This is a genomic window from Streptomyces sp. NPDC002793, assembly GCF_040295485.1.
In the GTDB taxonomy this organism is placed as follows: Bacteria; Actinomycetota; Actinomycetes; order Streptomycetales; family Streptomycetaceae; genus Streptomyces.
The window spans coordinates 1-55,104 of record NZ_JBEOVL010000015.1 but is presented as its reverse complement, the minus strand read 5'-3'; the positions used below and the strand labels follow the sequence as shown (position 1 = coordinate 55,104).

At 71.4% G+C, this 55,104-nt stretch carries 53 protein-coding genes and 7 tRNA genes (1 of these 60 only partly in view); 16 read left to right on the top strand and 44 right to left on the bottom strand.

The window, feature by feature from the left end; all coding sequences use genetic code 11:
* The 10 genes from ruvB to pgsA form a co-directional block, all read right to left on the bottom strand.
* Positions 1-734, bottom strand: partial view of a Holliday junction branch migration DNA helicase RuvB gene (ruvB, locus tag ABT001_RS17100; protein WP_351277730.1) — the 5' portion only. Its footprint begins 352 nt before the window's first position; only the first 734 of its 1,086 coding nucleotides appear in the window; the start codon lies at positions 732-734; the stop codon falls past the left edge of the window.
* 80 nt (positions 735-814) lie between these two features.
* Positions 815-1,441 carry a Holliday junction branch migration protein RuvA gene (ruvA, locus tag ABT001_RS17095; RefSeq protein ID WP_351277728.1) on the bottom strand — a complete coding sequence of 209 codons (627 nt, stop codon included), beginning with the start codon at positions 1,439-1,441 and terminating at the stop codon, positions 815-817.
* A complete protein-coding gene (gene ruvC, locus ABT001_RS17090; RefSeq protein ID WP_351277726.1) occupies positions 1,438-1,971 on the bottom strand; it encodes a crossover junction endodeoxyribonuclease RuvC in 534 nt (177 codons plus the stop codon). The genes ruvA and ruvC overlap by 4 nt, the downstream gene beginning before the upstream one ends.
* A gap of 114 nt (positions 1,972-2,085) precedes the next feature.
* Positions 2,086-2,838, bottom strand: coding sequence for a YebC/PmpR family DNA-binding transcriptional regulator (locus ABT001_RS17085; RefSeq protein ID WP_351277724.1), 753 nt, complete (start codon positions 2,836-2,838; stop codon positions 2,086-2,088).
* A gap of 61 nt (positions 2,839-2,899) precedes the next feature.
* Complete coding sequence (gene pdxT / locus ABT001_RS17080; protein WP_351277721.1) at positions 2,900-3,493, bottom strand: pyridoxal 5'-phosphate synthase glutaminase subunit PdxT; 594 nt, start codon at positions 3,491-3,493, stop codon at positions 2,900-2,902.
* Between the two features lie 5 nt (positions 3,494-3,498).
* Positions 3,499-4,419, bottom strand: coding sequence for a pyridoxal 5'-phosphate synthase lyase subunit PdxS (pdxS, locus tag ABT001_RS17075; RefSeq protein ID WP_351277719.1), 921 nt, complete (start codon positions 4,417-4,419; stop codon positions 3,499-3,501).
* Positions 4,420-4,550: 131 nt separating this feature from the next.
* Positions 4,551-5,096, bottom strand: a complete 546-nt coding sequence (locus tag ABT001_RS17070; RefSeq protein WP_351277717.1) for a hypothetical protein — start codon at positions 5,094-5,096, stop codon at positions 4,551-4,553.
* 51 nt (positions 5,097-5,147) lie between these two features.
* Positions 5,148-6,308, bottom strand: coding sequence for a glycosyltransferase family 4 protein (locus ABT001_RS17065; RefSeq protein WP_351277715.1), 1,161 nt, complete (start codon positions 6,306-6,308; stop codon positions 5,148-5,150).
* Complete coding sequence (locus ABT001_RS17060; protein ID WP_351277713.1) at positions 6,305-7,228, bottom strand: phosphatidylinositol mannoside acyltransferase; 924 nt, start codon at positions 7,226-7,228, stop codon at positions 6,305-6,307. Before ABT001_RS17060 ends, ABT001_RS17065 begins: the two co-directional genes overlap by 4 nt.
* Positions 7,225-7,908: a phosphatidylinositol phosphate synthase gene (gene pgsA / locus ABT001_RS17055; RefSeq protein ID WP_351277710.1), complete on the bottom strand. Its 684-nt coding sequence runs from the start codon at positions 7,906-7,908 to the stop codon at positions 7,225-7,227. Before pgsA ends, ABT001_RS17060 begins: the two co-directional genes overlap by 4 nt.
* 266 nt (positions 7,909-8,174) lie before the next feature.
* On the opposite strand from pgsA, the gene ABT001_RS17050 reads away from it, so the two are divergent.
* Together ABT001_RS17050 and ABT001_RS17045 are read left to right on the top strand one after the other, a co-directional pair.
* Positions 8,175-10,400, top strand: a complete 2,226-nt coding sequence (locus tag ABT001_RS17050; RefSeq protein ID WP_351277707.1) for an elongation factor G-like protein EF-G2 — start codon at positions 8,175-8,177, stop codon at positions 10,398-10,400.
* Between the two features lie 171 nt (positions 10,401-10,571).
* A complete protein-coding gene (locus ABT001_RS17045; RefSeq protein WP_351277705.1) occupies positions 10,572-12,242 on the top strand; it encodes an AbeC-like domain-containing protein in 1,671 nt (556 codons plus the stop codon).
* 21 nt (positions 12,243-12,263) lie between these two features.
* On the opposite strand, the gene ABT001_RS17040 is transcribed toward ABT001_RS17045, so the two are convergent.
* Positions 12,264-12,836, bottom strand: a complete 573-nt coding sequence (locus ABT001_RS17040) for an HIT family protein (RefSeq protein WP_351277703.1) — start codon at positions 12,834-12,836, stop codon at positions 12,264-12,266.
* Between the two features lie 66 nt (positions 12,837-12,902).
* Here ABT001_RS17040 and ABT001_RS17035 point away from each other — a divergent pair, with 66 nt between their 5' ends.
* The gene (locus ABT001_RS17035; protein WP_351277701.1) at positions 12,903-13,580 is read left to right on the top strand and encodes a potassium channel family protein; all 678 of its coding nucleotides are present in this window, start codon (positions 12,903-12,905) and stop codon (positions 13,578-13,580) included.
* 30 nt (positions 13,581-13,610) lie between these two features.
* Here the strand turns inward: ABT001_RS17035 and thrS are convergent, their stop codons facing one another.
* From thrS to ABT001_RS17020, 3 genes are all read right to left on the bottom strand, one after another.
* The gene (gene thrS, locus ABT001_RS17030) at positions 13,611-15,587 is read right to left on the bottom strand and encodes a threonine--tRNA ligase (RefSeq protein ID WP_351277698.1); all 1,977 of its coding nucleotides are present in this window, start codon (positions 15,585-15,587) and stop codon (positions 13,611-13,613) included.
* A gap of 101 nt (positions 15,588-15,688) precedes the next feature.
* Positions 15,689-16,930, bottom strand: a complete 1,242-nt coding sequence (locus ABT001_RS17025) for a hypothetical protein (protein ID WP_351277696.1) — start codon at positions 16,928-16,930, stop codon at positions 15,689-15,691.
* Complete coding sequence (locus ABT001_RS17020) at positions 16,930-17,529, bottom strand: DUF4365 domain-containing protein (protein ID WP_351277694.1); 600 nt, start codon at positions 17,527-17,529, stop codon at positions 16,930-16,932. Before ABT001_RS17020 ends, ABT001_RS17025 begins: the two co-directional genes overlap by 1 nt.
* Before the next feature lie 194 nt (positions 17,530-17,723).
* Here ABT001_RS17020 and ABT001_RS17015 point away from each other — a divergent pair, with 194 nt between their 5' ends.
* Positions 17,724-18,449 (top strand): 3'-5' exonuclease, encoded by a 726-nt coding sequence (locus ABT001_RS17015; RefSeq protein ID WP_351277691.1) that lies wholly within the window; start codon positions 17,724-17,726, stop codon positions 18,447-18,449.
* A 61-nt stretch (positions 18,450-18,510) separates the two neighbouring features.
* Here the strand turns inward: ABT001_RS17015 and ABT001_RS17010 are convergent.
* Positions 18,511-18,582, bottom strand: a tRNA-Val gene (locus ABT001_RS17010).
* Positions 18,583-18,719: 137 nt separating this feature from the next.
* Between ABT001_RS17010 and ABT001_RS17005 the strand changes: the two genes are divergently transcribed.
* Entirely contained in the window at positions 18,720-21,125 is a 2,406-nt protein-coding gene (locus tag ABT001_RS17005; protein ID WP_351277689.1) for an SCO7613 C-terminal domain-containing membrane protein, read from the top strand.
* Here ABT001_RS17005 and ABT001_RS17000 read toward each other — a convergent pair.
* The 7 genes from ABT001_RS17000 to ABT001_RS16970 form a co-directional block, all read right to left on the bottom strand.
* Positions 21,122-23,866 carry an exo-rhamnogalacturonan lyase family protein gene (locus ABT001_RS17000; RefSeq protein ID WP_351277686.1) on the bottom strand — a complete coding sequence of 915 codons (2,745 nt, stop codon included), beginning with the start codon at positions 23,864-23,866 and terminating at the stop codon, positions 21,122-21,124. The two genes, ABT001_RS17005 and ABT001_RS17000, sit on opposite strands and share 4 nt — an antisense overlap.
* 51 nt (positions 23,867-23,917) lie before the next feature.
* Positions 23,918-24,466: a hypothetical protein gene (locus ABT001_RS16995; protein ID WP_351277993.1), complete on the bottom strand. Its 549-nt coding sequence runs from the start codon at positions 24,464-24,466 to the stop codon at positions 23,918-23,920.
* 48 nt (positions 24,467-24,514) lie between these two features.
* Positions 24,515-25,375 carry a carbohydrate ABC transporter permease gene (locus ABT001_RS16990; RefSeq protein ID WP_351277684.1) on the bottom strand — a complete coding sequence of 287 codons (861 nt, stop codon included), beginning with the start codon at positions 25,373-25,375 and terminating at the stop codon, positions 24,515-24,517.
* Positions 25,372-26,364 carry a carbohydrate ABC transporter permease gene (locus tag ABT001_RS16985; RefSeq protein WP_351277681.1) on the bottom strand — a complete coding sequence of 331 codons (993 nt, stop codon included), beginning with the start codon at positions 26,362-26,364 and terminating at the stop codon, positions 25,372-25,374. Before ABT001_RS16985 ends, ABT001_RS16990 begins: the two co-directional genes overlap by 4 nt.
* A 10-nt stretch (positions 26,365-26,374) precedes the next feature.
* On the bottom strand, positions 26,375-27,661 hold the full coding sequence (locus ABT001_RS16980; protein ID WP_351277678.1) for an ABC transporter substrate-binding protein: 1,287 nt from the start codon (positions 27,659-27,661) through the stop codon (positions 26,375-26,377).
* A gap of 208 nt (positions 27,662-27,869) precedes the next feature.
* A tRNA-Val gene (locus tag ABT001_RS16975) sits at positions 27,870-27,941 on the bottom strand.
* Positions 27,942-27,995: 54 nt separating this feature from the next.
* Positions 27,996-28,451: a TIGR02611 family protein gene (locus ABT001_RS16970; RefSeq protein WP_351277676.1), complete on the bottom strand. Its 456-nt coding sequence runs from the start codon at positions 28,449-28,451 to the stop codon at positions 27,996-27,998.
* 190 nt (positions 28,452-28,641) lie between these two features.
* On the opposite strand from ABT001_RS16970, the gene ABT001_RS16965 reads away from it, so the two are divergent.
* Together ABT001_RS16965 and ABT001_RS16960 are read left to right on the top strand one after the other, a co-directional pair.
* Positions 28,642-29,055 (top strand): SsgA family sporulation/cell division regulator, encoded by a 414-nt coding sequence (locus tag ABT001_RS16965; protein ID WP_003959770.1) that lies wholly within the window; start codon positions 28,642-28,644, stop codon positions 29,053-29,055.
* 349 nt (positions 29,056-29,404) lie between these two features.
* The gene (locus tag ABT001_RS16960) at positions 29,405-29,962 is read left to right on the top strand and encodes a CGNR zinc finger domain-containing protein (protein WP_351277674.1); all 558 of its coding nucleotides are present in this window, start codon (positions 29,405-29,407) and stop codon (positions 29,960-29,962) included.
* A 52-nt stretch (positions 29,963-30,014) separates the two neighbouring features.
* Here the strand turns inward: ABT001_RS16960 and ABT001_RS16955 are convergent, their stop codons facing one another.
* The 3 genes from ABT001_RS16955 to ABT001_RS16945 form a co-directional block, all read right to left on the bottom strand.
* Positions 30,015-30,170, bottom strand: coding sequence for a hypothetical protein (locus tag ABT001_RS16955; protein ID WP_164493806.1), 156 nt, complete (start codon positions 30,168-30,170; stop codon positions 30,015-30,017).
* Positions 30,171-30,343: 173 nt separating this feature from the next.
* Positions 30,344-31,354 (bottom strand): LacI family DNA-binding transcriptional regulator, encoded by a 1,011-nt coding sequence (locus ABT001_RS16950; protein WP_502967476.1) that lies wholly within the window; start codon positions 31,352-31,354, stop codon positions 30,344-30,346.
* 312 nt (positions 31,355-31,666) lie between these two features.
* The gene (locus ABT001_RS16945; protein WP_351277670.1) at positions 31,667-32,134 is read right to left on the bottom strand and encodes a hypothetical protein; all 468 of its coding nucleotides are present in this window, start codon (positions 32,132-32,134) and stop codon (positions 31,667-31,669) included.
* 154 nt (positions 32,135-32,288) lie between these two features.
* Here ABT001_RS16945 and ABT001_RS16940 point away from each other — a divergent pair, with 154 nt between their 5' ends.
* The gene (locus ABT001_RS16940; protein WP_351277667.1) at positions 32,289-32,804 is read left to right on the top strand and encodes a DsbA family protein; all 516 of its coding nucleotides are present in this window, start codon (positions 32,289-32,291) and stop codon (positions 32,802-32,804) included.
* A 20-nt stretch (positions 32,805-32,824) separates the two neighbouring features.
* Here ABT001_RS16940 and ABT001_RS16935 read toward each other — a convergent pair whose 3' ends face one another.
* From ABT001_RS16935 to ABT001_RS16925, 3 genes are all read right to left on the bottom strand, one after another.
* On the bottom strand, positions 32,825-33,661 hold the full coding sequence (locus tag ABT001_RS16935; RefSeq protein ID WP_351277665.1) for a GNAT family N-acetyltransferase: 837 nt from the start codon (positions 33,659-33,661) through the stop codon (positions 32,825-32,827).
* Positions 33,662-33,737: 76 nt separating this feature from the next.
* A complete protein-coding gene (locus tag ABT001_RS16930; protein ID WP_351277662.1) occupies positions 33,738-34,559 on the bottom strand; it encodes an aminotransferase class IV in 822 nt (273 codons plus the stop codon).
* A complete protein-coding gene (locus ABT001_RS16925) occupies positions 34,556-35,617 on the bottom strand; it encodes a chorismate-binding protein (RefSeq protein WP_351277659.1) in 1,062 nt (353 codons plus the stop codon). The genes ABT001_RS16930 and ABT001_RS16925 overlap by 4 nt, the downstream gene beginning before the upstream one ends.
* Before the next feature lie 225 nt (positions 35,618-35,842).
* On the opposite strand from ABT001_RS16925, the gene ABT001_RS16920 reads away from it, so the two are divergent.
* The 5 genes from ABT001_RS16920 to ABT001_RS16900 all read left to right on the top strand — a co-directional run bounded on the left by ABT001_RS16920 (position 35,843) and on the right by ABT001_RS16900 (position 36,288).
* Positions 35,843-35,915: transfer RNA gene (locus ABT001_RS16920), tRNA-Gly, on the top strand.
* Between the two features lie 37 nt (positions 35,916-35,952).
* A tRNA-Cys gene (locus ABT001_RS16915) sits at positions 35,953-36,026 on the top strand.
* 1 nt (position 36,027) lies between these two features.
* Positions 36,028-36,099, top strand: a tRNA-Val gene (locus ABT001_RS16910).
* 19 nt (positions 36,100-36,118) lie between these two features.
* Positions 36,119-36,190: transfer RNA gene (locus tag ABT001_RS16905), tRNA-Val, on the top strand.
* Positions 36,191-36,213: 23 nt separating this feature from the next.
* Positions 36,214-36,288, top strand: a tRNA-Val gene (locus ABT001_RS16900).
* A gap of 55 nt (positions 36,289-36,343) precedes the next feature.
* On the opposite strand, the gene ABT001_RS36080 is transcribed toward ABT001_RS16900, so the two are convergent.
* From ABT001_RS36080 to ABT001_RS16875, 6 genes are all read right to left on the bottom strand, one after another.
* On the bottom strand, positions 36,344-36,433 hold the full coding sequence (locus ABT001_RS36080; RefSeq protein WP_502967478.1) for an MFS transporter small subunit: 90 nt from the start codon (positions 36,431-36,433) through the stop codon (positions 36,344-36,346).
* Positions 36,434-36,440: 7 nt separating this feature from the next.
* Complete coding sequence (locus ABT001_RS16895) at positions 36,441-37,790, bottom strand: L-lactate MFS transporter (RefSeq protein ID WP_351277657.1); 1,350 nt, start codon at positions 37,788-37,790, stop codon at positions 36,441-36,443.
* A gap of 123 nt (positions 37,791-37,913) precedes the next feature.
* The gene (locus ABT001_RS16890) at positions 37,914-38,225 is read right to left on the bottom strand and encodes a TFIIB-type zinc ribbon-containing protein (protein ID WP_351277654.1); all 312 of its coding nucleotides are present in this window, start codon (positions 38,223-38,225) and stop codon (positions 37,914-37,916) included.
* Positions 38,226-38,290: 65 nt separating this feature from the next.
* A complete protein-coding gene (locus tag ABT001_RS16885; RefSeq protein WP_351277651.1) occupies positions 38,291-39,253 on the bottom strand; it encodes a phosphotransferase family protein in 963 nt (320 codons plus the stop codon).
* A gap of 209 nt (positions 39,254-39,462) precedes the next feature.
* Positions 39,463-39,669 carry a hypothetical protein gene (locus tag ABT001_RS16880; protein WP_351277648.1) on the bottom strand — a complete coding sequence of 69 codons (207 nt, stop codon included), beginning with the start codon at positions 39,667-39,669 and terminating at the stop codon, positions 39,463-39,465.
* Between the two features lie 207 nt (positions 39,670-39,876).
* On the bottom strand, positions 39,877-40,146 hold the full coding sequence (locus tag ABT001_RS16875) for a DUF8836 family protein (protein WP_351277645.1): 270 nt from the start codon (positions 40,144-40,146) through the stop codon (positions 39,877-39,879).
* A 205-nt stretch (positions 40,147-40,351) separates the two neighbouring features.
* On the opposite strand from ABT001_RS16875, the gene ABT001_RS16870 reads away from it, so the two are divergent.
* The gene (locus tag ABT001_RS16870; protein WP_351277642.1) at positions 40,352-41,665 is read left to right on the top strand and encodes a serine/threonine-protein kinase; all 1,314 of its coding nucleotides are present in this window, start codon (positions 40,352-40,354) and stop codon (positions 41,663-41,665) included.
* Between the two features lies 1 nt (position 41,666).
* Here ABT001_RS16870 and ABT001_RS16865 read toward each other — a convergent pair whose 3' ends face one another.
* The 8 genes from ABT001_RS16865 to ABT001_RS16830 all read right to left on the bottom strand — a co-directional run bounded on the left by ABT001_RS16865 (position 41,667) and on the right by ABT001_RS16830 (position 52,373).
* Positions 41,667-42,494 (bottom strand): TrmH family RNA methyltransferase, encoded by an 828-nt coding sequence (locus ABT001_RS16865; RefSeq protein WP_351277639.1) that lies wholly within the window; start codon positions 42,492-42,494, stop codon positions 41,667-41,669.
* Positions 42,495-42,558: 64 nt separating this feature from the next.
* Positions 42,559-43,812, bottom strand: coding sequence for a uroporphyrinogen-III C-methyltransferase (gene cobA, locus ABT001_RS16860; RefSeq protein WP_351277636.1), 1,254 nt, complete (start codon positions 43,810-43,812; stop codon positions 42,559-42,561).
* A 201-nt stretch (positions 43,813-44,013) separates the two neighbouring features.
* The gene (cobT, locus tag ABT001_RS16855) at positions 44,014-47,223 is read right to left on the bottom strand and encodes a nicotinate-nucleotide--dimethylbenzimidazole phosphoribosyltransferase (protein WP_351277634.1); all 3,210 of its coding nucleotides are present in this window, start codon (positions 47,221-47,223) and stop codon (positions 44,014-44,016) included.
* A gap of 332 nt (positions 47,224-47,555) precedes the next feature.
* Positions 47,556-48,779, bottom strand: coding sequence for a precorrin-6y C5,15-methyltransferase (decarboxylating) subunit CbiE (gene cbiE / locus ABT001_RS16850; protein WP_351277631.1), 1,224 nt, complete (start codon positions 48,777-48,779; stop codon positions 47,556-47,558).
* A 121-nt stretch (positions 48,780-48,900) separates the two neighbouring features.
* Positions 48,901-49,539, bottom strand: coding sequence for a GNAT family N-acetyltransferase (locus ABT001_RS16845; protein WP_351277629.1), 639 nt, complete (start codon positions 49,537-49,539; stop codon positions 48,901-48,903).
* A 154-nt stretch (positions 49,540-49,693) separates the two neighbouring features.
* Positions 49,694-50,560: a MetQ/NlpA family ABC transporter substrate-binding protein gene (locus ABT001_RS16840; RefSeq protein WP_351277626.1), complete on the bottom strand. Its 867-nt coding sequence runs from the start codon at positions 50,558-50,560 to the stop codon at positions 49,694-49,696.
* Positions 50,561-50,634: 74 nt separating this feature from the next.
* Complete coding sequence (locus ABT001_RS16835; RefSeq protein ID WP_351277623.1) at positions 50,635-51,306, bottom strand: methionine ABC transporter permease; 672 nt, start codon at positions 51,304-51,306, stop codon at positions 50,635-50,637.
* Positions 51,303-52,373, bottom strand: coding sequence for a methionine ABC transporter ATP-binding protein (locus tag ABT001_RS16830; protein ID WP_351277620.1), 1,071 nt, complete (start codon positions 52,371-52,373; stop codon positions 51,303-51,305). The genes ABT001_RS16835 and ABT001_RS16830 overlap by 4 nt, the downstream gene beginning before the upstream one ends.
* 572 nt (positions 52,374-52,945) lie before the next feature.
* Here ABT001_RS16830 and ABT001_RS16825 point away from each other — a divergent pair.
* Both ABT001_RS16825 and ABT001_RS16820 read left to right on the top strand, forming a co-directional pair.
* Positions 52,946-53,305, top strand: a complete 360-nt coding sequence (locus ABT001_RS16825; protein ID WP_351277617.1) for a hypothetical protein — start codon at positions 52,946-52,948, stop codon at positions 53,303-53,305.
* A gap of 2 nt (positions 53,306-53,307) precedes the next feature.
* Positions 53,308-53,769 carry a hypothetical protein gene (locus tag ABT001_RS16820; RefSeq protein WP_351277614.1) on the top strand — a complete coding sequence of 154 codons (462 nt, stop codon included), beginning with the start codon at positions 53,308-53,310 and terminating at the stop codon, positions 53,767-53,769.
* Positions 53,770-53,798: 29 nt separating this feature from the next.
* On the opposite strand, the gene ABT001_RS16815 is transcribed toward ABT001_RS16820, so the two are convergent.
* On the bottom strand, positions 53,799-54,296 hold the full coding sequence (locus ABT001_RS16815; RefSeq protein WP_351277611.1) for a GNAT family N-acetyltransferase: 498 nt from the start codon (positions 54,294-54,296) through the stop codon (positions 53,799-53,801).
* A gap of 37 nt (positions 54,297-54,333) precedes the next feature.
* Entirely contained in the window at positions 54,334-54,903 is a 570-nt protein-coding gene (locus ABT001_RS16810; protein WP_351277608.1) for a sigma-70 family RNA polymerase sigma factor, read from the bottom strand.
* Positions 54,904-55,104: the final 201 nt, after the last annotated feature.

The window sequence follows — 55,104 nt, the reverse complement described above, 5'->3', positions numbered from 1 at the left end:
ACGCGGCGCAGCAGCCGGTTGGCGATACGGGGCGTGCCCCGGGAGCGTCCGGCGATCTCGGCGGCGCCGGCGGTGTCTATGGCGACGTCGAGCAGGCCGGCGGAGCGGTGGATGACCCTTTCCAGCTCGGTGGGGGCGTAGAACTCCATGTGGCCGGTGAAGCCGAAGCGGTCGCGCAGCGGGGGCGGCAGCAGCCCTGCCCTGGTGGTGGCGCCGACGAGGGTGAACGGCGGGAGTTCCAGCGGGATCGCAGTGGCCCCCGGGCCCTTGCCGACGATGACGTCGACCCGGAAGTCCTCCATCGCCATGTAGAGCATCTCCTCGGCCGGCCGCGACATGCGGTGGATCTCGTCGAGGAAGAGGACCTCCCCCTCCTGGAGGGAGGAGAGGATCGCGGCGAGGTCTCCGGCGTGCTGGATGGCGGGGCCCGAGGTGATCCGGATCGGCGCGCCCATCTCGGCCGCGATGATCAGGGAAAGGGTGGTCTTCCCCAGGCCGGGGGCGCCGGAGAGCAGCACGTGGTCGGCGGTGGCGCCCCGGGCGCGGGCGGCCTTGAGGACCAGGTCGAGCTGTTCGCGCACCTTCTCCTGGCCGACGAACTCGTGGAGGTCCTTCGGGCGCAGGGCGGCCTCGACCGCGGTGTCCTCTCCGTCCGCCCCGGCGTCGACCAGACGGTCGTCCAGCCGCTCGTCGGTGAGGTCGCCCGTGTCAGCCCCGGTCTCGTCCCAGTTCATCTCGTCAGTCCCGCCTCGGGTGTTTCGGTGCCGGTCCGTGCGGTGCTCCGGCCGGCGTACGGGGCGTCGTGCCCCTGCGGTCAGCGTGCGCGGTTGAGTGTCTGCAGTGCGGCGCGCAGCAGCTGCGGCACGGGGGCCTGGCCACCCTCGGCGATGGATGCCTCGGCCTGCGGTGTCACGGCGGTCACCGCTTCCTCCGCCTCGCGGGGCGCGTAGCCGAGGCCGATCAGCGCCGCCTGGAGCTGGTCGCGCCAGGAGCTGCTGACGGCGGCGCCGACGCCCTGCTGCCCGATGTGCGCGCCGACGGGCTCGCCGAGCCGGTCCTTGAGCTCGAGGAGGAGCTTCTGTGCGCCCTTCTTGCCGATCCCGGACACGGCGGTGAGCGCCTTCTCGTCACCCGTGGCGACGGCGATGCGCAGGGCGTCCGGGCTGTGGGTGGCGAGCATGGCCTGGGCGAGCCGGGGGCCGACGCCGCTGGCGGTCTGGAGGAGCTCGAAGACCTGGCGTTCGTCGTCGTCGGCGAAGCCGTAGAGCGTCAGCGAGTCCTCGCGTACGACGAGGGAGGTGGCCAGCCTGGCCTCCTGGCCGATCCGCAGGCCCGCGAGGGTGCCGGGTGCGCACTGGACGGCCATCCCGATGCCGCCGACCTCGATCACGGCCGTGGCCGGAGCGAGGGCGGCCACCGGGCCTGAGACGAAGGCGATCATGCGGTACGGCCTTTCAGCGTGCGGTGGGCGGCGACGGCCTGCTGCAGTCGGTTCTGCGCGGGGGCCCGCCAGATGTGACAGATGGCGAGGGCGAGGGCGTCGGCGGCGTCGGCCGGCTTCGGCGGTGCGTCGAGCCGCAGCAGCCGGGTCACCATGGCCCCGACCTGGGCCTTGTCGGCGCGCCCGGAACCGGTGACCGCGGCCTTGACCTCGCTGGGGGTGTGCAGGGCGACGGGGATCCCGCGGCGGGACGCGCAGAGCATGGCGACCGCGCTGGCCTGGGCGGTGCCCATCACCGTACGCACGTTGTGCTGGCTGAACACCCGCTCCACCGCGACGTATTCGGGCCGGTGCTCGTCGAGCCACCGCTCGATGCCCTGTTCGATGGCGACGAGCCGGTGGCCGAGCTCCGCGTCGGCCGGGGTCCGCACGACGCCGACGCCGATCATCGTGAGCGGCCGGCCGGCGACGCCCTCGACGACTCCGACGCCGCACCGGGTCAGCCCCGGGTCCACGCCCAACACCCGCATGTCTGGGCCCCCTCCGCCGCTCGGTCATCTGTTCCCGCAGGCTATCGGGTGCCGCTGACAATGCGACGGGCCGACGGGGTGTGTCCCGTCGGCCCGTTCCAGGCGGTGCCGCCCTCAGGCGTCCACCTTCTCCATGACCTCGTCGGAGACGTCGAAGTTGGCGAAGACGTTCTGCACGTCGTCGCTGTCCTCCAGCGCGTCGATCAGCTTGAAGATCTTGCGTGCGCCCTCTTCGTCCAGCTCGACCTGCATGGTCGGGACGAAGTTGGCCTCGGCGGAGTCGTAGTCGATGCCGGCGTCCTGGAGCGCGGTGCGGACCGCGACCATGTCGGTGGCCTCGCTGAGCACCTCGAAGGTGTCACCGAGGTCGTTGACCTCCTCGGCACCCGCGTCGAGCACCGCGCCGAGCACGTCGTCCTCGGCCAGCTCGCCCTTGGGGACGATGACGACGCCCTTGCGGTTGAACAGGTACGAGACCGAGCCCGGGTCCGCCATCGAACCGCCGTTGCGGGTCATGGCGACGCGGACGTCGGACGCGGCGCGGTTGCGGTTGTCGGTGAGGCACTCGATGAGCACCGCGACGCCGTTCGGGCCGTAGCCCTCGTACATGATCGTCTCGTAGTCGGCGCCACCGGCCTCGAGACCGGCGCCGCGCTTGACCGCCGAGTCGATGTTCTTGTTCGGGACCGAGCTCTTCTTGGCCTTCTGGATGGCGTCGAAGAGGGTCGGGTTACCGGACACATCGGCGCCGCCCGTGCGGGCCGCGACCTCGATGTTCTTGATCATCTTCGCGAAGAGCTTGCCGCGCTTGGCGTCGATCACGGCCTTCTTGTGCTTCGTCGTAGCCCATTTAGAGTGGCCGGACATCTGCCTTCTCCTTCGCGTCACCAAAATCGATCCGAACCCGAGAGATCCTACCGGGATCGGATCAGGCCACGGCGCGCACCATGTCGGTGAAGAGCGCGTGCACCCGGTGGTCGCCGGTCAGCTCGGGGTGGAACGACGTGGCCAGTGCGTTTCCCTGGCGTACGGCCACGATATGCCCGCCGTGCACCGCGACGGCCTCCGCCCGGGCGCCGAGCGACTCCACCCAGGGAGCCCGGATGAAGACGCCTTCGACCGGTCCGCCCGGTACCCCGTCGACCTCCACGGCCGCCTCGAAGGACTCGTTCTGCCGTCCGAACGCGTTACGCCGCACGATCATGTCGATGCCGCCGACCGTCTCCTGTCCCGCGCGGGGGTCGAGGATCTTGTCGGCCAGCATGATCATCCCGGCGCAGGTGCCGTAGACCGGCATCCCGGCGGCCACCCGCTCGCGCAGGGGTTCCAGCATGCCGAAGAGCACGGCCAGCTTGGACATCGTGGTGGACTCACCACCGGGTATGACGAGCCCGTCGACCCCCGCGAGCTCCTCGGGCCGCCGGACCGGCCTGGCCACCGCGTCCGCCGACGCCAGGGCGATCAGGTGCTCCCGCACGTCGCCCTGGAGGGCCAGGACTCCGATGACAGGGTTCTCGGTCACCGGTGCTACCAGCCGCGGTTGGCGTAGCGCTCGCCCTCGGGCAGCGTGTCGCAGTTGATGCCGACCATGGCCTCGCCCAGATTGCGGGAGGCGTCCGCGATGACCTTCGGGTCGTCGTAGAAGGTGGTGGCCTTCACGATGGCCGCGGCGCGCCTGGCCGGGTCACCGGACTTGAAGATGCCCGAGCCCACGAAGACGCCCTCGGCGCCGAGCTGTCGCATCAGAGCCGCGTCCGCCGGTGTGGCGACACCTCCGGCCGAGAACAGCACGACGGGCAGCCTGCCGAGCTCGGAGACCTCCTTGACCAGTTCGTACGGGGCGCGGAGCTCCTTGGCCGCGGCGTACAGCTCGTTGTTGTCGTAGCCGCGCAGCCGGGCGATCTCGTTCTTGATCTGGCGCAGGTGCCGGACCGCCTCGACGACGTTGCCCGTGCCCGCCTCACCCTTCGAACGGATCATCGCGGCGCCTTCTGCGATGCGGCGCAGGGCCTCGCCCAGGTTGGTGGCGCCGCAGACGAAGGGTGTGGTGAAGGCGAACTTGTCGCTGTGGTTGACCTCGTCGGCCGGGGTGAGGACCTCGGACTCGTCGATGTAGTCGACGCCGAGGGACTGGAGCACCTGGGCCTCGACGAAGTGGCCGATGCGGGACTTCGCCATGACCGGGATGGAGACGGCCTCGATGATCTCCTCGATCATGTTGGGGTCCGACATCCGGGCCACGCCGCCGTCCTTGCGGATGTCGGCGGGCACCCGCTCCAGGGCCATGACGGCCACCGCGCCGGCGTCCTCGGCGATCTTCGCCTGCTCGGCGTCGACGACATCCATGATCACGCCGCCCTTCAGCTGCTCGGCCATGCCCCGCTTGACGCGGGCGGTGCCGGTGGCCGGGGTCTCGGCGGACTGCGGTGTGCTGGGAAGCGTGGACACGGATCGACCTCACTGGGGTGGGAAAAGCGCTGGATGCTGCAGTCCCGAGCAAACGCTCCGGGAGCAGTCCACAGCAAGGGCCAATGAGGAGCCTGTGGATCGTTCTGTGCGCCTGGGGCGCCCGGCCGGCCTCAGGTACCGGGCCGGTCCGCCAGGGCGACGGGCGGCTCGTCGTCCATCTCGAACGCGAGCGGGAACGGGGCGTGGCCTGCGAGGCGGAACAGCCGCACCGTCCGGTGCCTGCGCAGTGCGCGGGCGGCGCGCACCGAGTCGTTGTGGAAGCGGCGCGCCATGGGTACGCGGCGTACGGCGGCGGCCAGTTCTCCTGCGGCCTCCTCGCCTCCCGGGAACTCCTGCACCGCCTCGACCTGCGCCGTCTCGCCGAACACGGCCCGCAGGGCGGTGCTCAGTTCACTCTCGGCGACCTCACGCTGCTCCTCCTCGGCCTGCCGCGCCGCGTGTGCCGCCTCGTACAGCACGATCGACGCGGCGGGGTCCAGGACACCGGACGTGGCCAGCTCCTGGGTGACCGAGGCACGGCGCAGCAGTTGGGCGTCGAGTGCCGCCCGTGCCGCGTCGATACGGGCGTGCAGCCGGTCGAGCCGCCCGGCGGTCCAGCTGAGGTACAGGCCGATCGCGATCAGGGCGACGACGGTCCAGACGATGATTTCGATCACGGACGGCAAGGCTACCGTCGGCGTGACACACCCGGCCCCGGCAGGCCCCGATCAGTCCCTGGCGAGGCCGAAGCGCGCGCGGAGCCCGGTGCGTTCGTCGGTGTCCACGGCGGCCGCCCCGTCCGTGACCGTCTCGTACACCGCGAGGATGTCCGCACCGACCGTCGTCCAGTCGAAGCGGCGCACATGCGCGCTGCCCCGCTCCCGCAGGCCCGCGCGCCGCTCCGGGTCGCCCAGGAGCCGAATCGCGGCCGAGGCGAGCGCGTCCGCGTCCTCGTTGGCGAACAGGTCGCCCGCCGCTCCCTGGTCGAGTACCTGGGCGAAGGCGTCCAGGTCGCTGGCGAGGACGGGGGCTCCCGCCGACAGGGCCTCGACCAGGATGATGCCGAAGCTCTCGCCGCCGGTGTTCGGCGCGACGTAGACGTCGACGCTGCGCAGCAGCCGTGCCTTGTCCTCGTCGCTCACCATGCCGAGGAACTCGACGCGTGAGCGCAGTTCCTTCGGCAGCGAGGCGACCGCCTCCTCCTCGTCACCGCGTCCCGCGATCAGCAGCCGGGTCTCCGGGCGGGCGGCGAGGATCGCGGGCAGTGCCTTCATGAGGACGGGCAGCCCCTTGCGCGGCTCGTCGATGCGTCCTATGAAGCCGAGTGTGCCGCCCTGCCACTCGGCCTTCGGCTCGGCCCGGGCGAAGAAGTCCACGTCGACGCCGTTGGGGATGACCACGGCGTCCCCGCCCAGGTGTTCGACCAGCGTCCGCCGGGCGTACTCGCTCACCGCGATCCGCGCGCTGATCTTCTCCAGTGCCGGCTGGAGGATCGGGTACGCCGCGATCATGACCCGGGAGCGGGGGTTGGACGTGTGGAAGGTGGCGACGATCGGCCCCTGCGCCGCCCAGCAGGCCAGCAGGCCCACCGAGGGGGTGGTGGGCTCGTGGATGTGGATGACGTCGAAGGTGCCGTCGTTCAGCCAGCGCCGGACCCGGGCGGCGGTCAGGAAGCCGAAGTTCAGCCGGGCCACCGAGCCGTTGTACGGGACGGGCACGGCCCGGCCGGCGGGCACGACGTACGGCGGGAGCGGCGTCTCGTCGTCGGCGGGTGCGAGCACCGAGACGTCGTGGCCCAGGCGGATCAGGTGCTCCGCGAGGTCACGGATGTGGAACTGCACCCCGCCCGGCACGTCCCAGGAGTACGGGCAGACGATGCCGATCTTCACGGAGCTTCCCCCTGGGGTTCGAGATCGGAGAGCCAGAGGCGCTGCAGCATGTGCCAGTCCTCCGGATGTGCGGCGATCCCGCCGGCGAAGGCATCGGCCAGCGCCTGTGTCATGGAGGACGTCTTCTCCACCCGGGTACCTGTCTCCGGGACGGCGACGGGCGGATGGATCCGTCCCCGCATGACCGGCGTGCCGTCGTACCAGAGGGTCACGGGCAGCAGCAGCGCGCCCGTCTGCTGGGCCAGCAGCGCCGGCCCGGCGGGCATCCGCGCGGTGTCGCCGAAGAAGTCCACCTCGACGCCCGAGGCGGACAGGTCGCGGTCGGCCACGAGACAGACCAGCCCTCCCGAACGCAGGCGTCGTGCCAGCGTCCCGAACGCGGCGCCTCCGTTGTGCGGCACCACCTCCATGCCCAGGCCCTGGCGGTAGGCCACGAACCGGTCGTAGAGCGTTTCCGGCTTGAGCCGTTCGGCGACCGTCGTGAACGGCACCTTCAGGTCCGTGGTGACCCATGCTCCCGCCAGGTCCCAGTTCGCCAGGTGCGGCAGCGCGACCACGGCCCCCCGGCCCGCGTCGAGGGCCTCGGTCAGGTGGTGGACGTCACGGATGTCTATGGAGGCCTTGATCCGCTCCGGACTCCAGGTCGGCAGCCGGAAGGACTCCATCCAGTAGCGCATGTACGAGCGCATGCCGGCCTTCGACAGCTCGGCGAGCCGGGCGGCGTCCGCGTCGGGCACCACCCGGGCGAGGTTCGACTCCAGGCAGAGCACGGACGTCCCGCGCCGCTTCCACACCTGGTCGGCCAGGGTGCGGAAGAGCGCGGCAGCGGCCGGCTCGGGAAGCTTCTTGACCGCGCCCCAGCCGAGGCCGTAGAGCCCGTCGGAGAGCCGCCCCCGCAGATCGGATCCGGTGCCGGTCACTGAGCGGCCTCGCTCCCCTGTCCAGGCGCCCCGCCCTGGGCAGCCGCGGCGGCATCGGCCTCGGCCGACTCCCTGCGCACGGTCACCACCCGCTGGATCAGCGTCACCAGGCTGCCCGCGGCGACGATCCAGAGCGCGATCGGCAGCAGCACCTGGATGCCCGGGACCCCGAAGCCGTGCAGCCCGGCGAGCCCGGCCGCGACCAGCGAGATCACGAGCCGTTCGGCGCGCTCCACCAGCCCGTTGACCGCGACCGGCAGGCCGATCGACTCGCCGCGCGCCTTCGTGTACGAGACCACCTGGCCGCTGGCCAGGCAGAAGATCGCGACCGCGCACAGCACGTTGTCATTCCCGCCGCCCGCATACCAGAGCGCGAACCCGGCGAAGATCGCCCCGTCCGCCACCCGGTCGAGCGTCGAGTCCAGGAACGCGCCCCACCGGCTGGAGATTCCGGCCTGCCGGGCCATGTTGCCGTCGACCAGGTCCGAGAAGACGAAGACCGTGATCACGATCGTGCCCCAGAAGAACTCCCCCATCGGGAAGAAGACCAGCGCACCTGCCATCACTCCGGCCGTGCCGACGAGAGTGACCGCGTCGGGGCTGACTCCGAGGCGGAGCAGCAGAGCGGCGAACGGTGTGAGGACACGCGTAAAAAATGCACGCGCGTACTTGTTCAGCATGGCCTTCCCGAGGTTCGGTGGGCGCCGCGGCCCTTTCGGCCACCGGCTGGCCCATCGTAGTCACGAGCCGTGCCGGGTCAGGGCGGGGCACCCCGTCCCGCCGGGGGTCCGTGAAGTCACGCTCCGCCGTGCGCGACGTATGGACGGCGTCCGGCACGGGTGCGACGCTCGAATGACCGCGGGCGTCGCCGAAGCCGCCGCGTCGGCTCCGCCCGTCCCCACTCCCCGCTCTCGCGGCACCACGCCACCGACCGGGAGGCACGATCATGGGCGACAGGACGCATACGCACACCGGGGCCGCCGGCAGGGCCGCGACGGCCGGCCGGCCCGCTTCCGTACGGAACGTCGTGCTGGTCGGCCACAGCGGCTCGGGCAAGACCACACTGGTGGAGGCACTCGCGCTGACCGCCGGGGCGCTCAACCGGGCCGGCCGGGTCGAGGACGGCGCCACCGTCTCCGACCACGACGAGATCGAACAGCGCCGACGACGCTCCGTGCAGCTCTCGCTGGTTCCCGTCGAATGGGACGGATACAAGATCAACCTGCTGGACACCCCCGGCCACGCGGACTTCGTCGGGGAACTCAGGGCCGGTCTGCGCGCGGCGGACGCGGCCCTCTTCGTCATCTCTGCCGCCCAGGAGGCCGACGCCGTGGCAGGCGCCACCCGCGACATCTGGGAGGAGTGCGCGGCCGTCGGGATGCCACGGGCCGTCGTCGTCACCCACCTGGACACCGCGCGTACGTCCTTCGGCGAGATGACCCGGATCTGCGGACGGGTCCTCGGGCACGACGACCCCGATGCCGTGCTCCCCCTCCACCTGCCGGTGCACGGACCCGAGGGCCCGGACGGACACGCCCCGCTCACCGGGCTCGCCGGACTCCTCACCCCGCGGATCTTCGACTACTCGTCGGGGGAACGGCGGGAGTCACCGCCGGACGGGGATCAGCGGGCTCCGCTCCGGAAGGCCCGGAACCGGCTCATCGAGGCGATCATCGCCGGGAGCGAGGACGAGACCCTGATGGACCGCTACCTCGGCGGCGGCGAGATCGGCACCACGACGCTCGTGGACGACCTGGAACGCGCCGTCGCACGCGGCTCGTTCCACCCCGTCCTCACCGCGGCGCCGGCCGCCGACGGCGCCCGTCAGGGCGTCGGCACCGTGGAACTCCTCGACCTGGTCACCCGCGGCTTCCCCTCCCCCGGGGAACGCACCCTGCCCGCCGTCACCGCCCCGGACGGAACCCCGCGCCCGGCCCCCGCCCGCCATCCGGCCGCGCCGCTGGTGGCCGAGGTCGTGAAGACCTCGTCCGACCCCTACGTCGGACAGGTCTCCCTCGTCCGCGTCTTCTCCGGCACCCTGCGCCCCGACGACACCGTGCACGTGTGCGGCCACGGCCTCACCGGTCCGGGAGGCGAGACAGGTCCCTGCCACGAGGCCGACGTGCGCGTCGGCGCCCTCTCCGCCCCCTTCGGCGCACAGCAGCGCCCCCTGGACAGCTGTGTCGCGGGCGATCTGGCCTGTGTCTCCAAACTGGGCGGGGCTGAGACCGGGGACACCCTCACCGGCAACGGCGACCCGCTGCTGATGGAGCCGTGGGCCCTGCCCGACCCGCTGCTGCCCCTGGCGGTACGCGCCCATGGCAGGGCCGACGAGGACAGGCTCTCGCAGGGCCTGTCCCGCCTGGTCGCCGAGGACCCCACCATGCGTCTGGAGCAGAACCAGGAAACCCACCAGATGGTTCTGTGGTGCATGGGCGAGGCGCACACGGAGGTCGCGCTGGAACGCCTGCGCAGCAGGTACGGGGTGCAGGTCGACGCCGAACCTCCTCGTGTGCCGCTCCGCGAGACCTTCGCCTCCCGGACCGTCGGACTGGGCCGGCACGTCAAGCAGTCCGGCGGCCACGGCCAGTACGCCGTCTGCGAGATCGAGGTGGAACCGCTGGCCTCGGGGGCGGGCGTCGAGTTCGTCGACGAGGTGGTCGGCGGCTCGGTGCCGCGGCAGTTCGTCGCCTCCGTGGAGAAGGGCGTACGCGCCCAGGCGGCCCGGGGTGTCGCGGCCGGGCACCCGCTCGTCGACGTACGTGTCACCCTGCTCGACGGGAAGTCGCACGCGGTGGACTCCTCCGACGCCGCCTTCCAGACCGCGGGCGCGCTGGCGCTGCGCGAGGCCGCGGCCGGCACCCGCGTCCAGCTCCTCGAACCCGTCGCGACGGTCGGCGTCCTGGTTCCCGACGGCTACGTGGGGGCCGTCATGAGCGACCTCGCCGGGCGGCGCGGCCGGGTCGTCGGCACCGAACAGGAGACCGGCGAGCGCACACTCATACGCGCCGAGGTGCCGGAGATCGAGATCGGCCGGTACACCGTCGACCTCAGCTCCCTGACGCACGGCGCCGGACGGTTCGACCGGGCGTACGCCCGGCACGAGCCGATGCCTCCGCAGCTCGCCGAACGCATCCGCGGAGCACGGGAGAACAGCGCGAACGTGAGCTGATCCCGCGGCACCGGTTGACTGGATATGACCCCTTACGCCCACCCGCGGGCCCATCGTCCGGGCGGGCGCGTGGTTCGGACGGTACTCTGTGGGCCCAGCTCAGAAGGTGTGCGACGTACGGTAGTTGGGAACAGCCGCAGAGGCAGACCGTGCGGGCGAGTGGGGGCGACAGTGGCGAACGACGGATTCGATTTCTCTCCCGGAGCGCAGATCCCGCTCCAGGGTTCGGGAGGACAGGCGGTGGCGACCAACGCCCTCGCCTCCGCCGCGTACCGCGACAGCGACGTGGCGGAGATCCTCAAGGCCAACAGCGAGTGGCACAAGTCCGAGGTGAAAACGGGCGAGTCCAAGCTGTTCAAGTCCGACTATTTCAAGCCGAATCTCGGTGAGGCGTTCTCCCGGGCCGTCCAGGAGCGCATGCTCGGCGGCGGCCGCGGCGCGCTCATCCAGTCCTTCGGCACCGACCCCCAGACCGTCGTCGAGCACTGCCTGTCCGCCACCCGGCTGCGCAAGGCCCGTGACACGAAGCTGACCCTGATCACCGCCGTCTTCGGCTTCGTCTTCCTGCCCGGACTGGTCCTCTGGGTCCTCGCCTTCCGGCTGCGGGACACCCTGAACAACTCCAAGGACAAGTTCTTCCAGGCGCTGGGCGGGGTCCTGCTCGTCGTGCTCGGCGCGGCCGCCGCGTTCTTCCTCATCACCATGCCGCTCACCGGCTTCCTGGCCCTCTACCTGCGGGCCGCCGCCGTCGCCCCGCTGATCGGCTGGCTGCTCGCCAAACGGATCGCGGAGTCCTCGACCAAGGACCTTCGGGCCCGCTGGGAAGGGCTTCTCTCCGGCGCCGGCGTCAGCGCGAAGATCCCGGAGGCCGTGCCCAAGAATCCCAACGAGACCGCGCGCGAGGCCCTGCGTCAGGGCCTGGAGAAGCTCTCCGCCGAGCAGCAGTCCAACGCCGTGTTCTACGCGGGCCCCAAGGGCATCCTCGGCATGGGAACCCGCTGGGGCAGCTGGCAGCTCGCCGAAGAACTCACCCCCGCGGACCCCACCCGGGAGATCCACCAGTTCCGCAGCTGGGACGTCGTCCGGGCCATCCACGACCAGTTGAAGATGCTGGAGCGCGGCCCGCTGAACACCGGCGGATTTCCCACCCCGTCCGTCAAGCACTGGATCGTCTCGCCCATCGGCGAGAACGCGGGCTCCGTCTCCCGCCCGGAGGGTGAGGACGTCGCCACCTTCCAGATCAAGCCCCACGAGATACAGCGCATCTGCAACCACCAGCAGTTCGGCAGCGGCAACCGGCACTACCTGGGCGTCCAGTTCACCCTCTGGGACGGCCAGTTGGTGATCACGATGCTGATCACCGTCACGGTGCTCCACGAGACCCTGCGGATCGAGGTGACCGGGCACGCGCTGGGCCCCGTCCACTCCCTCTTCCTCTCCAAGCCGGAGGCACCGACCAAGACGGTCAAGAAGGCGGTCAGGTTCTGGGAGACCCGCAAGGTCTCCCTCCCGCTCGTCAAGGCGACCGAGGTGGTCAGGCTCGCCCTGCGCGCCCCCTTCACCTGGTACCCGCCGCTCCTCGACTACCTGGGCGGCAAGATCGTCCTGCCCGAGCCCTTCGGCCTGCGCCACGCCTGGGCGGCCAAACCCTGGGGCCACCGCTTCATGGCCGACGACGCCATGCGGGCCGCCACGCCCATCCTGCGCGTCGTCCACTCCGCGACGACGCGGGTCCTGAAGGAACACGGCGTGGACACCGAGCGCTTCGACAACCGCTCCATGGTCCTCAGCGGCATGGTCCAGGACGCCGCCCCGAAGAAGGCCGACGTCTACGACGCGTGATGACGCCCGGGCGACACCCGGTCAGGCGGACGGCGGCCCGTCAGGCCAGACGCCGGCCAGCATCGCCCGGGTGTCCCCCAGGAGCTGCGGGAGCACCTTCGTGTGTCCGACGACCGGCATGAAGTTGGTATCCCCGCCCCAGCGCGGCACCACGTGCTGGTGGAGGTGCGCGGCGATGCCCGCCCCGGCCTCCGCGCCCTGGTTCATCCCGATGTTGAAGCCGTGCGCACCGGAGGCGGCCCGCAGCGCGACCATGGCCCGCTTGGTGAAGTCGGCCAGCTCCGCGGTCTCCGGACCGTCGAGCTCCGTGTAGTCGGCCACGTGCCGGTACGGCACCACCATGAGGTGCCCACCGTTGTACGGGTACAGGTTCAGCACCGCGTAGACCGTCTCGCCCCGGGCGACGATGAGCCCGTCCTCGTCCGACTTCGACGGGATCTCGCAGAACGGGCAGCCGTCACCGGCTCCCGGGCCGCTCGGCTTGCTCTCACCCTGGATGTAGGCCATCCGGTGGGGCGTCCACAGGCGCTGGAACGCGTCGGGCGTCCCCACTCCGATCTGCTGCTCCGGCTCACTCGTCATGCCCGTCAGCATATTGCGTTGCCCGCGGCGCGCGTGTCGCCGGGGCCGACCCCGTCGGCACACCGCGATGCTGGCGCCATGAGCGACCGCCCCACGGCCCCCGTCCCCGCCCGGCTCGAGGGCTGGGAGCGGCGCACCGAGGTGCCGCTCCTCGCCGCGTCACTGGTCTTCCTCACCGGCTACGCGGTCCGCGTCCTGGCTCCCGTCGGCGCCCAGCCCTGGCGCGACATCGCCTTCGCCCTCGTCGCCGCGGCCTGGCTGCTCTTCGCCGTGGACTACGGCGTACGGCTGCGGCTCAGCGGCCAGGGAGCGCGTTTCGTGCACAGCCACTGGCTGGACACGGTGGTCCTGCTCCTGCCGCTGCTGCGCCCCCTGCGTCTGGTCCAGGTCTACACCGCGCTCCAGAAGCGCACGGACAGGCCCAGGCTGAGCCTGTACGCCCGGGTGATGACGTACGCGAGCCTGACCGCCGTGCTCCTGGGCTTCTCCGCGGCACTCGCGGTCTACCACCAGGAGCAGGGTGCTTCCGGCTCCACGATCCGTACGTTCGGAGACGCCGTGTGGTGGGCGTGCGCGACGCTCACGACCGTGGGCTACGGCGACGCGGTGCCGGTGACGCCGGGCGGCCGGGCGATCGCCGCGTTGCTGATGGCCTGCGGGCTCGCGCTGCTGGGGGCGGTCACGGGGTCGTTCTCGTCGTGGCTGGTGGAGGTGTTCAAGCGGGAGGACGAGAAGAGGCCCCCGGGGAGCGTGTAGCGCTCCCCGGGGGCCTCCTTCCGGCAGGGATCACACCTGTACGCGACGCTCCACCACGTCGGCGAGCTTGGCGATCGCCTCGTCACGGGCGATGCCGTTCTCCTGCGACCCGTCGCGGTAGCGGAAGGAGACCGTTCCCGCGTTCATGTCCTCGTCGCCGACGATGATCATGAAGGGGACCTTGGCCTTCTGGTGGTTGCGGATCTTCTTCTGCATCCGGTCGGAGGAGGCGTCGACCTCGACCCGCAGCCCCTTCTTGCGCGCCTCGGCGGCGAACTCCTGGAGGTACGGGATGTGGGTGTCGCCGATCGGGATGCCGACCGCCTGCACCGGGGCCAGCCAGACCGGGAACGCGCCCGCGTAGTGCTCCAGCAGCACCGCGAAGAAGCGCTCGATGGAGCCGAACAGCGCGCGGTGGATCATGACGGGGCGCTGCTTGGTGCCGTCCGGGCCGGTGTACTCCAGGTCGAAACGCTCCGGGAGGTTGAAGTCGAGCTGCACGGTCGACATCTGCCAGGTACGGCCGATGGCGTCCTTGCACTGCACCGAGATCTTCGGACCGTAGAACGCGGCACCGCCCGGGTCCGGGACCAGCGGGAGGCCCTGCTTCTCGGCGACCTGGCGCAGCGTCTCGGTGGCCTCTTCCCACGTCTCGTCGCTGCCGACGTACTTCTCCGGGTCCTTGGTGGACAGCTCCAGGTAGAAGTCGGTCAGACCGTAGTCACGGAGCAGGTTCAGGACGAAGGTGAGCGTCCGGTCCAGCTCCTCGGCCATCTGCTCGCGGGTGCAGTAGATGTGCGCGTCGTCCTGGGTGAAGCCGCGCGAGCGGGTCAGCCCGTGCACGACACCGGACTTCTCGTACCGGTACACGGTTCCGAACTCGAAGAGCCGCAAGGGCAGTTCACGGTACGAACGGCCGCGGGCATCGAAGATCAGGTTGTGCATCGGGCAGTTCATCGGCTTGAGGTAGTAGTCCACCCCGTCGTCGAGCTGCATGGGCGGGTACATGCCGTCGGCGTACCAGTCCAGGTGGCCGGACTTCTCGAAGAGCTTGCCCTTGGTGGCGTGGGGGCTGTAGACGAACTCGTAGCCCTCCTCCTCGTGGCGGCGCCGCGAGTAGTCCTCCATGGCCCGTCGGATGACGCCGCCCTTGGGGTGGAAGACCGCGAGACCGGGGCCGATCTCGTCGGGGAAGGAGAAGAGGTCCAGCTCGTTGCCGAGCTTGCGGTGGTCGCGCTTGGCGGCCTCCTCCAGGAACGTGAGGTGCGCCTTGAGCTCGTCCTTGGTGGGCCAGGCGGTCCCGTAGATCCGCTGGAGCATGGGGTTCTTCTCGCTGCCCCGCCAGTACGCCGCGGCGTTCCGCATCAGCTTGAACGCGGGGATGAGCCGGGTGGTCGGCAGGTGCGGCCCCCGGCAGAGGTCCTTCCAGCACAGGTCGCCGGTCTTGGCGTCCAGGTTGTCGTAGATGGTCAGCTCGCCGCCGCCCACCTCGACGTCCGCGCCGTCGTCCGAGGAGGCCGAGCCCTTGATGCCGATGAGCTCCAGCTTGTACGGCTCGTCGGCGAGCTCCTCGCGGGCCGCCTCGTCGGTCACGACCCGGCGGGAGAACCTCTGGCCCCGCTTCTGGATCTCCTGCATCTTCTTCTCGATGGCCTTGAGGTCCTCGGGCGTGAACGGCTTCTCGACGTCGAAGTCGTAGTAGAAGCCGTCCTTGACCGGCGGGCCGATGCCCAGCTTGGCCTCGGGGAAGAGTTCCTGCACCGCCTGCGCCATGACGTGGGCGGTGGAGTGCCGCAGGATGTTCAGGCCGTCCTCGGAGGAGATCTCGACGGGCTCGACGACCTCACCGTCCCTGAGCTCGTACGCGAGGTCGCGCAGCTCGCCCTCCACCCTTGCGGCGACGACGGTGCGCTGGCCGGGGAAGAGCTCGGCGGCCGTCGTTCCCGTCGTCACCACGTGCTCTTCCCGCTCGGAATCGCGTTGGATGATCACACGGACGTCTGACACCGGTCTCTCCTGACTGAGGGGGTGCGTCGCATTCCTCTAGCGCGCGCAAGAGGAATCGTACCGAGCCGGAGGGCCTCGAAGCGAAAGGGATAGCGGCCCGGCTACTCCTCGTCCCCCGTGCAGGCCTCCTCGAAGAAGTCGACGTTCTCCTGGAGCACCTTCATCAGCCGGTCCCGCTCCGCCTCGTCGACCTGGACGGGCGTGACGTGGGAGGCGCCGCTGAGCCGTCTGAAGCCGCCCCGGTTCTCCAGCTTCCCCTCCACCCGCAGCGGGAGCCCGACCAGGTGGGCGTGGCCCGCGATCCGGTAGGCCTCCTCGTCGAGTTCGATCCGTACGTGCGCGACCTCCGCCCCCGCCAGTACCCGCAGCCGTACGACTCCGGGGCCACGGGGTCCCGAGCGGCGCAGCCGTACGACGGCGCCGGTGAGCCGGACGGGAACGGCCGGCTCGTCCTGCAGGTAACGCACGCCCGCCAGCCTCAGCGCGGGCAGGTCGCCGGGCGAGAACTCGACGGGTTCGGGGCCTGCCGGACAGCCTTCGGGAGTTCCGGCGGCGGGCGCCCAGGCCAGCGTGATCCTGGCGCTCTCCGCTCCCCGGACGAGCCCGACGACCGCCTCGGTCAGTTCACGGCTGACGCCGGCGGCGACCGCGGCGTCGAACGCCTCCATCCCGCCGGTGGCCCGCTGGTAGTCGACGGCTTCCCGGGCCGCATGCAGCGCCGCGTAGAGCTGTACGACGACGGCCCGTCCGGCCGCGACGGGGACGTACGCGGTGAGGCCGCGGCCGTCGGAGCCGGGCCCGACGAGGGTGCCGTCCAGGGCTCGCCGCGCCTTCCTGCGGTGCCGGGCGCCGTGGTGACCGGCCCGGCCGCGCACGGCGAGGGACCCGGCCAGGAGGATCTGCCGGGCCGCCGTGCGCAGCTGATCGGCACCGGCCCAGTCCGTGGCCGCCGAGGCGTCCTCGGGGACGTCACGCCACCAGCGGATCTCGTCGCTCGGCACGGTGAGGGCGACCAGGATGTCGCGGGCGGAGGGTGCGGCGCTGCGGGTCAGGGCGGTGAGCGCTTCGGCCAGCAGGTCCTCGCTGTCGGGGAAGGCGGTGGTGTCCGGGACGAGCAGGCTTGTTCCGGTGGCGGCGGGGCCGGGGGGAACCCAGCGGCTGTAGCGCCCCGGTGCTCCTCCGCGCCGGTGCCAGCCGTGCCGTCGCAGCAGGGTGCCGAGAACGGCGGGGTCGACGCGCGCGGGGTCGGGGGCCGGGCCGGGGCCCGGGCCGTCGGCGTACGGATGTGCGCGGCTGCCCGCCGGGACCGTCCCTCCGGTGGGCTCGTCCGTCGACCGGTGCATCAGGGTCTCCCTCCCGCCCCGACTCGGGCCATGATGTCGCGGAGTGCGCGGTCGTCGAAGATCCGCGAGGTGGGTATCCGTACGGTGGTCCGGTTCCGGCCCGTCACCGGGTGGCCGGCCAGGTTCGTCCAGTAACAGCAGTGCTGCAGCTCCAGCCGTTCGTGTCCGGCCCGCAGCCAGTCGTCCTGGCTGCGGGGCACGAGCATCACGACCAGGATCCTGTGCACCGACACGGGGGTGCGCGCGAGCTTCACCAGGTGGGCGTTGTCGAGGGTGAAGGAGAACGTGGCTCCGGGTGGGTGCGGAGGGATCTGGTAGGTGCATTTGAGCTGCACCTTGACGGTCACTTCGTCGTCGACGATGTGGTCGGGGGCGCCGTGGCTGACGTGCCAGTCGATGCCGTTGTCGGGGAAGGGCTGGGAGAGGGAGCAGCCCGCCGCTGCCGCCACCGCGTGGAGGTAGCCCACCTGGAGGGTCTCCATGCAGGCGGTGGTGGCGAGTGTGCCGCGCGGCGGTGGGGTGTTCCGCTGCTGCGGCGCCCTTCCCCCGTGGTCCTCGGTGCGGGCGGGACTTCCTGGGTTCGGCTGCGCGAGCGCCATGGCTCCGTGCCTTCCGGGCTGTGCCGACCGGTCGCCCGGTCTCCGCTGACGGGCCGGTCAACTTCCTTGCCCGTCACTTGTGTTGTCACCGCAGGAGCCGGCCCGTAAACGGCGTACCAGGCATAGGGGGCGGGTATCACCGAACCGGGCAGAGGAATCCCGTCATCTGCCGTGCAGGCGCGAGGAGTTCGGGGATGATGCATTGGTTCGAGGGGCCGCTGGCGGCTTTTGACACCGAGACGACAGGCGTGGACGTCGAGGAGGACCGGATCGTATCGGCCGCTCTCGTCGTCCAGGACGCGGCGGGCGGGCGGCCCCGCGTCACTCGCTGGCTGGTCAATCCGGGGATCCCGGTGCCGCCCGGCGCCACCGCGGTCCATGGCCTGACCGACGACCATCTGCAGCGCAACGGCCGGTGGCCCGCGCCGGTCGTGGAGGAGATCGCCCGGGCACTGGCGGAGCAGTGCGCGACGGGACGGCCGCTGGTCGTGATGAACGCACCGTTCGATCTGACGCTGCTGGACCGGGAACTGAGGCGCCATCGGGCGTCCTCGTTGGCCGGTTACCTGGGGAACAAGGCGCTGTGCGTACTGGACCCCCGGGTACTGGACAAGCATCTGGACCGCTATCGCAAGGGCCGTCGCACGCTGACGGACCTGTGCGCGCTGTACGGCGTGACGCTGGACGGCGCGCACGACGCGGCGGCCGACGCGACGGCCTCGCTCGAACTGGTGCGGGCGGTGGGCCGGCGGTTCTCCGCCCGGCTGGAGCGGCTGTCGCCGGCGGAGGTGCACTCGTCGCAGGCGGTGTGGCACGCGGCCCAGGCACGCGGACTGCAGGCGTGGTTCGAGAAGAACGGTGAGGCGGAGGTGGTGGACCCGGCGTGGCCGCTGCGTCCGGCACTCCCCGCGGCGGCCTGATCCGGCCCGGGTACGCGAGAGCCGGTCCGTCGATTGCACTGACGGACCGGCTCTTCCCGGGTGGGCGATACTGGGTTCGAACCAGTGACCTCTTCGGTGTGAACGAAGCGCTCTCCCACTGAGCTAATCGCCCGGGAACGGGTTGAACCATACAGGGCGTGGGGCCCTGGGTTCAAACTCCTTCCCGGCGAGGTACCCGGTCGGGAAACGCCGGGGATCTGAGTATCCGAGCCCATGTACACGGGTGTGGCGACCGCCACACTGCCGTACATGAGACATGTGCCGCCACCCGCCGAGGAATTGGCCCTCCTCGATCATGAACTGGTCCGGCTGGACGCCCGTCGGCTGCAGCTGCTGAACCGCCGTGCCTGGCTGCTGGGCGTGCTGCGCGCGCCGGCGGCGGCGACGCCTCCTGCGGCGCCCCTGCACCCGCCCGTCCCCCGGCCGTACGCCCCGCCTGCCGCCCCCGCGCACGGCACCCAGAACGTGCTGCTGGTCCTGGGTGGTCTGTTGCTGACCGTCGCCGCGATCGCGTTCACCCTGTTCAGCTGGGGCGAGATGGGCATCGCCGGCCGTTCGGCGGTGCTGGCGGCGGTGACGGCGGGCGCGTTGCTGGCCCCCGCGCCGCTGCTCCGCCGCGCGCTGCCCTCGACCGCGGAGGCGATGGCCTGCCTGGCCCTGGTGCTGACGGTGCTGGACGCGGTCGCGCTGCACGCGGTCGCGGCGCCGGAGTCGGACGGACTGGTGTTCACCGCGGTCGCGTCGGCGGTGCTGGCGGCGGTGTGGACCGCGTACGGGCTGCTGTTCGGCCGGCTGCGGGTGCCACTGCCCGCGGCCGTGGTGGCGGGGCAGCTGCCGCTGGTGTTCACCGCCTGGGCGGCCGGAGCGTCCGGGGCCGGCTTCGGCTGGGCGCTGCTGGTGACGGCGGCGGCCGACGTCGCGGTGGCGCTGTGGGGCCGGGGGCTCGCGGTGCGGGTCACGGCGTGCGTCGGGGCGCTGCTGACGGGGCTGGTCTCGTCGGCGCTGGGTCTCGGCCTGTCCGTGACGGCCGACGGTGCGGCCGGGGCCGTGGGTCCCGCCGCGCTGCTGCTGGCCGGGACGGCGGTCGCGGTGGCCGGGGCCTGGCGGGCCCCGAAGGGGACGGCCGTCCTCGGGGGTGTCGTGGCGGGCCTCGCGGCGGTGGCCGGAGTGGGCGGGGTGCCGGGTGCGGAGCTGCCGTGGGGCTGGGCGGTCGCGGTGTACCTGCTGTGCGGAGCGGCCCTGTCGGTGGTGCTGCGGATGCGGGTACCGCGCCCGGTGGCCTCGGGGGTCCTGGGCGCGTCGGCCGCGGTCGTGGCGGGCGCGGTGCTGTGGGCGGCTCCTGTGGTGGCCGCCGCGCTGCTGGGGCCGGTGACCGTGGCGGCGGAGGTGTGGTCCGGTGCTCCGGTGGGCTTCCGGGGCGCGCTGGGAGCCTCGGTCCCGTGGCCGGGCTCGGTCGCCTCCCCGGTGGTGCTCGCGCTCGCGGCGGGGCTGGCGGCGGCGCTCCACGTCAGGTGGCCGCGGGCGCTGCCGGAGAGGGGCCGCGGCGCGGCGGCGGCGGGCGCCGCGGTGCTGGGCTGGGGCGCCGTGCCCGCGCTGCTCGCGGTGGCGGATGTGCCGTACGCGGTGGCGGTGGCCGTGGAGCTGCTGCTGGTCGCGGTGTCGCTGGCCCTCGTGGTGCGGCGCGCCGCCGACGCGCTCGCGGTGACCTGTCTGGTGTGCGCGCTGGTGGCGGCGGGGAGCGTGGGGCTGCTGGGTCTGGCCTCCGAGCCCGCGACGTACGCGGTACACGGGGCGCTGCTGGTGCTGTTCGCCGGTGCGGCGGCCGGTGCGACGGTGCCCGCGGTGCGGTCGGTGCTCGTCTGCGCCGCGGTGCTCTGCGCGATCGTGGTCACCGCCGCCACGGGGGCGTCCCTGGGCTGGGGCGCGGCGGACACGGCCCCGTTGGTGCTGGTGGTGACGGCGGCGACGGTCCTGCTCGGGGCGCGGACGCGGACATCGGCGGTGGCGGTCCCGGGGGAGCTCGCGGGGGCGTTCGCGGCTCTGGTCGCCGTGGGTCTCGCCGTGACGGACGCGCCGTCCCTGGCGCTGGTGCTGGGCCTGTGCGGGGTGCTGGCGACGGCCACGGCGCTGCGGCCGGAGCGGCGGCGGGTCGCGGGCTATCCGGCGGCGGCGCTGTTCGTGGCGGCGGCGTGGGTGCGGCTGGCGGCTTCGGGGGTGACGGACCCCGAGGCGTACACGCTACCGGTCTCCGTGGCCGCGTTCGCCGTGGGATATCTGCGCCGCCGCAGGGATCCCGCCGCGTCCTCGTGGGTGGCGTACGGTCCCGCCCTGTCCATGACGATGGTGCCGAGCCTGGTGGTGGCGTGGGGTGATCCGCACTGGCTGCGGCCCCTGCTGCTGGGGGTCGCCGCGCTGGTGGTCACCCTGGTGGGCGCCCGCCTGCGGCTGCGGGCGCCCCTGGTGCTGGGCGGTTCGGTGCTGGCGCTGGACGGGCTGCACGAGCTGGCCCCGCATGTGGTCCAGGTCTTCGACGCGCTCCCCCGCTGGGCGCCCCCGGCGCTCGCCGGGCTGCTGCTGCTCGCGGTCGGTGCGACGTACGAGCAGCGGCTGCGCGACGCGCGCCGGGTGCGGGAGAGCTTCGGCCGGATGCGTTAGGGCATCCGGTCGCCGACGAGCGCGAGGTTCTGGATCGCCGCGAGTCCGTACAGGGCGGTGGAGTTGGTGCTCACCCAGGCCGCTTCGCTGCCCTCGACGGGCCCGGTCGGCCCTTCGATCCTCCTGGTGGTCCAGTCGGTGCTCTCCTTGTAGTCCCAGGTGTCGGCGCTGCTGTAGAACTGCTTCCACGCCCGGGTGGCCAGGGTGACGTCCCCGGTCCGTACGGCGGCGTAGGCGTCCTGGCGTGAGTGGCCCTGGAACAGCAGCAGCGTGCCGAAGTTGCTGCCGTAGCGGGCGGCCTGTTCCGCCTTGGTGGCGTTGAAGTAGCGGCAGTAGTCGATCCAGGCGGCCTCGAACGCCGGCATGTCGATCATGTCGATGAGTTCGGCGTTGAGCTCGACCAGGCCGAACATGGCCGACAGGTGCGAGACGCCCACCGCCGGTGCGTCCGCTGTCGCGAACCTCCCCGTGTCGAGGTCGTAGAGACCGACGCCCTGCACGAAGCCGTTGGGCTGGGCGGCGATGGTCTCCATGGTCGACAGGACGCGGTCCCTGGCCTTCTCCCACTTGGGTCCGCGACGTTCCCACTCGGTGAGCCAGGCGGACACGAGGCCGCTCCAGTCCGTGCCGAAGCCGATGGACAGGGCGTGGCGGTCGGGGGTGTAGGGCTCGGTGCGGATCTTGCGGATGGGGTCGAGGGCCAGGAAGGTCTCGTCGGAGTCGACGTTGGCGCGCATGAGGTCGCCGACGCGTTCGTCGGCGGTGAGGAAGTAGAACATGCGCCGGTAGGTGGTGTTGGCGATGCGCTGCTGCTTGGCGCTGTCGGCGTGGTGCTGGACGCCGTGGCGGGTGCCGAGGCCGGCCCACTTGCCGAGGTGGTAGACGTCGACCTCGCCGGTGTGCCGGGTCATGGCCTCGGCGAAGCGGTAGATGTCGGCGCGGCCGGAGCGCATGTAGGCGTACCAGAGCCAGAGGTCGGGCGAGAGTTCCGAGTTGTCCCAGGCGTAGCCGCCGACGTCGTAGCACCACTGGTGCCGGGTCGGGTCGTAGGTGTGCATGATGTCGCCGTAGTCCCAGAAGCCGTACCAGCGGCGCATCTCCACCTGGTCCTTGTAGTACGTGAAGAGGAAGTCCAGGTGGTCCTCGATCTTCGACTTGGCGGCGGTGGAGCGGTCCGGTTCGGCGAAGAGACCGCCGAAGACCTTGGCCTTGACGAGCTGCCTGGGCGGGGCGGCCAACTGGGGCGGGGTGCGTACGGCGTCGACCTGCCGGGCGAGTGCCTCGGGGGCGGGGGTGGAATCGTTGGCCCAGAAGAGGAGTTCGCTGGTCCTCGCGATGCCGTACGGGGTGCCGAAGCCGGGCTCGTAGTCCTCGTAGGTGATGTTGAGGCCTTCGAGCTGCTCGGGGTAGGTGTCCTGTTCCATGCCGTCGTGGTAGAAGCGCAGGTCCATGGGCTGGGCCTCGGGCGACCAGAGCCAGAGTGTGACCTCGGCCTCGTCCGTCTGCGCGTCGCGGATGTCGAGCTGGGCGGGGTGCTTCTCCCAGAAGTCGCGGAGCCCGAAGGAGAATCCGCCGCTGGGGCCGCCGACGTAGCCGAAACCGGAGGCCCTCCTGCCGCCGCCGGCGCCGATCCAGCCGTGCCCCTTCTTCGTGCGCTTACGCAGGCCGAAGCCGTCGGCGGAGAGCTGGGAGAGGGTGTAGTCACCCCATTCGGGGATGTACTGGAGCCGGCTGGTGACCCGCTGGTCCCAGGTCGCGGGGTCCGGGAGCTTCCGGCCGGCGAACTGCGCCTCGCGGACGGCGGCTCCGGGGTCGCGGCGCAGTCCGGTGATGCCCTTCACGGCCTCGCGCAGCAGGCCGGTGCCGTCGCCGCCGATGCGGATGTGGCGGTCGTGGGCGGCGTCGCGCATGGGCACGGTGAAGCGGACACCGAGACCCCGGACGAAGTCGCCGCTCGCCTTGCCCGGTTCGACGGTGCCGTCGTAGGTGATGGTGTGCACCATCCGGAAGGAGTCGGCGCCCGCGTAGAAGTAGAGGCGTACGGAGAACGGCATCCAGGACCGGGAGCCCTTGCGGTGCTTGCCGTCGATGCGGACGACGGCGCGGACCGGACCGTCCTGTTCGACGGCGGCCTCCTCGATGACGCTCTCGAAGCGTTCGTACGTCTCCCTGCCCTGGTCGCCGTCCTCGATCTCACCCTGACGTACGAGGACGAGCCGCCCGTCACGCGCGATCTCGGTGGAGCCGCGCGTGACGGTTTCGACGAGCGCGGAACCGTTCGTCCCGAGCCTGGCGGTGATCACCCCCGTGGAAACCGTGATCGCGCCACCCCGGCGTACCACCGTGACCTTCTTCGCCGGTGCGGCGGGGGTGCCGGTGGTGAGGGAGAGCTTCTCGGCGGTGACCTCGGGGCCCACGGCGTGCGCGGTCCACTTGAGCGAGCCGTCCGGCCAGTAGCCGATCGGCCAGGTCTGCACGGGGACGTCCTCGCCGTCGTCCGTGGACAGCGCGAACGTCTGGTCCTTCGGGTACTGCCCCCGGGGCCAGGGCACACCGAGCGTGGAGCCCGGGGCCGCACCGAGGCCGCCGGACTCCAGCCAGGTCAGGGTGACGGGTTCGTCGGTGTGCTCCGCGTTCCCGGACGCCGAGGCGGGAGCGGTCCCGAGGGACCAGCTGATCTGTGCGGCCGCGCCGGCCGCCGCGGCGGCCTTCAGGAGCGTTCTGCGGGGCATCCTGGACATGGGTGTGCCTCTCTCCGTGCGGATTCGGGACAGGGGACGAACAGGAACGGGTCAGTGGGCGGGCCTGCGCGCCCGCACCGCTGTGGCTGCGGCGGCCACCGCCCCGAGGACGGGTACGGCCAACGGCAGCACGAGGGCGCCGGACAGCACGACGACGGCCATCCCGCAGACGAGCAGCAGGGAACCGGCCGGGTCGCGGACCGTGTTCCGGCCGGCCTCGGCCAGGAGGGGGCGCCAGAGGGCGCCGGGCTCCCAGCACGAGGCGGCGCGCAGGACGGCGACCAGCAGGCCGATCATGGCGAGGATGCCGACGGCGCCCACCAGCGGGCCGCCTGGCAGCCCGGCGCGTACGGCCGCGAGGTCGAGCAGGAGCAGGGCGGCTGCGGCACACACGGCGGCGCCGACGATCCACCCGCCACGGGCGGCGGCCCGGACGTCCGCGGCGAACTCGCGCAGGCCGCCCTGTTCGCCGTCGAGGTAGCGGCGCAGGTGCCGGGTCCCCGCGGCGAAGGCCGCGGGGAACGTGAGCACGGGCAGGGCGGCGACGGCGATCCACACGCCTGCGAGCAGGCATTCGGAGAACAGGGCGAAGCGGTCCATGGCGCGCGAGCGCCCGGCCGGGGTGCGGGTCCTGGTCGCCACGGCGCGTCAGCCCTTCAGGCCGGAGGTGGCCATGCCGTCGATCAGGTAGCGCTGGAAGGCCACGAAGAAGGCCAGCACCGGGAGGAGTGCGACCAGGGACATGGCGATCATGCCGCCGTAGTCCGCCACCGCGTCCTGGTCGATGAACATCTTCAGCCCCATGGAGACGGTGTACTTGCCCGGCTCGTTGAGGTACAGCAGGGGGCCCATGAAGTCGTTCCACGCGTTGATGAACGTGAAGATCGCGCTGGTGACGAGCGCCGGCCGGCAGAGCGGCATGACGACGGACCAGTAGGTCCGCAGGTGCCCGCAGCCGTCCAGCCGTGCCGCCTCGTCGAGCTCCTTGGGCAGGCCGCGCATGAACTGCACCATCAGGAAGACGAAGAAGGCGTCGGTGGCCAGGTACTTGCCGATCAGCAGCGGGGTGAAGGTGTTGATCAGCTCCAGCTTCTGGAACATCACGTACTGCGGAATGATCAGTACGTGGTAGGGCAGCAGCAGGGTGCCGATCATGACGGCGAACATGGCGTTGCGGCCGGCGAAGCGCACCTTCGCGAAGGCGTAGGCGGTCAGCGAGCAGGACAGCACCACGCCGACCACGGAACCGAGGGCTATGTACGTCGAGTTCAGGAAGAACGTCGAGATCGGGATGTCGGCGATGCCCTCGGTGAGCCGGGTGTAGTTGTCACCGATCGGGTCGGTCGGGAACAGGTCCAGGGCACCGATGATCTCGGCGCTGGGCTTGAACGAGGCCCCGATCGTCCACACCACTGGGTAGAGGACCACGGCCAGGATGACGAGCGCACCGAGGTGCCAGGCGAGTGCGCCGGGTCCCCGGCGCCGTACGGCTGCTGACAGGAGACTCATCGGCCGCCCTCCTCGTAGTGCACCCAGCGCTTCTGGGACCGGAACAGCACGGCGGTGACCAGGCCGACCGCGAGCAGCAGCAGCCATCCCATGGCCGAGGCGAAGCCCATACGGCTGTTCACGAAGCCTTGTTCGTACAGGTAGCAGGTGTAGACGAGCGTCGCGTCGGCCGGTCCGCAGGTGCTGTTGCTGACGATGTAGGCCGAGCCGAAGATCTGGAACGAGTGGATGGTCTCCAGCAGGACGTTGAAGAACAGCACCGGCGAGATCATCGGCAGGGTGATGCTGAAGAACTTGCGCCGACGGTCGGCGCCGTCCATCTCGGCCGCCTCGTACAGCTCCTGCGGGACCTGCTTGAGACCCGCCAGGAAGATGACCATCGGAGCGCCGAACTGCCAGACGGTGAGGGCGACCAGCGCGTAGATGATCATCGAGGGCTCGCCGATCCAGCCGCCCACCTCGACGCCGAACACCTTCTGCGTACGGTCGACTATCGCGTCGTCCGAGAACAGCGCGCGCCAGACGATGGCCGCCGAGACGCTCGCCCCGATCAGGGACGGGGCGTAGAAGGCCGCCCGGTAGAAGGACTGGCCCCACCGCTTCTGCGCGAGCAGCATGGCGACGGCGAGTGCGGCGGCCAGCTTGATGGGGGTGCCGATCAGCACGTACCAGGAGGTGACCTTCACCGACTGGCGCCAGCGGGGATCGGCGAACATGTCGGTGAAGTTCCGCAGGCCGATCCAGCGAGGCGCCTCGAACAGGTTGTACTCGGTGAACGACAGGTACAGCGAGAACACCATGGGCCCGGCGATCAGGAACAGGAAGCCCGCGATCCACGGCGACATGAACAGGTAGCCGGCCAGGTTCTCGCCGCGGTCCCGCCGCTTCGCGGCGGCGGGCGGCGCGTCTCCTCCGGGACCGTTCCGCTCGGTGACGGAGCGGTCGTCCCCGGCGGCGAGTGCGCCCGGGGAGGGGTGGGTGTGAGTCACCACGGTCCTCTCAGTTCGAGGCGAGGGCGGTCTTCGCCTCGGAGAAGAACTGCTGCACGGCGTCCTTCGGCGAGGCCTTGCCCAGGGAGAGGTCGGCACTGATGCGCAGGAAGGCCGCCTCGACCACGTCCGCGCCGGACGGGTGCGGGGTGATGGGCTCCAGGAGACCCGCGTCAGCGATCTTCGTCTCGTACGCGGCGATCGCCTTGTTCGGCGCGTCGGTGGGCTCGTAGGCCTCGAACTGGGCGGTGGTGGCGGGCACTCCGCGGTCGTATCCCATGATCCGGGCGACCTCGGGGTCCTGGGTCATGAAGCCGATGAAGGTCGCGACCTCGGCGGGGTGCCTGGTGCGTGCCGTGCCGCTCAGCATGAGAGAGCCCAGGTACTGGCCCGTCTTCTTGCCGTCGGTGCTGGGGATGGGCGCGAGGCCGTACTTCCCCTTGCCCTCCGCGCCGTAGCGGACGGAGAAGTTGTCCCAGTTGAACTCGCCCGCGGACAGTCCCTGTGCGAGCGCGAGAGCGGGTTTGATCTGCTCGATCCTGTTGGGGTCGGCGTATGTCCCCGACTTCACCCGCTCGAGGGCCTCGGTCCAGTACGGCAGGAGCTCGGCCTCGCCGAATCCCATGCCGTCCTCGGTGAAGAAGGCCTTGCCGTTCTGGCGGAGTATCAGGTCGTAGACGTACATCACGCCGTGCGGTCCGGCGTCACCGGCGACTCCCTGGCCGCTCTTGATCTTCTGCAGGCCCGCGTACCAGTCGTCCCAGGTCCAGCCGATCTCGGGCGTGACGCCCGCCTTCCCGTACACCTCCTCGTCGATGACCAGGGCCATCGAGTTGCTGCCCACCGGGACGCCGAGCAGCTTGCCGTCGATCTCCGCGAACTTCTCCAGCCCGGCGCGGAAGCCGGTGAGGTCGAGATTGCCCTTCTCCACCTGGGGCCCGAGGTCGAGGAGGACGTTCTTCGACTCGTACTTGCGCAGGAAGGTCACCGCGTTCTGGATGACGTCCGGGGGGTTTCCGCCGGCCGCCTGCGTGTTGAACTTCTTCCAGAAGTCCGGGTACTGCTGGAAGTCCGTCTTCACCTTGATCTTGGGGTGCTTCTTCTCGAAGAGGGCGACGCACTGCTGGACCTTCTTCGCGCGGTCGTCCGCACCCCACCACGAGTGCCGGATGGTGACCGGGCCGCCCGAACCGCCACTGCCCGAGCCGCAGCCCGCCGCGGTCAGCCCGAGACCGGCCGCCGAGAGGCCGGCCAGCTTCAGCAGCTGCCGCCTGTCCATGCCGTTGTTACGAGACATAGCTCGCCCCCACCGTCAGATTGAATCGTTTTAGAAAGCGCTTGCTGGGTCAAAGTAGGGAGCAGCACCGAGCGCGTCAACGGTTAGGACGAAATTCCGGTGGCCTGACGACGGGCCGAACAGACGGCGAGGGGTGCCATCGGGCGCACACGAAAAACGCCGATGGCCCGGAAGCTTCATCAGAAGCTTCCGGGCCATCGGTCCGGGGTGGGCGATACTGGGTTCGAACCAGTGACCTCTTCGGTGTGAACGAAGCGCTCTCCCACTGAGCTAATCGCCCCGGCGCACCGCAAACATTACCCCATGTCAGCGGTACCGCCGGACCACCACCGGGTCACTGCTCGATCTTCCACGGCATCACTATGCCGAACTTCCAGACGTAGATCCCGACCAGCACCGCGACGATCACGAGCCCGGCCGTGGTGAGGATGATGTTGCGGCGCCGGACCTTGGGATCGAGGGCGCGCTGGGCGGCTTCGGTGACCTTGCGCCGGGTCCAGCGCAGGACGATCTGCGCCCAGACGAACTCGGTCGCCCAGATCGCCATGCCCCCGAAGATCACCAGCCAGCCCGGGCCGGGCAGCACCAGCATCGCGACGCCGGCCCCGACCACCGCCAGGCCGACGACGAAGATCCCGACCTGCCAGCTCAGGTGAAGCAGCTTGGACTTCCGGATGAACCCGGGTGCCCGCGAGCCCAGCTCGCGCTCCGTCGTCCGATCGTCCCCCGCGGCGGAACCGGAGGCCGCCGCCACGGCGACCTCTTTCCGCTCGTCACTCTCCGCGTTCATGACGCCCAACCTACCGGAACCTCGCCCGTCACCGGAATGGACGCATGACCCAAAGTTACACAGCCCCGGACGAGAGGGCTGAAGCATCACAAATGGGTCAGAGGGGTTTACAACGCCACCGTAGGTGGCATGTCGATTTCGCCGACGTGCGAATCCCCGAGCGCACACTGAGCGAAAGGCCCTGGCGCTTATGAACACCACGGTCAGCTGCGAGCTGCACCTGCGCCTCGTTGTGTCGAGCGAGTCCTCACTGCCTGTACCCGCGGGCCTGCGGTATGACACGGCCGATCCCTATGCCGTGCACGCCACCTTCCACACCGGAGCGGAGGAGACGGTCGAATGGGTTTTCGCCCGTGACCTCCTCGCCGAGGGGCTGCACCGGCCCACCGGCACCGGAGACGTCCGCGTCTGGCCATCTCGAAGTCACGGCCAAGGCGTCGTCTGCATCGCACTGAGCTCCCCGGAGGGCGAAGCCCTGCTGGAAGCCCCGGCGAGGGCCCTGGAGTCGTTCCTGAAGAGGACCGACGCCGCGGTCCCGCCAGGCACCGAGCATCGTCACTTCGACCTCGATACGGAGCTCTCACACATCCTGGCCGAGAGCTGAGCCAGGCCGAGAGCTGCGGGACGCCGTCCGACTCGGGGAGACGGCGTCGCGCGGACAACCTCATAGGGCAGGCACCGGCGCCGTCGCCGCGGAACCCACCGCGGCGGCGGCGCCGCTGTGCGTGCGGGGCCGCACCGCGGGCGTCATCCGCACCACGCGCCTCACCACTGCCACCGGGACCACTCCTGGAGCCCCTGAGCGGCCCTCCTGGCTCCCGTAGGGCGTTCCGGCCGGGAAAGGGGCTCTCCCGCCCCGCCGAGGCCGCACCGGGCCGTGAGTGCCTTCGCCGAGCCAGTAGAGTCAGCCCGCATCGGCGGACGCCCGTCCGCCGGAGGCCAGGGAGCGAAGCGTGCTGATCCCACACGACACCCGGATCGCCCTCGAAACGGTGGTCGATCTGGTGAACACCGCACCGGACAGCGACTCGGGCGACGGGCTCGCGGAGCTCTCCGCGCTCTACGCCTTCGCCGAGCGCCACGCCATCAGCGGCGTCGGGACCCTCGGCGACAAGGACCTGCGGGCCGTGCGGGACGTCCGGGGGCGGTTCGCGGAGATATTCGCGGCGCCCGACGCCCGCACCGCGGCGGACCTCGTCAACAACCTGGTGGCCGCGGCCGGCACCACACCCCAGCTCACCGACCACGACGGCTACGACTGGCACATCCACTACTTCGCGCCGGACGCCTCCGTCGCGGACCACCTCGCGGCCGACTGCGGCATGGCCCTGGCCTTCATCGTGGTGGCGGGCGAGCAGGAGCGGCTGCGACGCTGCGAGGCCCCCGACTGCCGGGACGCCTTCGTCGACCTCTCGCGCAACCGCTCCCGCCGTTACTGCTCCAGCCGCACCTGCGGCAACCGGCTCCATGTCGCCGCGTACCGCGCCCGGCGCCGGGAAGCCGCGCGCTGAGGCTCCACGCACCCACCGCGCGGGGTCGTGGGCATCCGGGCCCGGCGGCCGCTCACAGGAGGAAGAGATCGTGCAGGGCGGCCATCAGCAGCAGGCCGCCGACCACCGTCAGGAAGATCATCAGCGGGGGCTGGGAAAGTGCGAAGAGGCAGCCACGCGGCTCTTCGGCAGGGGGTGCGGGGGCATCGCCCCGGGAGGTGTCCACCATCTCGTAGTGATCATGGCGCAGAGTGGACCCCGTTGGCGATCAACGGGTTCCCTCACCAGGGGAGTTCACCCACTTCAGGATGAACGGAATTCGCTCCGCCGTCCGAAGATCACGCACGCGTTCGCCCCCGGCACGCTTCCGGCGGGCGGGACCGGGCCCGCCCGCCACCCCCGTCAGCGCGGGGCGGCGCTGGAGGCGCGTACGACGAGCTCCGGCTGGAGCACCACACCGCGGTGCCGGTGGGTGCCCCCCTCGTCGTCCGCCTCCTCCAGGAGGAGCTCCGCCGCCATCCTCCCCATCACCACGGCGGGCTGCCGCACAGAGGTGAGGGGTACGGCGGCGGCCGCGGCGAATTCGATGTCGTCGTAACCGACGATGGCGACGTCCTGCGGCACCCGCACGCCGGCGGCGTAGAGCGACTGCAGGACACCCAGCGCCAGCAGGTCGTTGGCGCAGAACACGGCGGTCGGCCTGGGCACGAGGCCGAGCAGCCGGGCCCCGGCGTCACGGCCCGCCGCCACGTCCAGGCGGTCCGAGGGGATCTCGACGAGCGCCTCGGGACCGAGGCCCGCCTCGGTGAGCGCCGCGAGGGCGCCCTCGCGGCGGTCCCTGATCTGGTGGAGGTCGCCCGGGCCACTCACATAGGCGACGGAGCGATGGCCCGCCGAGACCAGGTGCCCGACGGCGAGCATGCCGCCGCGTACGTCGTCCACGGAGACGGCGCAGCTGTCGGTGGAGGCCGCCACCCGGTCGACCAGGACGTAGGGGATCCGGTGGCGGGCGAAGGCCTCGAGGTTGCCGCCTGTGGCATCGGCCGGGGTGACGAGCACGCCGCAGACCCGCTGCTCGGCGAAGAGCCCGAGGTACTCGGCCTCCTCCTCCTGGCTCTGGCCGCTGTTGCAGACCATCACCCCGAGGCCGGCCTCCCGCGCCGCGCGCTCGGCACCCCGGGCGATGTCGACGAAGAAGGGGTTGCCCATGTCCAGCACGAGCAGGGCCATGATGCGGCTGCGCCCCGCCCTGAGCTGCCTGGCCGACTCGCTGCGTACGTAACCGAGTTCCTCGATCGCGGCCAGCACACGGGCCCGGGTTTCGGGAAGCACCGCCTCGGGGCGGTTGATCACGTTGGAGACCGTACCCACCGAGACTCCGGCCTGCCGGGCCACGTCCTTGATCCCTGCCACACGCCCCACTTGTCCTGCCCCACTGATGCGTTCGGCCGCCGCGCGTCGGCGCCGGGTCCCTCGGTCCATGGACGGACGAACGACGAGGTCCGTCACGTCGCCGTCCGAACCGCGCCTGGATTGAATTGTTTCAATCCGACCGGGACGGTAACGGTACCCCTGGGATACCGTCAAGATCGGCGCGACGCAACTCGAATATACCGAGGCATGGGGTGAGTACGGACACTCCGACGCCCCCGACAGGATGTGAATCGATTCACATCGACGACCCGGCGCGGCGGTGCTCCGCCGGACGGACGCGCCACGGCCCGGTCAGATCCCGTGCTTCTTCAGGATGGCCTCGATGTCACTGAAGTCGTCACCGGGCGCGGCCGCCTGCCGGGGCTTCTCCTTCGGCCGTTCCTGGGACCGCGAGCCGGTCGCCGCCCCGGCCCCGGAGGTCAGCGAGGGCGACGACGCGGCCGGCGCGACGGCGGCGCCCCGCTCCGCGGCCCGCGCGGCCTTGCGCTCCTTGCGGGTGGAACCGCTGCGGCGCTCCACGGCGCGTGTGGTCATGAAGAGCAGCCAGGCCACGGCCAGCAGCCCGAAACCCAGCCAGACGCCCGGCTTGAAGACGATGCCGGACAGCCACTCGACGACACCCGTCATCACCAGGCCGACGGGCACCAGCGAGTAGGCGGCGATCCGGGTCGCCGTGAGGAAGCGCCTTCGGTACGCGGTGATCGCGGCGATACCCAAACCGGCCGCCGACACAGCGGAACAGATGGTCTCGGCAAGCATCGGGGCCTCCAGCCGTCGGGATACGTCCCTTCCATCCTGCACCGGCCGGGGCGGGAGAGGCCACGGCCCGGGACCGCATCAGGGACATTTCAGGGCCGCGGTCCTCCCCAGGTGCCGATTGGGAAGCGCCGGTCCGGCCTGGAAGACTGACGCCATGAGCGAATCCCTCTCCGCCGCGCCGGTCGTCCTCGACCTCTGGTGCGAGCTCGAGTGCCCGGACTGTCATCGGGCCCTCTCCGACGTCCACGCCCTGCGCGCCCGCTACGGCGACAGGCTGGAGGTCCGGCTGCGCCACTTCCCGCTGGAGAAGCACAAGCACGCGTACGCGGCGGCGCAGGCGGCCGAGGAGGCCGTCGTCCAGGGCAAGGGGTGGCCGTACATCGAGGCCGTACTGGCCCGCACCGCCGACCTCGCCCGCGCCGGTGAGCCCCTGCTGCTCGAGGTGGCGGGCGAACTGGGCTTGGACGTCGAGGAGTTCGACACCGCGCTGATCGACGGCCGGCACCTGCTGATCGTGGACGCGGACCAGGCGGAGGGAAAGGCGATCGGCGTCACCGGGACTCCGACCTATATGATCGGGGACGAGCGGCTGGACGGCGGAAAGAGCCAGGAAGGGCTGCTCTCGCGCATCGAGGAGATCGCCGACCGGCTGCTGGCCGGTGAGGGCTGACCACCGGTCACTGCGGCCCGCTACAGCGCCTTGGCCAGGTTGTACCACGTCACCTCGTAGCCGAGTGATTCGTACAGCCGCAGCGCCGGCGTGTTGGAGGCGAAGACGTGCAGGCCGAGCCGGTCGAGTCCGGCGTCGAGCGTGATGCCCTCCGCGAGGTGCATCAGCGCCCGGCCGTAGCCGTGCCCCCGGTGCTCCTCGCGCACCTCGACGTCGAACACGTAACCGAGGTCGTCGCCGTCCGGCATGTCCCGTCGGGCCACCCAGACATAGCCGACGACGGCTTCGTCGCGGACGAGGACGTGGAAGTACATGCCGGCCGTGGCCCGGCCGTCCGGCAGGTGCGTGGAGAGGTCCCGCTCGGCCTTGCGCCGTGCCTGTTCCTCCGGCACGCCGCGCTCCGCCCATTCCCGCGTGTACGTCCCGACGCTGGTGGCCGCCCACGCGTCGTACTCCCGCTCCGTCATCGGCCGTCCGGTGACCCCGGCCGGCAGCGCGGGGGCGGGCCGGCGGAGGGGTTTCAGCATGTTCCGGCTGCGTTCGGTGTAGCCGAGCACGGCCCCCAGCGCCCGGGCGGCGGCGTTGTCGGCCGGGGCCACCAGGCGGACCTGGGTGCAGCCCCAGCCGCGCAGCACCTCCTCGGCGGCGAGGGCGGCGACGGTCCCGCGTCCGTGCCTGCGGTGCGCCTCGTCGATGCTCAGCGCCTCGAGTACGCCCGCCGAGGGGCCGAAACCCGGATCCGTGGAGATGCCGACGGCGCCCACGGGCCGCCCGTTGTCGCACACGTCGTACATGCGTGTCCGCGCGCCGTCGGCGCCTTGCTGGACCGGCCCGGTCGGCCGGATGGTCGTGGTCATCAGGGTGTTCTATCCGGTGGACGGCCCGGCGTCACCCTCTTTACGGATTCCGGCCCGGGCGGGGCCGGGAACGGGCTCACGGATCGAGATCGTCCGCCGCGCGCTCGTCGAAGACACGCATGGCCTTCGCCGTCACGGGACCGGGTGCGCCGGACAGCGTCCGTCCGTCGACCCGGTGGACGGCCTGGATGTCGCGGAGCGTGGAGGTCAGGAAGATCTCGTCGGCCCGCTCGAGCACGTCCAGCGGCAGCTCGGTCTCCTGTGCGCCCGTCCACTCCACGGCCAGCGCACGGGTGATCCCGGCGAGGCATCCCGAGGCGACGGGCGGTGTGTGGATCTGCCCGTCGAGGACGACGAAGACGTTGGATCCTGTGCCCTCGCAGAGTTGTCCGACCGTGTTCGCGAACAGCGCCTCGGAGGCGTTCTGCTCATGGGCGCGCGCGAGGGCGACGACGTTCTCGGCGTACGACGTGGTCTTGAGCCCGGTGACCGCGCCGCGTTCGTTACGCGTCCAGGGGACGGTGACGACGGCCGTGCTGTCGGGGCGGCGTGCCGTCCCGCTCATGGCGACGACCAGGCTGGGGGCGGCGTCGCCGCGGTCGGAACCGAGCGGGGAGAGGCCACCGGTGCAGGTGATCCGGAGCCGTCCGAGCGCCATGGGATTGGCCTCGACGACGGCCGCCACCGCGGTGCGGACCTCGTCGTGGCCGGGGTCGGCCAGCCCCAGCCCCCTGGCCGAGCGCGTCAGCCGGTCGAGGTGCCGGGTCAGGGCGAAGGGGCGGCCCCGGGAGACCCGGACCGTCTCGAAGACACCGTCCCCCACGGTCAGCCCGTGGTCGAGCACGGACAGCCGCGCGTCATCGGCATCGTGCAGTCCGCCGTTGACCCAGATCCTCATGACGTGGTCCTTCCTGTCTCCTCGTAGGCGCCCGACGCTACAGCGAGCAGGCGCGAGGCCTTGAGTTCGGTCTCCGCCCACTCGCGTGCCGGGTCGGACCCCCAGGTGATGCCGGCACCGGTGCCGAAGCGGAGGAGAGGGCCGGGGCCGGTGCGGTCGATCCAGAAGGTGCGTATGCCGACGGCCAGTTCCGCGGTTCCCCGGTCGGCGTCCACCCAGCCGACCGCTCCGCAGTACGGGCCACGGGGCGCGGTCTCCAGTGCCTCGATGATCCGCAGCGCGCTGGACTTGGGTGCCCCCGTGACGGAGCCGGGCGGGAAGGCCGCGGTGAGCAGTTCGGGCCACCCCGCGCCGTCGGCGAGCCGTCCGCGGACGGTGGAGACGAGGTGGACGAGCCCTGGGTGCTTCTCCACGGCGCAGAGGTCCGGGACGGTCACGCTGCCGGGCTCGCAGACGCGTCCCAGGTCGTTGCGGACCAGGTCCACGATCATCACGTTCTCCGCGTGGTCCTTCTCCAGCAGATCGGCCTCGGTGCGCCCGGTTCCCTTGATCGGGCCGGACTCGACGGTCCGGCCGTCACGGGCCAGGAAGAGCTCGGGGGACGCGGTGGCGATCTCCACGCCGTGGGACGGTATCCGGACCGTGCCCGCGTACGGGGCCGGGTTGCCCCGGGCGAGCAGGGCGGTCAGGGCGTCCACATCGGCCGTTTCCGCCCGCGGGCCGGGCAGCGGCGCGGACAGGACGCGGCAGAGGTTGGCCTGGTAGACCTCACCCGCCGCGATGTGTTCACGGATCCGGCGCACGCCGGCCGTGTAGGCGTCCTCGTCGAGTGAGGACGTCCAGTCGTCCGGGGCGGGCCCTCGCCAGGCCCCGGGTACGGGGAGGGGAACCTCTTCGGACCGTACGGTGTCGAAGCGGGCACAGAGCGGACCGCCTTCGAAGTCGGCACAGACCGCCCAGAAGCCGGACGATTCGAGAGCCGCGGGATCGCTGGTGACGTCCCGCAGACCGGAGGCGACGAGGCCGCCGAAACGGGCCAGGGGGGTGAGGTCGTGCACGTGATCGAGTCTAGGGCCGTGCCGGGCGACGTTCGCCCCGTCGCGACGCCCGGCACGCCCTCTCGACGGGCGGACATCGCCCGGCGTGGCCGTGGAGCGGCACACGGTGACCTGCGGCGGGCGGTGGTGGCGCAGCACGCTGCGTAAACGCGTTTTTGTGCTGGCCCGGGAATCCGCTAGAGTTCAACACGTCGCCGGGACGCGCAAGCGGACCGGGAAGGACAAGCGGACGTAGCTCAGTTGGTAGAGCGCAACCTTGCCAAGGTTGAGGTCGCCAGTTCGAACCTGGTCGTCCGCTCGCAGAAGGTGGGGGATCTTCCCGAATCCCCACCCCTGGTGGAGTGGCCGAGAGGCGAGGCAACGGCCTGCAAAGCCGTCTACACGGGTTCAAATCCCGTCTCCACCTCCAAGGACGATTAGCTCAGCGGGAGAGCACTTCCCTGACACGGAAGGGGTCACTGGTTCAATCCCAGTATCGTCCACCGATCCGCAAGGATCCCCGCGCGATTAGCTCAGCGGGAGAGCGCTTCCCTGACACGGAAGAGGTCACTGGTTCAATCCCAGTATCGCGCACGCAGTACACGCAGGGTCATCCTGCGCGATTAGCTCAGCGGGAGAGCGCTTCCCTGACACGGAAGAGGTCACTGGTTCAATCCCAGTATCGCGCACCAGCCGAAACCCCCGGTCGTCTCGACGACCGGGGGTTTCGTCGTGTGTGGGTGCGGGTCAGTCGGTGAAGAGCTGGGTGGCCTTGCGGACGAGCTCGTACAGCCCGTAGGCGAACGGCACGGCGACCCAGAGCCAGACGAACACCATGAGCGGCTTACGACTGCTGGTGGACACGGGGGCTCCCTTCCGGCGCCTCGTGGAAGCGTGCGTGGACCGGGCGGATGCATTCGTTGGCGACGAAGCCGACGATCAGCAGCCCGATCATGATCGTCAGGGAGGTCGAATAGAGACTGGGGCCACTGTGTCCCGCGCGCTCCCCCGCGTCCGCGACGCGGTTGACGATCAGCGGGCCGAGCACGCCGGCGGTGGACCAGGCGGTCAGGAGGCGGCCGTGGATGGCTCCCACCTGGTAGGTGCCGAACAGGTCCCGCAGATAGACGGGAGCGGTCGCGAACCCTCCGCCGTAGAAGGACAGGATCACGAGCGCGCAGCAGATGAAGAGGGGCTTGGAGTCGTTGCCCAGCTGGGCGATGATCACGTACATCAGCGCGCCGACACCGAGGTAGACCCGGTACATGTTCTTACGGCCGATCAGGTCCGAGGTGGACGACCACAGGAGGCGGCCGCCCATGTTGGCCAGTGAGAGCAGGGCGACGAAGCCCGCAGCCGCGGAGACCGAGACCGGGGTGGAGGTGTCCGCGAAGAAGTCCTGGATCATCGGCACGGCCTTCTCCAGGATGCCGATGCCCGCGGTGACGTTCATGCAGAGGACGACCCACAGGCACCAGAACTGCGGTGTGCGCAGGGCGTTGCGGGCGGAGACCTGGGCGTTGGTGACGAGCCTGCGGGTCTCCTGCTTCGGCTGCCAGCCGTCCGGGAGCCAGCCTTCGGGCGGCACCCGCACGAGGAAGACGCCGAGCGCCATGAAGGCCGCGTAGACGACACCGTGGACGAGGAAGGCCGTCGCGATGCCGGAACGGTCAGCGCCGAAGCTCTCCAGCATCCCGGTGGACCAGGGCGAGGCGATGAGGGCTCCGCCGCCGAACCCCATGATGGCGATACCGGTCGCCATTCCCGGGCGGTCGGGGAACCACTTGATGAGGGTGGACACCGGCGAGATGTAACCGATGCCGAGCCCTATGCCTCCGATGAAGCCGTAGCCGAGGACGACGAGCCAGTACTGACCGGTGGCGGCGCCGAGCGCGGCGACGAGGAAGCCGGAGGAGAAGCAGACGAGCGAGACGAACATCGCCCAGCGTGGGCCGTTGCGTTCGACGAGGGTGCCGCCGAACGCGGCCGAGAGACCGAGCATGACGATGCCCAGCTGGAACGGTAGAGCACTTGCGGTGCCCGAGAGGTCGAGGGCGGATTCGAGCGAGGGCTTGAACACGCTCCAGGCGTAGGCCTGTCCGATGGAGAGGTGGACGGCGAGCGCGGCGGGCGGTACGAGCCAGCGGCTCCACCCCGGGGGTGCGACAGTTCGGGACCTGTCGAGGAAGTTCATGTATCCGCACTCTATGCAACAGCCATGGCCATGACTAGATCATGAGTGGAATTGCATCGTCCGTATGCAATGCGGGCCCGGGCGCCTGCCCGGACCCGCCCTGCGGGCACCGCACCGGCGGGATCAGGAGCTGAACAGCATCCGTCCGAAGCTCTTCTGGCGGTGGTGGCCGCCGTAGTGACCGCCCTGGTGCGGTGCTTGCGGCGCTCCCCAGGCCGGGGGCTGCGCAGCGGGGTAGCCCTGCGGTGCGTGCGGAGCCTGCGGGGCCGGCGGCGCGGGCGGCGCCTGCTGCGCCCACTGCGACTCCAGGCGGGACAGGGACTCCAGCTCGCCGTAGTCGAGGAATATCCCGCGGCAGCCGCTGCACTGTTCGATCTGGACACCGTTGCGGTTGTACGTGTGCATCTGGGCGTGACACTTGGGGCACTGGATCATCGGGTGGACTCCTCGGGTCGTGGCGACGTCACCGGACATCCATGCCCGGCGGTGACCGCTTCACCCTACGACGCTCGTTCGGACACCAACTCGGATGGGAGAGAGGAAATTCGGACACATGCATCGATCATCAACTGTTCCACCTCATCCGGACTGCGGTCCTCCGCCACGGACTTGGCCAGGGCCAAGGCAGCGGTCTGCACCGTGAGCGCCCGCGCCGGCACGTCCAGCTCCGGCCACGGGTCCCCTACGGCCCGCACGGCCGGGCCGCCGGCCTCCCGGTAGGCGCCGAGGAAGCGCTGCCAGATCCCGGACGGCAGCAGCCCGGCCGCGTACCAGGCTGCGGGCCGCGCCAGGTCCCAGGCGGGATCACCCGGACCCGCGTCGTCGACGTCGATCAGCAGCCAGGGGCCGCGCTCGCCGGGGTACCGCACGAGCTGGCCGAGGTGCAGGTCTCCGTGGCAGAGGAAGCCGTCCCGCCGCTCGGGTACCGGGGCCTCGGCACGGGCCCAACCGGGCAGTCCGCGCCAGGCGGCAAGCACGGGGGTCACCGCGGTATCCCCGGGGCGGGCCGCGCGCATGCGCGCCACGGCCCGTGCCGCCTTCAGCGGCCCACGCATCGGCGGGAGCGTGCGGGGCGGCGGGACGCGGTGCAGCCGGGCCAGGAGGACGGCGGCCTCCTCCCAGGGAGCGGCGTCGGGATCCGAGGGGTCGACGGGTACGCCGTACGGCCAGAGGCTCACCGTGCGGCCCTCGGCACCGGCTCCCTTCCCGGCCCGGTCGGCGAGCGGCGGGAGGAGGATGCCTGTCAGCCGGGGCGAGGAGGCGAGGGACAGCCTGGCCGCCAGGGCGGAGGTGTCCGAGTCGGGGGCGTGAGCCTTGGCGACGACCGGGCCGCTGCGGACCACCGTGCCGTCGGGCCGGTCCGCGAGCACCCGGGGCGGGGCGCATACGCACACCTCCGCACCGGGGTGGACACTGCCGTGCGCGAGGTCGCCCAGCGCGCGTACGACAGGGGTGGTGGTCATGGTTCGGCTCCTGCGGAGGTGGTCGGCCGGCTCCGCGCCGGCCACGGCCGTGATCGTACGCGGCCGGGCCGAAAGGCTCCGGACAGCGCGATGTCCGGCCAGCTCCCCAGCTGGCCGGACAAACGCTGCCGTCCGCCGCACCCCCGTCCCCACGGGGCTGTTGGCCGGATGTCCCGGTCCGGACCGCTCTCCCGGACCCGGGGCGCCGCTCAGCGCCCCAGCATCACGCCCACGGACGACGCCTGTGTGACCACTGCGTCCCAGCCGCCGAAGACGACGACCAGCAGGGCCGCCAGGGGAAGAACCATGGCGGTGGCCACCAGAGGGTGGCGCGTGCCGGACGGACGCGCGCCGAACGAGGCGTATGCCCTGCGTCCTTGCGTGCGGATCATGGTCCGCGTCGCCGTGTCCGTCATGGTTCCTCTCCTGACCTGTTTCGGAGCGGCGGGCGTCTGGCCTCGGGGGACGAGTTCCGCACCCGCCGCTTGATCTCAAGATTACGGAGACGGAAACCGTCCGGCGTCATGCCCGCGTACCGATTACCGGGCCTCCCGGAGGATGAGCCGGCCACCCTCGGCGTACTCCCCTGGGTGGAGAACGTGTGCTCGCCGAGGCCCCGGGCCTTAGGGGGCACCCCCGACTCCGAGGCCGCCCGCGAGGGGACGCTCGGAGGAGTCCTCCCGGGGGACGGGCTGTTCGACCAGGGCGAGCACCCTGGTGGCCATGAAGCGGGCAGTACGGACAACTGATCCACTTCGGGTGACTTCACTCACTTCCACCACCCCTCGGCGGACCGCTGTCTCCACCCGGCGGCCTGCCCTGGAGGCCACCACCTCGTACGTCCTGGTCGTGTCACCCGCGTCCACGACTATCTCCACACGATCGCCCTTCATTGATCCAATCCCCCTTCTGCGACGGTCCTTTGAGATCTCGCACGGGCCATGGAGCCTGGATCTCCGGCTTCCTGACCACGCTTCGATTCTCCCACCGGGCACTGACAATCGTCGGGGCCGTGAGGGCGCGGCCTCTGAGCGCGCCGCGCCACGGGTACGTAAGCTGTGCCTCGTCAGGCGGACCGGCAGCGGGGATGGGCAGACGATGGCGATGATGCGGCTCCGGCGCGAGGACCCGCGTGTCGTCGGCTCGTTCAGGCTGCACCGGCGGCTCGGCGCGGGTGGCATGGGCGTCGTCTACCTGGGTTCCGACCGCCGGGGCCAGCGGGTGGCGCTCAAGGTGATCCGGCCGGATCTGGCGGAGGACCAGGAGTTCCGCTCGCGTTTCGCGCGCGAGGTGTCCGCCGCCCGGAGGATCCGCGGCGGCTGCACGGCCCGGCTGGTGGCCGCCGATCTGGAGGCGGACCGTCCCTGGTTCGCGACGCAGTACGTGCCGGGTCCCTCGCTGCACGACAAGGTCATGGAGGAGGGCCCTCTGCCGGCCGCCGAGGTGGCGTCCATCGGGGCCGCGCTGTCGGAGGGGCTGGTGGCGGTGCACGAGGCCGGTGTCGTCCACCGTGACCTGAAGCCGTCCAACATCCTCCTCTCCCCCAAGGGCCCCCGGATCATCGACTTCGGTATCGCGTGGGCGACCGGGGCCAGCACGCTCACCCACGTCGGGACGGCCGTGGGCTCCCCCGGCTTCCTGGCACCCGAGCAGGTGCGCGGTGCGGCGGTGACGCCCGCGACGGACGTGTTCTCGCTCGGCGCCACCCTGGCGTACGCGGCGACGGCCGATTCGCCCTTCGGGCACGGCAGTTCCGAGGTGATGCTCTACCGCGTGGTCCACGAGGAGCCGCATCTGTTCGACGTGCACGACGCGCTCGCGCCACTCGTACGGGCGTGTCTGGCGAAGGATCCGGAGGAGCGCCCGAGCACGCTGCAGCTCTCCATGCGGCTCAAGGAGATCGCGGCGCGCGAGGCACAGGGACTTCACGAGCGCCGGCCGCCCGCGCAACGCGGCGAGCAGGAGCTGGACCGGCCGACCGGACGGCTGGAGGGTCCCTACACCGAACAGTCGACCCGGCGTGCTGGTGGGGCCCCCGCTCAGGCACCGCGCGGGCCCGGGCGGCGCCCGGCGCCCTCGCGTCAGACGTCTCGGACCGGCGGATCGCCGTCCCGGCCGACGCGGGGAGGTCCGCGCTCAGGACGGCAGCAGGGGCCGAAGGGCACCGCCGGGAGACAGGCCTCCAGGGCCGGCGTGCGGACGACCTCGGCCGGGAACGGCGGCAAGCGCAGGCCCGCCAATCCGCGGCTGCTGCGTCAGCGGCTCGTCGTCTTCGTCGTGGTGACGCTGCTGGTCGCCCTGGGGATCGCGGCCGCTCAGGGCTGTCAGGGCCCGGCACAGGGGCTGGGCGGCACGCCGTCGCAGAAGTACGACGGTTCGGGTGTCCACCCGGTGCGGGCGGACACACCGTAGGTCAGGCGGTTCCGGCGGCCCGGGTCGCGTAGAAGGCGACGGCGGAGGCCGCGGCGACGTTGAGCGAGTCGACTCCGGCGTCCATCGGGATGCGTACATGGGTGTCGGCCTCGGCCAGTGCCTCGGGAGTGAGGCCGTCGCCCTCCGTGCCGAAGACGAGCGCAAGCTTCTCGTGTCTGCGGGCGACGAGTTCGTCCAGGGGGATCGATGTGTCGCTGAGACAGAGCGCGGCGGTGGTGAAGCCGGCCTCGCGCAGCAGGCGGACGTCCTTCGGCCAGGACGTCAGACGGGTCCACGGGACGTGGAAGACCGACCCCATCGAGACCTTGACCGCCCGCCGGTAGAGCGGGTCGGCGCAGCGCGGGGTGAGCAGGACCGCGTCGACACCGAGCGCTGCCGCGTTGCGGAAGGCCGCTCCGAGGTTGGCGTGGTCGACGATGTCCTCGAAGACGGCCACCCGCCGTACGCTCCCCGCTTCCGGGGACAGCAGCGTGCCCGCTTCGGGGAGCGGTTTGCGCTGCATGGAGGCGAGTGCGCCGCGGTGCACGTGGTAGCCGGTGACCCGCTCGGCGAGGGCCGGCGTCACCTCGTAGACCGGCGCCGTGGCCTCGTCGATGACATCGCGCATGACCTCGGTCCACTTGGCGGAGAGCATCATCGACCGCATCCGGTACCCGGCGTTCCCGGCTCGCCGGATCACCTTCTCGCCCTCGGCGATGAAGAGGCCTTCGGCGGGTTCCCGCCGGCGCCGGAGCTCGACGTCGGTCAGACCGGTGTAGTCGCCCAGACGCGGGTCGTCCGGGTCGTCGACGGTGATGAGTTCAGCCACGGGTGCTACTGCCTTGTCGGGGGTGATGTGGGGATACGGGTGCGGCGGGCCGGTGTCCGGCCGCTCAGCTGTCGAGCCGGGCGGCCGGTTCCGTGCCGACGGCGACGACGTCGCCGATGACGATGACGGCCGGGGGACGTACCTCTTCCACGACGACCCGCTCCCCGACGGTGCCGAGGGTCGCGTCGACCCTGCGCTGAGCCGCCGTGGTGCCCTCCTGGACCAGGGCCACCGGGGTCTCGGGGGACTTGCCGTGGGCGATGAGGGCCTGGGCGATGGCGCCGATCTTGTCGACGGCCATCAGGAGGACCAGGGTGCCGCGCAGTTGCGCGAGCGCCTTCCAGTCCACCAGGGAGCGCGGGTCGTCGGGCGCCACATGGCCGCTGACCACCGTGAACTCGTGCGCGACACCACGGTGGGTGACGGGGATCCCGGCCGCTCCCGGCACGGAGATCGAGCTGGAGATCCCGGGGACGACCGTACAGGCGATGCCTTCGGCCGCCAGGGCCTGCGCCTCCTCCATGCCGCGGCCGAAGACGAACGGGTCGCCGCCCTTGAGGCGGACCACGGACCTGCCCGCCTTGGCGTGGTCGATCAGCGCCTGGTTGATCGCCTCCTGCGCCATGTAACGGCCGTAGGGGATCTTCGCGGCGTCGATCACCTCGACGTGCGGCGGGAGCTCGTCGAGCAGGTCGCGGGGACCGAGCCGGTCGGCGATGACCACGTCGGCCTCGGCGAGGAGACGACGGCCGCGGACCGTGATCAGGTCGGGGTCACCGGGACCGCCGCCCACCAGCGCGACGCCCGGGGCACGGGTGCGGTGGTGCGGGGCGGCGAGTGTGCCGTCGCGCAGCCCTTCGACGATCGCGTCGCGGACCGCGGCGGAGTGCCGGGGGTCGCGGCCCTCCGATGTGGTGGTGAGGACGGCGACGGTGATGCCTTCGCTGCGGCCGGTGGCCGGCGTCCAGGCGGTGGCCGCCTCCGCGTCGTCGCTCCGGACGCACCAGGTGCGGCTGCGCTCGGCCTCGGCGGACGCGGCGTCGTTGGCGGCGGCGTCGGACGACGCGACGAGGGCGTACCAGGTGTCGGCGAGGTCGCCGTCCTGGTACCTGCGGCGCTCCCAGCGGATCTCACCGGTGTCGGCCATCGCCTCGACGGACGGGGTGGCGGACGGGGAGACCAGCGTGATGTCGGCCCCGGCCGCGATGAGAGCCGGCAGCCGGCGCTGCGCGACCTGGCCGCCGCCGACGACGACGACGCGACGCCCGTTCAGGCGCAGTCCGACGGGGTAGGCAGGGTGATCGTCATGCTCGGCCATGGTCGTGCGGGCTCCTCGTGCAGGGTGCGGTGTGCTGCGGGCCGCTGCGGCGGTGGAGCGGCGGTGACGTGAGCGGGGAAGGGGTGGCGCGTGGGAACACGATACGGGGTGCTCCGGTTCCGGCACCGTGATCGGGCCCGGGACCGGGACGCCGGGTGGTGCCCGGACGGGCCTGCGTGGCGCGTCCGGGCACTGCGGCGGCTACTTCTCCGTGACACCCGCGGAGTCGAACGTCGCCACCTCGTGCATCGCGCGGGCCGCGCTCTGCACGATGGGGAGCGCGAGCAGCGCGCCCGTTCCCTCGCCGAGGCGCAGGTCCAGGTCGACCAGCGGGCGCAGGCCCAGCTTGTTGAGGGCGGCGACATGGCCGGGTTCCGCGCTGCGGTGGCCCGCGATGCAGGCGGCGAGCGCCTCGGGGGCGATCGCCCGGGCGACCAGTGCGGCCGCGCCGGCGCTCACGCCGTCCAGGATCACGGGCGTACGGAGTGAGGCGCCGCCCAGCAGGAAGCCCGCCATCGCGGCGTGCTCCAGGCCGCCGACCGCCGCCAGGACCCCGATCGGGTCGGCGGGGTCGGGCCGGTGCAGGTCCAGGGCGCGTCGGACCACATCGACCTTGCGGGCGTGCATCTCGTCGTTGATGCCGGTGCCCCGGCCGGTCACCTCCGCCGGGTCCATGCCGGTGTAGACACAGATCAGCGCGGCCGAAGCGGTGGTGTTCGCGATGCCCATCTCACCGGTGAGCAGCGCCTTGTTACCGGCGGAGACCAGGTCGCGGGCGGTCTCGATGCCGACCTCGATCGCAGCGAGCACGTCCTCGCGGGTCATGGCCGGTCCGGTCGTGAAGTCGGCCGTGCCCGGCCGGACCTTACGGGGCAGCAGCCCCGGGGAGGCCGGCAGCTCGGCCGCGACACCGACGTCCACGACGCAGACCTCGGCACCGACCTGGGTGGCGAAGGCGTTGCAGACGGCGCCTCCGCCGAGGAAGTTGGCGACCATCTGGCCGGTGACCTCCTGCGGCCACGCCGTGACGCCCTGGGCGTGCACTCCGTGGTCTCCGGCGAAGATCGCCACGGCCGCGGGTTCCGGAATCGGCGGCGGGCACATCCGGGAGAGCCCGGAGAGCTGGGCGGAGATGATCTCCAGCATGCCGAGCGCTCCGGCGGGCTTCGTCATCCGCTTCTGGCGTTCCCATGCCTCACCGAGCGCCTTGGCGTCCAGGGGGCGGATACCGGCGATGGTCTCCTGGAGGAGGTCGTGCGGCTCCTCACCCGGCAGGGCCCGGCGACCGTACGTCTCCTCGTGGACGACCCAGGACAGCGGGCGGCGCTTGGACCAGCCCGCCTGCATGAGCTCGGGTTCTTCGGGGAACTCGTCGACGTAACCGACGCAGAGGTAGGCGACGACCTCGAGGTGCTCGGGCAGGCCGAGCGCACGGACCATCTCCCGCTCGTCGAAGAAGCTGACCCAGCCGACGCCCAGGCCCTCGGCGCGGGCGGCGAGCCACAGGTTCTCCACGGCGAGCGCGGAGGAGTACGGGGCCATCTGCGGCTGCGTGTGCCGGCCGAGGGTGTGGCGGCCTCCGCGGGTGGGGTCGGCGGTGACGACGATGTTCACCGGGGTGTCGAGGATGGCCTCGATCTTCAGTTCCTTGAACTGCTTGGCCCGGGCCTTGGGCAGCGACTGGGCGTACGCCTCACGCTGGCGCTGTGCCAGTTCGTGCATGGAACGCCGCGTCTCCGCGGAACGGATGACCACGAAGTCCCAGGGCTGGGAGTGGCCGACGCTCGGTGCGGTGTGCGCGGCCTCCAGGACGCGGAGGAGGACCTCGTGCGGGATGGGGTCGTTGCGGAAGCCGTTGCGGATGTCGCGCCGTTCCCGCATCACCCGAAGGACGGCGTCGCGCTCGGCGTCGTCGTAACCGGGGGCAGGCGGGGAGGCGGGTACTGCCTCGGGCTCCGCTTCGGGCTCCTCCGTCGGACCGGCGGCTTCGGGCTCCTCCGTCGCGCCCGCGGCGTCGGGCTCCTCCACCGCCGGCACCGGCAGGGCCTCCTCGGGAGCGGCCTCGGCAGCGGCCGGGGCCTCGGCTGCTGGGGCTGCCTCCGCTACGGGGGCGTCGGTGACGGGGACTTCCGCGACGGGGACTTCCGTCACCGGGGGGACGGGGACTTCCGTCACCGGGGGCTGGACCTCCGGGATCGCGGGCTCCGGAATCACGGCTTCCGGGGTCTCGACGGTCTCGGGGCCCGTACCGGGATCCGGTTCGGGAAGGGCCTGGGGACCGGACAGCGGCACGGTCACGGGCATCGGAGCCGGATCGGGCTCCGCTACGGCCTCGGTCAGGCTCTCCTGCTGCGGGGCGACGACGGGCTCCGGTGCCGTCGGGACCTCGGGCTCGACCGGCACGGGCTCCACCACGGGGGGCACGGGGTCGGCGGCCTGCTCGGGCTGTACGGCCTGCTCGGGCTCCACCACGGCCTGCTCGGGCTGTACGGCCTGCTCGGGCTCGGCGACGGGAATCGGCGCGAGGTGCGGGGCCGTCGGCACGGAGCCGGCCACGGGCACGAACTGTCCCGTCGGTTCAGCCGGGTCGGCGGTCCAGGCGGCAGCGGTTCCGGAGGCGGTGTCCACGGACGGTTCGGCCGTCGCCTCGGCGGGAGCGTCGACCGGTACGGCCTCCGACGCCTCGGAACGGACTTCCGCGGGACGCTCCTCGGCCGCCTCTGCCACGGGGGCCACGGGGGCGTCCGGCAGCACGGCGGCCACCGGCTCCGGAGCGACCGTTTCTGCGGGCGCGGCGGGAACGGCGCTCTCGGCGGGCGCGACAGCCTCGACCGGTTCCGTCGGCGCCGTGTTCTCGACGGGCGCGGCGGGCACGACGACGGGCTCGGGCGCGACGGCCGGCTCAGGCGCCGCGACCGGTTCGGGCGCTCCCCAAGCGGGCGCGCTCTGGGGCGGGATCTCGCCCAGCTGCGGGCCCGGCAGCGCGACCGCGTCGGCCGCCGGGTCGAAGTACTCGTGGCCCGCGGTCGGCGGTCCTGCGTGCCGCACGGGCGTCGGGTTCTGCGGCCCGGCGGGCCCCCGGTCCGCGAGCGAGCGGACCACTCCCCCGGTCGGCGTCCCGCCGTAGGAGGGCGCCTCGGTGGACGTGGGACCGCGGTGCAGCGGGCGCCGGGCCGGTGCGGCGGCGGCCGGGACCTGCGCGGGGGCATGTGCCGCGAACTGCTCGGGAGCGGCGGGAGCGTCGCTCCACGCCCCCTGGGACGCGGGCATCAGGAGGAGGTCGTCGTCCTCGGCTGTGTGCTCGGAGGGTTCGAGGTAGGTGTAGGCGTCCGGGACGGGGACGCCCGGCTGCTCCACCATGCCTGCGTTCTCCGGCAGTCCCTCGCCCGGGATCTGGCCGGTGTCAGTCATGCGTACCCCTCGCCCATCGTCAGTGCTCCTTCGCCCTTCGCCCGGGATGCCCGAACCACGGCACACCGGTGCTCGTCAACAAGAACGAGCGGGCTCCCCGCGCGGCACGAAACGCACGCGGAGGTGTACATTCTCGCGGCCGTTCGCCACCGCGACAGACACTTCTGCCTCGGCGCGCTGTGGACTGCGCCACGTTGCGCGTCCCCCGGTGGTGCTGTACCACATCGCGGACCAAAACGGTCCACTTTTCCGGACATTGACGAACGAACCGTCGAACAGCCGGGCGCGGTACAACAATCGGTCAGCCTACCTCGCGCTGCGGCGCGGACGGCTCAGGGGGCGAGGTCGGAACGCACCCCGGAGAGCAGGAACACGACGGAGCGTTCGCGCTCCGCCCAGTCGGAGGTGTCCAGTTCGACGGACTGGAGCAGCGCGCACTCGACCGCGTATCCGTTCTCCGCGAGGGCCGCCCCCAGCCCCTCCGCCTCGTCCCGGTTCGAGGCATGGGTGACGATGCGTTCGGGCCGCCGGTCGGCCACCGCCGTGACCACGGGCACTCCCCCGCCGCCGATCCGTACGACATCGGGTTCGGGCAGGCGCTCCAGGACGTGCGGGGCGGTGCCCCGGACGACCTGCACGCCCACCTTGTAGGTGCGGGCCGCGGTCGCCGTGCGCCCGCAGGCGTCGGGGTCGCTGTCGACGGCGAGCACCGCGGCACCGAAGCGGGCCGCCTCCACCGCGAAGGAACCGCTGCCCGAGCCGATGTCCCAGACGAGATCACCGGTGCGCGGGCCGAGTCGGGCCAGCTGCGCGGCGCGCAGGCCGGGCGACTCGCCTTCGCCGCCCTCCCCCGTGCCGCCGTACGACGTGGCGGGCAGGGCCCAGCCGCGTACGCCCTCGGGGTGGTCGGGGCGGCGGCCCGCGATCCAGGCGCCGTGGGCGGTGGTCTCGGGGCCTCCGCCGATGACGATGACGACGTTGGGGTCGCGCCAGGTGTGGTCGGCCGTCTTGTCGGAGGTGAGGACGGTGACGCGTTCGCGTACGGTGCCGAGTTCCTCGCAGATCACGAAGGTGCGGTGGACGCCTTCGAGCAGGAGGGCCAGCTCGGCGGGGCCCGCGCCGGGGGACGTGAGGACGGCCACCTTGTGGTGGGCGCGGATGATGTTGACCGCGCGGCGCAGGGTGCGTGGGTGGGCGACGACGACCTGCGCGTCGTCCCACGGCATTCCGGCGCGGGCGAAGGCGGTGGCGACGGAGGACACGGCGGGGACGACCTCCACCTCGAGGCCGTGTTCGGGCTTGCGCAGGGTGCGTACGACACCGAAGAAGCCGGGGTCGCCGTCGGCGAGGACCACGGCGCTGCCGCGGTGGCCCGCGATCCTGCGGGCGGCAAGGTCGACACTGCCGAGGCGGATGCGTTCCGCGGACCCGGGGACTTCGGGGAGTGCCAGGTGGTGGGCGGCACCGGCGACGAGCGTGGCGGCCGAGAGCGCGGCCGTGGCCGCCCTGGTCAGTGGCGAGCCGTCCCAGCCGATCACCGTGACCCGGTCGGCCATCGTCGTCAGTCTCCTGGGGGTGGGAGCAGGTGGGGACTCTCCGCGGGATGGGCGGAGCAAGGGTGAGCGTATCCGGTCCGTACCAAGGCCCTGCCGGGGGCACCCGGAGTACGGGAGAGGGTCACTTCCAGTCGTTGTACGTGCCGTAGCCGCCCGCGTCGGCCAGTTGCTCCGCGACGCCCTCCAGGTCCTCGGGCAGGAGTCCCCACACGATGAGGTCGGTCCTGATGTCGGTCCAGCCCCCGTCCTCGGTCGCGGTCCTGGCTATGCGGGCGTTGCGCAGGACACCTTCGCTGATGCAGCCCAGCTTCTGCGCGACCTGCTGGGAGGCGGTGTTCCCCGCGGGGGTGCGCAGCTCGATCCGCTCGAAGCCCTGGTCGCGGAAGAGCCACTCGGCGAGGGCCAGCACGGACTCGGTGGCGTATCCCTCGCCGCGCGCCCAGGGGGCGGTGATGTAGCGGACCTCGGTGGCCAGGGTGCGCCGGTCGGTGTTCAGGAGCCGTACGGATCCGACGAGGCGCTGGGTGAGGAATTCGGTGACGGCGAAGACGATGCCGTTGCCCTGGGTGCGTTCGGCGGGCGCGATCCTGCGGACCCACCGTTCGGCGTCGACCTGGGTGTAGGGGTGCGGTGCGTCGGTCCAGGCGGTGACCAGCTCGTCGTTCATCATCTCGAGGTACGCCGGGACGTCCGCCATGTCGAAGGGGCGCAGCACCAACCTGTCCGTGCTGATGGAGATGGACGGGAAGGTGGTAGTCATGCGCAGCTCCATGCCGAGACCGTGTGAAGGAGACCGTGTAAAGGCACCAGCATGCAGCATCGGACCGTGGATGCGCATGGCCGGGTCGGCACGGCGGAGCCCCGCACACCCTGGTGCGGATGTGCGGGGCTCGGGGGCAAGTGGTGCCGGGGTGTCAGGAGTTGGCGGGCACACCGAAGGAGGGGATGATCGACCCCTTGTAGGTGTCCTCGATGAACTTCTTGACCTCGTCGGAGTTCAGGAGCGTGACGAGCTTCTGGACCCGGGGGTCCTTCTCGTTGCCCTCCTTGACGGCCAGGAGGTTGGCGTAGGGGTTGCCCTCCGCCTTCTCCAGCACCAGGGAGTCCTCGCCCGGCTGGAGGTCGGCCTCGATCGCGTAGTTGCCGTTGATGACGGCGGCGTCGACGTCGTCGAGGGCGCGCGGCACGGTCGCGGCCTCGATCTCCTTGAACTCCAGGCCCTTCTTGTCCGTGATGTCGCTGAGCTTGGCGTTGGTGCCGACGCCGTCCTTGACGGTGATCAGGCCGTTCTCGGCGAGCAGCTGGAGCGCGCGGCCCCCGTTGGTGGTGTCGTTCGGGACGGCGATGGTCTGGCCGGCCTTGATGTCCTTGATGTCCTTGGCCTTCTTGGAGTAGAGGCCGAGGGGTTCGAGGTGGACGTTCACCACGGGGACGACGTGGGTGTCGTTCTGCTTGTTGAAGTCGTCCAGGTAGGGCTTGTGCTGGAAGAAGTTGGCGTCGACCTGGCCGTTCTCGGTGGCGGTGTTCGGAAGGACGTAGTCCGTGAACTCCTTGACCTCCAGCTTGAGGCCGGCCTTGTCCGCCAGGTTCTTCTTGACGTAGTTCAGGATGTCGGCGTGCGGCGTCGGGGACGCGGCGACGACGAGGGCCTTGGAGGTGTCGGCGCCGGCACCGGTCTCGCCCTTGGCGGCCGGGTCGGAGTCCGTACCGCAGGCGCTGAGCCCGAAGGCGAGGGCGGCGGTGGCGGCTGCGGCAGCGGTGATCTTGATGTTCTTACGCACGAAGAGTGCCTCTTTCCGGTGGTGAAGGTGGTGCGCCCGGACAAGGAGTTCGGGCTTCAGGGGAGAGATGAGGTTCAGGAGGTGGTGCGGCCCCGGCGTGCCAGCAGGCGCCCCGCGCCGTCGCCGATCAGCTGGACCACGGTCACGATGACGATGAGCAGCGCGACGGTGACGAGCATGAACTGGTCGTCGAAGCGCTGGAATCCGTAGGTGATGGCCTTGGAGCCGAGTCCTTCGCCGCCGACGGCACCGGCCATGGCGGAGTAGCCGATGAGCACGATGACGGTGGTGGTGACACCGGAGACGAGCGAGGGCAGCGCCTGCGGCAGCAGGACCTTGCGGACGATCGTGGGGACGGACCCGCCCATCGACTGGACGGCCTCGACCAGCCCGTGGTCGACCTCGCGCACCGCCGTCTCGACGAGCCGCGCGAAGAACGGGATGGCGCCGACGGCGAGCGGCACGATCATCGCGGACGGGCCGATGAAGGTGCCCATGATCCAGGTGGTGAAGGGGATCAGGGCGATCAGCAGGATGATGAACGGCAGGGAGCGGCCGATGTTCACGATCACGCCGATGACCTTGTTCACCGCGGTGTTCTGCAGCAGTCCGCCCTTGTCGGTGAGGACGAGGAGTATGCCGAGCGGAAGTCCGCCCAGGACGGTGACGAGTGTGGACCAGAGCACCATGTAGAGGGTGTCGACGGTTCCCTGTGTGAGCAGTGGCTGCATTTCGGACCAGGTCACTTCGCCACCTCCTCGGTGAGCGGTGCGGGGGCCTGGACGGGGATGTCCGTGCCGGTGGCGGGGCCGTCGTCCACGACCTCGGCCTGCAGTCCCTGCTCGCGCAGGAAGCCGATGGGTACGACGTTCTCCTCGAAGCGACCGGGCAGCTCGATCCGCATGCGGCCGATCTGCCTGCCGCCGACGGTGTCCATCGCGGCGCCGAGGATCGAGATGTCGATGTTGTACGTGCGGGAGAGCTGCGAGATCACCGGCTGGGCGGCGGCCTCGCCGTGGAAGGTGACGTCGACGACGGTGGAGCCGGGGGCGGAGGGCGTGCCGCCGACGGGGAACAGCTCGTGGGCCAGCTCGGAGCCGGGGGTGGCCAGCAGGGAGCCGACGGTGCCCGACTCGACCACGCGGCCCTTCTTCATCAGCGCGGCGGAGTCACAGACGGTCTTGACGACGTCCATCTCGTGCGTGATGAGCAGGACGGTGAGGCCGAGCTCCTGGTTGAGGTCGCGCAGCAGCTGCAGGATGGAGCGGGTGGTCTCGGGGTCCAGTGCGGAGGTCGCCTCGTCGGAGAGGAGCACCTCCGGGTCGCCCGCGAGGGCGCGGGCGATGCCGACGCGCTGCTTCTGGCCTCCGGACAGCTGGCCGGGGTAGGCCCTGGCCTTGTCCGCGAGACCGACGCGGTCGAGGAGTTCGAGCGCCTTGCGGGTGCGCGCCTGCCCGGAGAGCCCGAGGATCTCCAGGGGAAGCTCGACGTTGTCCCGTACGGTGCGTGAGTCGAGCAGATTGAAGTGCTGGAAGACCATGCCGATGCGGCTGCGCGCCCGGCGGAGCTCCTTGCCGGCGCGGCGGCCTCGGCCCGCGAGGGCGGTGAGGTCCTGTCCGGCGACCGTCACGGTGCCCGAGGTGGGGCGTTCGAGGAGGTTGACGCAGCGGATGAGGGAGGACTTGCCGGCGCCGCTCTGTCCGATGACGCCGTAGACCTCGCCCTTGCGGACGTGCAGGTCCACGCCGTCCAGGGCGGTGACCTCCCGGCCGCGTGACTGGTAGACCTTCGTGAGGCCCGAAGTGGTGATCACAGGGTTTCCGTCACTGTCGAGTGCGCGGCGCGGTGTCCGCCGGGCACGGGGCATTCGTGTGGTGAGACTGTTCTCGGTGGTCGACCGGAGGGAGTCGCGGCACTGCCGGGCCTCGGCGGGACCGCCGGGCGCGGGTGTGTCGGGACCGGCGGTCCGCCGGGTGCGGACCGGCACGGTCCCGGTCTCGCTTCGGGGCGCGAGGCTCAGGCGGGGGCCCTCAGAAGGCGCGCATTCGACACGTACAACGAGCACCGGGCGTCGGGATCGCCTCGGTCGCAGGGCTGCGGTAGCTCGTCGTGGTCATGGCCCAAGTAAAACAGACGTAACGTTCCGGCGACCCATCGCGTCCGCATAGCGGACGGCCGTGGACAGGCCCCCTCGGGCCCGGAGTGGCGCCTTCCACCCCTTTGACCTGCACGAATTTAGACACTGTGGCCGTGCGCACCCTCAACGGCGCGCTCGCGACGTGGGCACCCTGTGGCAAAGGCCACGATTCCAGGAAGCCACCCCCGGCAGCCCGTCCGCCCGGGGCCGCACGCCGTCGGCTCCCCGGCCCGTAATACCCTCGCCTCATGCTTGACGCCCTGACGGTCGCGGTCGCCGTGGCCGCGCTCGCCCTCGCCGCCTGGTGCGGATTCGCCGCATACCGGGACCAGCCCACGAAGGACTGGCACTTCATCGGCATGGCCGTCGTCTCCGTGCTGGCGCTGGCACAGCTGGTCGTGGGAATCGTGCAGCTGGCACGCGGCGAGCGGCCCGACCAGGGCATGACGATCTTCATCGCCTACCTGATCGGCGCCTTCGCTGCCGTGCCCGCGGCGGGTTTCCTCTCACTGACGGAGCGGACCCGCTGGGGCTCGGTGACGGTGGCGGCCGGCGCGGTCGTCCTCGCCGTCCTCGAAGTACGGCTCTACGACATCTGGGGAAACTGACCATGAGCGACACCGACCGCACGGGAGCACCCACGTCCCCGGCCCCGCAGCCGGACGCCCCTCGGGGGGCACAGCGGTTCGAACTCGGCACCGGTCCCGGAAGGGTCCTGGTCTGGTTCTACGGCGTGTTCACCGTGGCCGCGGCGTCCCGCTCGATCGTCGAGATGATCCTGGACTTCGGCAAGGCGCCGCTGGCGTACGTCCTCTCGGCCGTCGCCGCCGTCGTGTACGGCTTCATCACGTACTCACTGGTGCGGGGCGGTGAGAAGGCGCGCAGGGCGGCGCTGGTGTGCTGCGCCGCCGAGCTCGCGGGCGTGCTGGTCGTCGGCGCGTGGACCTGGCTGGAACCCTCCGCCTTCCCGGACAGCACCGTGTGGTCGGAATTCGGTATGGGCTACCTGTTCATCCCGGTGATCCTGCCGGTCACCGGGATGATCTGGCTGCGCCGCGCCCGGAACGCCTGACACCGGGCGTCGCGGGGGTCCTTCGGGTGTTACGCCGCACAGGCCGCCGTGGTGGCGTCCTTCTCCAGCAGGACCATCCGGACGCCGTCACCCCCGGTGGCGTTCCCCACCTGGGCATAGCCCGCCTTGCGGTAGAGCCGCAGACTGCCTTCACTGCGCTCCCCCGTGTGCAGTCGGAAGCGGGTGGCCGAACGCCCGTCCGCCAGGCCGGTTTCCGCGGCGCGCAGGAGGCGGGTGCCGAGGCCGTGGTGACGGAGCCGGGGGTGGACGCAGAGCTTGCCGATCCCGCCGGTGCCGTCCGCGTCGGTGAAGCCGCGTACCGAGCCGACGACTTCGTCGCCGAGCCGGGCCACGAACACGAGGTCCGCGGCGACTTCCTCCCTGACCGAGTCGAAGGTCTGCACGAGTGGTTCGATCCGGTAGTTGCCGTACAGCTCCGCCTCGCTCTGGAAACAGAGGTACTGGAGTCTGAAGATCTGCTCGACGTCCTGTGCCGTCGCCGCCGAGATGGTCACACTCATGCCCATGTGTGCATGCCTCCCGCTCACCTGATCCGCCGGTTGTCTACCGCTCCTTTCCCCGCAGTTCAGGAGCTACAACCTCCGCCGCGAGCATTCTGCGCAGACATCCCAGGCATCGGGAACGCATAGGACCCAAACTGCCCTGTGACATACCCAACTCCCCCGCGATCTCCCGGTACGTCGGGTCGTGGGGGGCCAGCATCGCCTCGATCAGCCGTGGACACCTGCCGGGCAGCCGGCCCACCGCGGTGCGCAGCGCCCGGCGTTCGTCGGCGCCCACCGCGATCCGTTCGGGACACCCCGCCCAGTCGTCCAGCGGTTCGCCGGCGGTGTAGGCACGCTCGCGCCTGGTCCTGCGGCGGGCGCTCCGCGCCTCCGCCCGCACGGCCGTGCGGACCCAGCCGACGGGGTCGGCCGGCATCGCCGGTCCCGGCCACCGCTCCAGCAACCGCAGCCACACCGCCTGTTCCAGGTCCGCGGCCTCGACCCCGGCGGCCTGGGCCTCGGCTCCCGCCTCGGCGCGCACCAGCGCGTGCAGGGCACGGACGACGGCTCGCCCGCGGTCTCCCGCCCCTTCGGACGGAGCCGGGGAAACAGAATCGAGAAGAGTCATGCCCCCTCAACGCGCGCCGTGTGCGGCGGGTTGCCGCACACGGGGAGCTCCACCCGACCGGGGCACACGGGCCCGCCGGCTGACGCGCCCGGGCCCGTGACGCCCCAGGGCGTGTTTCGAAAGTAGCGCCGTCCGCCCGAAGGGCGGGCCTGGCGGCGTCCGGTGCGTGCGATCGCAAGGCGGAGGGTCGCCCCGATACTG

Bases quoted from the DNA above. Each gene is read 5' to 3' on its own strand.
- ruvA (WP_351277728.1), bottom strand. From the start codon at position 1,441: ATGATCGCCTTCGTCTCAGGCCCGGTGGCCGCCCTCGCTCCGGCCACG.
- ruvC (WP_351277726.1), bottom strand. From the start codon at position 1,971: ATGCGGGTGTTGGGCGTGGACCCGGGGCTGACCCGGTGCGGCGTCGGA.
- ABT001_RS17085 (WP_351277724.1), bottom strand. From the start codon at position 2,838: ATGTCCGGCCACTCTAAATGGGCTACGACGAAGCACAAGAAGGCCGTG.
- pgsA (WP_351277710.1), bottom strand. From the start codon at position 7,908: ATGCTGAACAAGTACGCGCGTGCATTTTTTACGCGTGTCCTCACACCG.
- ABT001_RS17050 (WP_351277707.1), top strand. From the start codon at position 8,175: ATGGGCGACAGGACGCATACGCACACCGGGGCCGCCGGCAGGGCCGCG.
- ABT001_RS17040 (WP_351277703.1), bottom strand. From the start codon at position 12,836: ATGCTGACGGGCATGACGAGTGAGCCGGAGCAGCAGATCGGAGTGGGG.
- ABT001_RS17035 (WP_351277701.1), top strand. From the start codon at position 12,903: ATGAGCGACCGCCCCACGGCCCCCGTCCCCGCCCGGCTCGAGGGCTGG.
- ABT001_RS17025 (WP_351277696.1), bottom strand. From the start codon at position 16,930: ATGCACCGGTCGACGGACGAGCCCACCGGAGGGACGGTCCCGGCGGGC.
- ABT001_RS17020 (WP_351277694.1), bottom strand. From the start codon at position 17,529: ATGGCGCTCGCGCAGCCGAACCCAGGAAGTCCCGCCCGCACCGAGGAC.
- ABT001_RS17015 (WP_351277691.1), top strand. From the start codon at position 17,724: ATGATGCATTGGTTCGAGGGGCCGCTGGCGGCTTTTGACACCGAGACG.
- ABT001_RS17005 (WP_351277689.1), top strand. From the start codon at position 18,720: ATGAGACATGTGCCGCCACCCGCCGAGGAATTGGCCCTCCTCGATCAT.
- ABT001_RS17000 (WP_351277686.1), bottom strand. From the start codon at position 23,866: ATGTCCAGGATGCCCCGCAGAACGCTCCTGAAGGCCGCCGCGGCGGCC.
- ABT001_RS16995 (WP_351277993.1), bottom strand. From the start codon at position 24,466: ATGGACCGCTTCGCCCTGTTCTCCGAATGCCTGCTCGCAGGCGTGTGG.
- ABT001_RS16990 (WP_351277684.1), bottom strand. From the start codon at position 25,375: ATGAGTCTCCTGTCAGCAGCCGTACGGCGCCGGGGACCCGGCGCACTC.
- ABT001_RS16980 (WP_351277678.1), bottom strand. From the start codon at position 27,661: ATGTCTCGTAACAACGGCATGGACAGGCGGCAGCTGCTGAAGCTGGCC.
- ABT001_RS16970 (WP_351277676.1), bottom strand. From the start codon at position 28,451: ATGAACGCGGAGAGTGACGAGCGGAAAGAGGTCGCCGTGGCGGCGGCC.
- ABT001_RS16965 (WP_003959770.1), top strand. From the start codon at position 28,642: ATGAACACCACGGTCAGCTGCGAGCTGCACCTGCGCCTCGTTGTGTCG.
- ABT001_RS16955 (WP_164493806.1), bottom strand. From the start codon at position 30,170: ATGGTGGACACCTCCCGGGGCGATGCCCCCGCACCCCCTGCCGAAGAG.
- ABT001_RS16945 (WP_351277670.1), bottom strand. From the start codon at position 32,134: ATGCTTGCCGAGACCATCTGTTCCGCTGTGTCGGCGGCCGGTTTGGGT.
- ABT001_RS16940 (WP_351277667.1), top strand. From the start codon at position 32,289: ATGAGCGAATCCCTCTCCGCCGCGCCGGTCGTCCTCGACCTCTGGTGC.
- ABT001_RS16935 (WP_351277665.1), bottom strand. From the start codon at position 33,661: ATGACCACGACCATCCGGCCGACCGGGCCGGTCCAGCAAGGCGCCGAC.
- ABT001_RS16930 (WP_351277662.1), bottom strand. From the start codon at position 34,559: ATGAGGATCTGGGTCAACGGCGGACTGCACGATGCCGATGACGCGCGG.
- ABT001_RS36080 (WP_502967478.1), bottom strand. From the start codon at position 36,433: ATGGTGTTCGTCTGGCTCTGGGTCGCCGTGCCGTTCGCCTACGGGCTG.
- ABT001_RS16895 (WP_351277657.1), bottom strand. From the start codon at position 37,790: ATGAACTTCCTCGACAGGTCCCGAACTGTCGCACCCCCGGGGTGGAGC.
- ABT001_RS16890 (WP_351277654.1), bottom strand. From the start codon at position 38,225: ATGATCCAGTGCCCCAAGTGTCACGCCCAGATGCACACGTACAACCGC.
- ABT001_RS16885 (WP_351277651.1), bottom strand. From the start codon at position 39,253: ATGACCACCACCCCTGTCGTACGCGCGCTGGGCGACCTCGCGCACGGC.
- ABT001_RS16880 (WP_351277648.1), bottom strand. From the start codon at position 39,669: ATGACGGACACGGCGACGCGGACCATGATCCGCACGCAAGGACGCAGG.
- ABT001_RS16875 (WP_351277645.1), bottom strand. From the start codon at position 40,146: ATGAAGGGCGATCGTGTGGAGATAGTCGTGGACGCGGGTGACACGACC.
- ABT001_RS16870 (WP_351277642.1), top strand. From the start codon at position 40,352: ATGGCGATGATGCGGCTCCGGCGCGAGGACCCGCGTGTCGTCGGCTCG.
- cobA (WP_351277636.1), bottom strand. From the start codon at position 43,812: ATGGCCGAGCATGACGATCACCCTGCCTACCCCGTCGGACTGCGCCTG.
- cobT (WP_351277634.1), bottom strand. From the start codon at position 47,223: ATGACTGACACCGGCCAGATCCCGGGCGAGGGACTGCCGGAGAACGCA.
- cbiE (WP_351277631.1), bottom strand. From the start codon at position 48,779: ATGGCCGACCGGGTCACGGTGATCGGCTGGGACGGCTCGCCACTGACC.
- ABT001_RS16845 (WP_351277629.1), bottom strand. From the start codon at position 49,539: ATGACTACCACCTTCCCGTCCATCTCCATCAGCACGGACAGGTTGGTG.
- ABT001_RS16825 (WP_351277617.1), top strand. From the start codon at position 52,946: ATGCTTGACGCCCTGACGGTCGCGGTCGCCGTGGCCGCGCTCGCCCTC.
- ABT001_RS16820 (WP_351277614.1), top strand. From the start codon at position 53,308: ATGAGCGACACCGACCGCACGGGAGCACCCACGTCCCCGGCCCCGCAG.
- ABT001_RS16815 (WP_351277611.1), bottom strand. From the start codon at position 54,296: ATGGGCATGAGTGTGACCATCTCGGCGGCGACGGCACAGGACGTCGAG.
- ABT001_RS16810 (WP_351277608.1), bottom strand. From the start codon at position 54,903: ATGACTCTTCTCGATTCTGTTTCCCCGGCTCCGTCCGAAGGGGCGGGA.